The sequence below is a fragment of the Elusimicrobiaceae bacterium genome (genome assembly GCA_017528825.1).
In the GTDB taxonomy this organism is placed as follows: Bacteria; Elusimicrobiota; Elusimicrobia; order Elusimicrobiales; family Elusimicrobiaceae; genus Avelusimicrobium.
The window spans coordinates 1-57671 of the sequence record JAFXOI010000015.1; the positions used below are offsets into that span (position 1 = coordinate 1).

Annotated in this window: 56 protein-coding genes, 1 tRNA gene, 1 other RNA gene and 1 pseudogene (1 of these 59 running past the window's edge); 34 read left to right on the plus strand and 25 right to left on the minus strand. The window is 45.5% G+C overall.

Features of this window, described 5'->3' with window-relative positions; genetic code table 11:
- Window positions 1-357: 357 nt before the first annotated feature.
- From dnaB to IKN49_03545, 14 genes are all read left to right on the plus strand, one after another.
- Complete coding sequence (gene dnaB, locus IKN49_03480; protein MBR3632108.1) at window positions 358-1767, plus strand: replicative DNA helicase; 1410 nt, start codon at window positions 358-360, stop codon at window positions 1765-1767.
- 2 nt (window positions 1768-1769) lie between these two features.
- Window positions 1770-2882, plus strand: a complete 1113-nt coding sequence (gene alr, locus IKN49_03485; protein MBR3632109.1) for an alanine racemase — start codon at window positions 1770-1772, stop codon at window positions 2880-2882.
- Window positions 2879-3655, plus strand: coding sequence for an ABC transporter permease (locus tag IKN49_03490; GenBank protein MBR3632110.1), 777 nt, complete (start codon window positions 2879-2881; stop codon window positions 3653-3655). The genes alr and IKN49_03490 overlap by 4 nt, the downstream gene beginning before the upstream one ends.
- Window positions 3652-4413 (plus strand): ABC transporter ATP-binding protein, encoded by a 762-nt coding sequence (locus IKN49_03495; GenBank protein ID MBR3632111.1) that lies wholly within the window; start codon window positions 3652-3654, stop codon window positions 4411-4413. Before IKN49_03490 ends, IKN49_03495 begins: the two co-directional genes overlap by 4 nt.
- A 21-nt stretch (window positions 4414-4434) precedes the next feature.
- The gene (locus tag IKN49_03500; GenBank protein MBR3632112.1) at window positions 4435-5703 is read left to right on the plus strand and encodes an MCE family protein; all 1269 of its coding nucleotides are present in this window, start codon (window positions 4435-4437) and stop codon (window positions 5701-5703) included.
- A 5-nt stretch (window positions 5704-5708) separates the two neighbouring features.
- Window positions 5709-7073, plus strand: a complete 1365-nt coding sequence (gene radA / locus IKN49_03505) for a DNA repair protein RadA (GenBank protein MBR3632113.1) — start codon at window positions 5709-5711, stop codon at window positions 7071-7073.
- A gap of 208 nt (window positions 7074-7281) precedes the next feature.
- Window positions 7282-7785, plus strand: a complete 504-nt coding sequence (locus tag IKN49_03510; GenBank protein MBR3632114.1) for a hypothetical protein — start codon at window positions 7282-7284, stop codon at window positions 7783-7785.
- Window positions 7782-9101: a terminase family protein gene (locus tag IKN49_03515; protein ID MBR3632115.1), complete on the plus strand. Its 1320-nt coding sequence runs from the start codon at window positions 7782-7784 to the stop codon at window positions 9099-9101. Before IKN49_03510 ends, IKN49_03515 begins: the two co-directional genes overlap by 4 nt.
- A 514-nt stretch (window positions 9102-9615) precedes the next feature.
- Window positions 9616-11193, plus strand: coding sequence for a head-tail connector protein (locus IKN49_03520; GenBank protein MBR3632116.1), 1578 nt, complete (start codon window positions 9616-9618; stop codon window positions 11191-11193).
- Window positions 11194-11280: 87 nt separating this feature from the next.
- Window positions 11281-12177, plus strand: a complete 897-nt coding sequence (locus tag IKN49_03525) for a hypothetical protein (protein MBR3632117.1) — start codon at window positions 11281-11283, stop codon at window positions 12175-12177.
- 49 nt (window positions 12178-12226) lie between these two features.
- Complete coding sequence (locus tag IKN49_03530; GenBank protein ID MBR3632118.1) at window positions 12227-13204, plus strand: hypothetical protein; 978 nt, start codon at window positions 12227-12229, stop codon at window positions 13202-13204.
- A gap of 9 nt (window positions 13205-13213) precedes the next feature.
- Window positions 13214-13591, plus strand: a complete 378-nt coding sequence (locus tag IKN49_03535; GenBank protein MBR3632119.1) for a hypothetical protein — start codon at window positions 13214-13216, stop codon at window positions 13589-13591.
- A gap of 487 nt (window positions 13592-14078) precedes the next feature.
- Complete coding sequence (locus tag IKN49_03540) at window positions 14079-14666, plus strand: hypothetical protein (GenBank protein ID MBR3632120.1); 588 nt, start codon at window positions 14079-14081, stop codon at window positions 14664-14666.
- A gap of 1 nt (window position 14667) precedes the next feature.
- The gene (locus IKN49_03545; GenBank protein MBR3632121.1) at window positions 14668-17268 is read left to right on the plus strand and encodes a hypothetical protein; all 2601 of its coding nucleotides are present in this window, start codon (window positions 14668-14670) and stop codon (window positions 17266-17268) included.
- Between the two features lie 49 nt (window positions 17269-17317).
- Here IKN49_03545 and IKN49_03550 read toward each other — a convergent pair whose 3' ends face one another.
- Window positions 17318-18055: a hypothetical protein gene (locus IKN49_03550; protein MBR3632122.1), complete on the minus strand. Its 738-nt coding sequence runs from the start codon at window positions 18053-18055 to the stop codon at window positions 17318-17320.
- A 43-nt stretch (window positions 18056-18098) separates the two neighbouring features.
- Here IKN49_03550 and IKN49_03555 point away from each other — a divergent pair, with 43 nt between their 5' ends.
- From IKN49_03555 to IKN49_03595, 9 genes are read left to right on the plus strand one after another with little or no spacing between them, the layout of a single operon-like run.
- Window positions 18099-18593: a hypothetical protein gene (locus IKN49_03555; protein ID MBR3632123.1), complete on the plus strand. Its 495-nt coding sequence runs from the start codon at window positions 18099-18101 to the stop codon at window positions 18591-18593.
- Window positions 18578-19090: a hypothetical protein gene (locus tag IKN49_03560; GenBank protein ID MBR3632124.1), complete on the plus strand. Its 513-nt coding sequence runs from the start codon at window positions 18578-18580 to the stop codon at window positions 19088-19090. Before IKN49_03555 ends, IKN49_03560 begins: the two co-directional genes overlap by 16 nt.
- A gap of 3 nt (window positions 19091-19093) precedes the next feature.
- Window positions 19094-20587, plus strand: coding sequence for a hypothetical protein (locus IKN49_03565; GenBank protein MBR3632125.1), 1494 nt, complete (start codon window positions 19094-19096; stop codon window positions 20585-20587).
- Window positions 20584-21633, plus strand: a complete 1050-nt coding sequence (locus IKN49_03570) for a hypothetical protein (protein ID MBR3632126.1) — start codon at window positions 20584-20586, stop codon at window positions 21631-21633. The genes IKN49_03565 and IKN49_03570 overlap by 4 nt, the downstream gene beginning before the upstream one ends.
- On the plus strand, window positions 21633-21995 hold the full coding sequence (locus IKN49_03575) for a hypothetical protein (GenBank protein MBR3632127.1): 363 nt from the start codon (window positions 21633-21635) through the stop codon (window positions 21993-21995). Before IKN49_03570 ends, IKN49_03575 begins: the two co-directional genes overlap by 1 nt.
- Window positions 21992-22171 (plus strand): hypothetical protein, encoded by a 180-nt coding sequence (locus tag IKN49_03580; protein ID MBR3632128.1) that lies wholly within the window; start codon window positions 21992-21994, stop codon window positions 22169-22171. The genes IKN49_03575 and IKN49_03580 overlap by 4 nt, the downstream gene beginning before the upstream one ends.
- Window positions 22171-22587: a hypothetical protein gene (locus IKN49_03585; GenBank protein MBR3632129.1), complete on the plus strand. Its 417-nt coding sequence runs from the start codon at window positions 22171-22173 to the stop codon at window positions 22585-22587. The genes IKN49_03580 and IKN49_03585 overlap by 1 nt, the downstream gene beginning before the upstream one ends.
- Window positions 22584-22775: a hypothetical protein gene (locus IKN49_03590; GenBank protein ID MBR3632130.1), complete on the plus strand. Its 192-nt coding sequence runs from the start codon at window positions 22584-22586 to the stop codon at window positions 22773-22775. The genes IKN49_03585 and IKN49_03590 overlap by 4 nt, the downstream gene beginning before the upstream one ends.
- Window positions 22775-22975 carry a hypothetical protein gene (locus tag IKN49_03595; protein ID MBR3632131.1) on the plus strand — a complete coding sequence of 67 codons (201 nt, stop codon included), beginning with the start codon at window positions 22775-22777 and terminating at the stop codon, window positions 22973-22975. Before IKN49_03590 ends, IKN49_03595 begins: the two co-directional genes overlap by 1 nt.
- A 610-nt stretch (window positions 22976-23585) precedes the next feature.
- Here the strand turns inward: IKN49_03595 and IKN49_03600 are convergent.
- A pseudogene (locus IKN49_03600) lies at window positions 23586-23669 on the minus strand (prepilin-type N-terminal cleavage/methylation domain-containing protein).
- A 184-nt stretch (window positions 23670-23853) separates the two neighbouring features.
- On the opposite strand from IKN49_03600, the gene IKN49_03605 reads away from it, so the two are divergent.
- On the plus strand, window positions 23854-26136 hold the full coding sequence (locus tag IKN49_03605; GenBank protein MBR3632132.1) for an O-antigen ligase family protein: 2283 nt from the start codon (window positions 23854-23856) through the stop codon (window positions 26134-26136).
- Window positions 26137-26168: 32 nt separating this feature from the next.
- Here the strand turns inward: IKN49_03605 and IKN49_03610 are convergent.
- Together IKN49_03610 and IKN49_03615 are read right to left on the minus strand one after the other, a co-directional pair.
- Window positions 26169-26241 (minus strand) — tRNA-Thr (locus IKN49_03610).
- Between the two features lie 114 nt (window positions 26242-26355).
- Window positions 26356-27333: a class II fructose-1,6-bisphosphate aldolase gene (locus tag IKN49_03615; GenBank protein ID MBR3632133.1), complete on the minus strand. Its 978-nt coding sequence runs from the start codon at window positions 27331-27333 to the stop codon at window positions 26356-26358.
- 185 nt (window positions 27334-27518) lie between these two features.
- Here IKN49_03615 and IKN49_03620 point away from each other — a divergent pair, with 185 nt between their 5' ends.
- Genes IKN49_03620 through IKN49_03630 form a run of 3 tightly spaced genes read left to right on the plus strand, consistent with a single transcriptional unit; the run spans window position 27519 to window position 31341 of the window.
- Complete coding sequence (locus tag IKN49_03620; protein ID MBR3632134.1) at window positions 27519-28553, plus strand: M20/M25/M40 family metallo-hydrolase; 1035 nt, start codon at window positions 27519-27521, stop codon at window positions 28551-28553.
- Window positions 28550-30895 carry a hypothetical protein gene (locus tag IKN49_03625; GenBank protein ID MBR3632135.1) on the plus strand — a complete coding sequence of 782 codons (2346 nt, stop codon included), beginning with the start codon at window positions 28550-28552 and terminating at the stop codon, window positions 30893-30895. Before IKN49_03620 ends, IKN49_03625 begins: the two co-directional genes overlap by 4 nt.
- Window positions 30896-30912: 17 nt before the next feature.
- Window positions 30913-31341 (plus strand): DNA-binding protein, encoded by a 429-nt coding sequence (locus tag IKN49_03630; protein ID MBR3632136.1) that lies wholly within the window; start codon window positions 30913-30915, stop codon window positions 31339-31341.
- A gap of 172 nt (window positions 31342-31513) precedes the next feature.
- Here IKN49_03630 and IKN49_03635 read toward each other — a convergent pair whose 3' ends face one another.
- The 6 genes from IKN49_03635 to IKN49_03660 form a co-directional block, all read right to left on the minus strand.
- On the minus strand, window positions 31514-32515 hold the full coding sequence (locus IKN49_03635) for an SPFH/Band 7/PHB domain protein (protein MBR3632137.1): 1002 nt from the start codon (window positions 32513-32515) through the stop codon (window positions 31514-31516).
- A gap of 2 nt (window positions 32516-32517) precedes the next feature.
- Complete coding sequence (locus tag IKN49_03640; protein MBR3632138.1) at window positions 32518-32961, minus strand: NfeD family protein; 444 nt, start codon at window positions 32959-32961, stop codon at window positions 32518-32520.
- A 15-nt stretch (window positions 32962-32976) separates the two neighbouring features.
- Window positions 32977-33822: a hypothetical protein gene (locus tag IKN49_03645; GenBank protein ID MBR3632139.1), complete on the minus strand. Its 846-nt coding sequence runs from the start codon at window positions 33820-33822 to the stop codon at window positions 32977-32979.
- A gap of 151 nt (window positions 33823-33973) precedes the next feature.
- Window positions 33974-34627 carry an OmpA family protein gene (locus IKN49_03650; GenBank protein MBR3632140.1) on the minus strand — a complete coding sequence of 218 codons (654 nt, stop codon included), beginning with the start codon at window positions 34625-34627 and terminating at the stop codon, window positions 33974-33976.
- Between the two features lie 88 nt (window positions 34628-34715).
- A complete protein-coding gene (locus IKN49_03655; GenBank protein ID MBR3632141.1) occupies window positions 34716-35666 on the minus strand; it encodes a phosphatase PAP2 family protein in 951 nt (316 codons plus the stop codon).
- Between the two features lie 16 nt (window positions 35667-35682).
- A complete protein-coding gene (locus IKN49_03660) occupies window positions 35683-36831 on the minus strand; it encodes a hypothetical protein (GenBank protein MBR3632142.1) in 1149 nt (382 codons plus the stop codon).
- Between the two features lie 118 nt (window positions 36832-36949).
- Between IKN49_03660 and IKN49_03665 the strand changes: the two genes are divergently transcribed.
- Window positions 36950-38818 (plus strand): ABC-F family ATP-binding cassette domain-containing protein, encoded by a 1869-nt coding sequence (locus tag IKN49_03665; protein ID MBR3632143.1) that lies wholly within the window; start codon window positions 36950-36952, stop codon window positions 38816-38818.
- On the plus strand, window positions 38815-40236 hold the full coding sequence (locus tag IKN49_03670; protein ID MBR3632144.1) for a DEAD/DEAH box helicase: 1422 nt from the start codon (window positions 38815-38817) through the stop codon (window positions 40234-40236). The genes IKN49_03665 and IKN49_03670 overlap by 4 nt, the downstream gene beginning before the upstream one ends.
- A 38-nt stretch (window positions 40237-40274) precedes the next feature.
- On the opposite strand, the gene IKN49_03675 is transcribed toward IKN49_03670, so the two are convergent.
- Entirely contained in the window at window positions 40275-40748 is a 474-nt protein-coding gene (locus IKN49_03675) for a prepilin-type N-terminal cleavage/methylation domain-containing protein (protein ID MBR3632145.1), read from the minus strand.
- A gap of 196 nt (window positions 40749-40944) precedes the next feature.
- Here IKN49_03675 and IKN49_03680 point away from each other — a divergent pair, with 196 nt between their 5' ends.
- The gene (locus IKN49_03680) at window positions 40945-42180 is read left to right on the plus strand and encodes a hypothetical protein (protein MBR3632146.1); all 1236 of its coding nucleotides are present in this window, start codon (window positions 40945-40947) and stop codon (window positions 42178-42180) included.
- Between the two features lie 299 nt (window positions 42181-42479).
- Here IKN49_03680 and lpxI read toward each other — a convergent pair whose 3' ends face one another.
- From lpxI to IKN49_03735, 11 genes are all read right to left on the minus strand, one after another.
- On the minus strand, window positions 42480-43310 hold the full coding sequence (lpxI, locus tag IKN49_03685; protein ID MBR3632147.1) for a UDP-2,3-diacylglucosamine diphosphatase LpxI: 831 nt from the start codon (window positions 43308-43310) through the stop codon (window positions 42480-42482).
- Window positions 43303-44109, minus strand: coding sequence for an acyl-ACP--UDP-N-acetylglucosamine O-acyltransferase (gene lpxA / locus IKN49_03690; GenBank protein ID MBR3632148.1), 807 nt, complete (start codon window positions 44107-44109; stop codon window positions 43303-43305). Before lpxA ends, lpxI begins: the two co-directional genes overlap by 8 nt.
- The gene (fabZ, locus tag IKN49_03695) at window positions 44102-44590 is read right to left on the minus strand and encodes a 3-hydroxyacyl-ACP dehydratase FabZ (protein MBR3632149.1); all 489 of its coding nucleotides are present in this window, start codon (window positions 44588-44590) and stop codon (window positions 44102-44104) included. Before fabZ ends, lpxA begins: the two co-directional genes overlap by 8 nt.
- On the minus strand, window positions 44587-45411 hold the full coding sequence (lpxC, locus tag IKN49_03700) for a UDP-3-O-[3-hydroxymyristoyl] N-acetylglucosamine deacetylase (protein MBR3632150.1): 825 nt from the start codon (window positions 45409-45411) through the stop codon (window positions 44587-44589). The genes fabZ and lpxC overlap by 4 nt, the downstream gene beginning before the upstream one ends.
- A 1-nt stretch (window position 45412) precedes the next feature.
- Window positions 45413-46438 carry a UDP-3-O-(3-hydroxymyristoyl)glucosamine N-acyltransferase gene (gene lpxD / locus IKN49_03705; GenBank protein MBR3632151.1) on the minus strand — a complete coding sequence of 342 codons (1026 nt, stop codon included), beginning with the start codon at window positions 46436-46438 and terminating at the stop codon, window positions 45413-45415.
- A gap of 9 nt (window positions 46439-46447) precedes the next feature.
- On the minus strand, window positions 46448-47398 hold the full coding sequence (locus IKN49_03710) for a hypothetical protein (GenBank protein MBR3632152.1): 951 nt from the start codon (window positions 47396-47398) through the stop codon (window positions 46448-46450).
- An 8-nt stretch (window positions 47399-47406) separates the two neighbouring features.
- Window positions 47407-49770 carry an outer membrane protein assembly factor BamA gene (gene bamA / locus IKN49_03715; GenBank protein ID MBR3632153.1) on the minus strand — a complete coding sequence of 788 codons (2364 nt, stop codon included), beginning with the start codon at window positions 49768-49770 and terminating at the stop codon, window positions 47407-47409.
- 87 nt (window positions 49771-49857) lie between these two features.
- Complete coding sequence (locus IKN49_03720; GenBank protein ID MBR3632154.1) at window positions 49858-50052, minus strand: 50S ribosomal protein L28; 195 nt, start codon at window positions 50050-50052, stop codon at window positions 49858-49860.
- 67 nt (window positions 50053-50119) lie between these two features.
- Entirely contained in the window at window positions 50120-51061 is a 942-nt protein-coding gene (locus IKN49_03725; GenBank protein MBR3632155.1) for a TerC family protein, read from the minus strand.
- Between the two features lie 85 nt (window positions 51062-51146).
- Window positions 51147-51482, minus strand: an RNA gene (rnpB, locus tag IKN49_03730) — RNase P RNA component class A.
- A gap of 2 nt (window positions 51483-51484) precedes the next feature.
- Window positions 51485-52036: a ribonuclease HI family protein gene (locus tag IKN49_03735; protein ID MBR3632156.1), complete on the minus strand. Its 552-nt coding sequence runs from the start codon at window positions 52034-52036 to the stop codon at window positions 51485-51487.
- Window positions 52037-52114: 78 nt separating this feature from the next.
- Here IKN49_03735 and IKN49_03740 point away from each other — a divergent pair, with 78 nt between their 5' ends.
- A complete protein-coding gene (locus tag IKN49_03740; GenBank protein MBR3632157.1) occupies window positions 52115-53299 on the plus strand; it encodes a dicarboxylate/amino acid:cation symporter in 1185 nt (394 codons plus the stop codon).
- 63 nt (window positions 53300-53362) lie between these two features.
- Here IKN49_03740 and gdhA read toward each other — a convergent pair whose 3' ends face one another.
- Window positions 53363-54712: an NADP-specific glutamate dehydrogenase gene (gdhA, locus tag IKN49_03745; protein ID MBR3632158.1), complete on the minus strand. Its 1350-nt coding sequence runs from the start codon at window positions 54710-54712 to the stop codon at window positions 53363-53365.
- Window positions 54713-54780: 68 nt separating this feature from the next.
- Here gdhA and IKN49_03750 point away from each other — a divergent pair, with 68 nt between their 5' ends.
- Window positions 54781-55203, plus strand: coding sequence for a metal-dependent transcriptional regulator (locus IKN49_03750; protein MBR3632159.1), 423 nt, complete (start codon window positions 54781-54783; stop codon window positions 55201-55203).
- A 146-nt stretch (window positions 55204-55349) separates the two neighbouring features.
- Here IKN49_03750 and lexA read toward each other — a convergent pair whose 3' ends face one another.
- Complete coding sequence (gene lexA, locus IKN49_03755) at window positions 55350-55952, minus strand: repressor LexA (GenBank protein MBR3632160.1); 603 nt, start codon at window positions 55950-55952, stop codon at window positions 55350-55352.
- A gap of 83 nt (window positions 55953-56035) precedes the next feature.
- Entirely contained in the window at window positions 56036-56464 is a 429-nt protein-coding gene (gene cdd / locus IKN49_03760) for a cytidine deaminase (GenBank protein ID MBR3632161.1), read from the minus strand.
- A 75-nt stretch (window positions 56465-56539) separates the two neighbouring features.
- On the opposite strand from cdd, the gene IKN49_03765 reads away from it, so the two are divergent.
- The gene (locus tag IKN49_03765) at window positions 56540-57142 is read left to right on the plus strand and encodes a hypothetical protein (GenBank protein ID MBR3632162.1); all 603 of its coding nucleotides are present in this window, start codon (window positions 56540-56542) and stop codon (window positions 57140-57142) included.
- 282 nt (window positions 57143-57424) lie between these two features.
- On the plus strand, window positions 57425-57671 hold the 5' portion of the coding sequence (locus IKN49_03770; protein MBR3632163.1) for a type II secretion system protein. The gene runs 728 nt beyond the window's last position; 247 of the gene's 975 nt are visible here — the first part of the coding sequence; it begins with the start codon at window positions 57425-57427; its stop codon lies off the right edge, out of view.

The following is a 57671-nucleotide window of genomic DNA, read 5'->3' on the forward strand; positions in this document are numbered from 1 at the left end:
ACACTCGGCACAAAGCAACCGGGTAATTAGTCCGTTCACTTTGTGCCTGCTATCGGCTGCTTTTGGAGTGTGAAGGTGCCTTGAGTATCCTCAAAGCTCTCCGTATTCTGCATACGGTTCCAAAAACAGATTAAATTGTAAGGTGTGCCCTTGCGGGGCGGTGATATCCTCCTTAAAAAGGATAATTGTATTATACTAATTTGTGAATACCGGTCAAGAATTATAAGTCTTCCTCTAATCTTTTCTAGCAGACATAAACAAGCCCAAAATTGCTACAATAACTAAAAAGGTGCGTGCTGTGTTGCACGCGCCAGGGTTGTCGTCACTTTATTAGAGAATAATTGCAGGAGAGTTGTTATGCCCCAAACCAATTTATTAGAAGAAAGAATTCCGCCCCAAGCCATTGACGCGGAAATGGCCGTGTTGGGTTCTATGCTTTTAGAATCCGATGCAGTGGAACGTGCCTTGGATATTTTGAAACCGGAGCATTTTTATAAGGACATTCACCAAAAGATTTTTTCCGCTATGAAAGCATTGGCCGATAAAGGACGGGCCATTGACTTAATTACGTTGACCGAAGAATTAAAAACGCAAAATTTGTTAGTACAGGTGGGGGGCGAACTGTATTTAACGGATTTGATCAATAAAGTGTCCACCACCGCCCACGTGGAACATTATGCCAATATCGTCTATAAGAAATTTTTGGTGCGGGATTTAATTAAAACAGCCACCAGTTTGGTGCAACAATGCTACAAAGAGGAAGAAGAACCGGAGAAATTGATTGATATTGCTCAGGAACAAATTTTCAAACTGAGTCAAAAGCAGGATTTGAAGGGTTTCGTGTCTTCTAAAGATCTAGCGGTAGAAGTCATGGAGATGATCGAAAAGGCCCATTTGGACAAAAATCCCGTCAAAGGGGTGCCGACCGGTTTTTCTGAGTTTGACTATAAAACAGGCGGTTTCCGCAAATCGGATTTAATTATTTTAGGGGCTCGCCCCAGTCAGGGAAAAACCGCTTTGGCGTTAAACATTGCTCACCATGCGTGCGTCAATGCCGGTTTCCCGACCGCTATTTTTTCCTTAGAAATGGGACGTCACTCTATTTACGAGCGTATGTTATGCTCGGCGGCCATGGCCGAGGTGCATCAGGTACGCAATGGTTATTTTCCGCGTAGCAAATGGAAAGATTTAACGCGTGAGTTGGCTCGTTTGGCCGAGGCGCCCTTGTTTATTGATGATACGCCGGGTATTACGATTACGGAATTACGTATGCGTGCGCGCCGCTTGGCCAATGAACTAGCCAAACAAGGCAAGAATTTGGGGCTTATTATCATTGATTATTTGCAACTTATCCGTTCTTCGGGCCGTATCGAAAGCCGCCAACAGGAAGTGTCTGAAATTTCGCGTATGCTTAAAGAATTAGCCCGTAATTTGAATGTACCGGTGCTGGCTTTGTCCCAATTAAGCCGTAAAAATGAAGACAAAACCCGCGTAGATAATAAACCGCAACTTTCTGACTTGCGCGAATCTGGTTCTATTGAACAAGATGCCGATGTGGTGGCTTTAATTCACCGGGAAGGATATTACAAAAGAGACGATGAATCCCTCAAGCGCAAAGCTACGTTAATTATTGCCAAGCAGCGTAACGGGCCGGTGGGAGATATTGATTTGAATTTTATCAGCGAATATACATTGTTTACCAATCCCGCGCGGGATCCAGAATCCATGGGTCCGATGGAAGAAGGGGTTATGACATTACCGGAGTAATTGTGGAAATTCCTTGCTTGCGCCCGACATGGGTCGATATTAATCTGAGTGCTTACGAGCGTAACTTGCAGAAGATCCGGCAGAAGATTGGACCGGATGTAAAGCTACTGGCTTTGCTCAAGGCCAATGCGTACGGACATGGCGCCTTGGAATTGGGGCGCTTTGCGGAGCGGAAAAATTTGTGCCAGTTTTTTGGAGTGGCCTCCGTAGAAGAAGGCATTGCCTTGCGCCAAGGGGGAATTACACTTCCGATCTTGGTGTTGGGGAGCTTGTATCCATTTGAAGCGTTCGAATATGCCATTGCGTATGATTTATCTGTAGCTATTGCCAGTGTAGAAGCGGCACAAGCTGTTAAAAAAGCGGCGCGTAAACTGGGTAAAAAAGCTCGTTGCCACGTCAAGCAAGATAGCGGTATGGGGCGTATCGGAACGCGTCGTGGCGGTGTAGTCAAAATACTAGAAACTTTGCAAGGCGATGAATGGATTGAGCTGGAAGGTTTATTTACCCATTTGTCCAGTGTGGACAGCGACAAAGCCTATACAGAAGAACAAATCGGTTATTTCCGCGATACTATGACTCATGTGCGGCTCAATCATATTCCGGTCCGGTTGTGCCATATGGCGGCTTCACCGGCCATTGAGTTGCGGCCGGATACTTACTGTGATATGGTGCGTGCCGGGCATGCTTCGTTTGGGCTGGCGGATTCTTTTGAGCCGATTTTATCTTTGAAAAGTCGTATTGTATTTGCGAAAGATGTGCCGGCAGGAGCCAGTATTAGCTACAACCGCAGTTTCCGTGCACCGCAGGCGATGCGGGTGGCTACCATTCCGGTAGGATATGGCGATGGATATTTGCGGGCTTTGTCTAATAAAGCAGAAGTGCTCATTGGGGGGCAACGTTGCCGTGTGCTGGGCAATATCACTATGGATATGTGTATGGTAGATATTTCACATGTGCCACAAGCCCATGTAGGAGAGGAAGTGGTCCTTATCGGCCGGCAAGGAAAAGAGCAAATTTTGGCGCGGGAACTGGCTGAAAAGGCAGGTACGATTGACTATGAAATCACCACCTTACTCATGGCACGCGTGCCGCGTTTTTATCGGGAAGAAATATGATAACAGCCATTGGCAAAACAGTAGATAGTTGGATGACACAAATGGGCCAGGCCACTCAAATGGTACGCTCTGTACTGTTTTGGCTGGCGCATGCACGGTTTGAGTTCAAACAATTCGTGTTGCAGAGTGTGGTCATAGGGGTGGATTCTTTCGGCGTAACGGCATTAACCAGTTTGTTTACCGGTATGGTGTTGGCACTGCAGGGTGGAAATACGATTGGTAATATCTTCGGAGACCCTATCTATGTAGGTACGTTAGTTACCTTCTCACTAATTCGCGAATTAGGGCCGGTATTGACGGCTGTAGTCGTTTCCGGTCGGGCCGGCGCGGCGGTAACGGCACACATCGGCACTATGGCGGTAACGGAACAATTGGATGCGTTGTACACATTAGGAACTAATCCGACGCAATACTTGGTCATTCCCCGAATGGCGGCCTTCTTATTAACGATTCCTATTTTGACCATATTTTCAAACATTTTCGGTGTGTTCGGCGGATATTTGGTGGCGGTGTATGCACTAGGGATACCCGGAGAAGTATACATGACGGATGTCACTTCTTTTATGGGCGTGTCCGACTTTATGCACGGGTTTTTGAAATCTTTTGTTTTTGCCTTTTTGGTGGCTACCGTTTGCTGCTACAAAGGGATTAGTACCCGCGGCGGTGCCGAAGGGGTAGGAAAATCTACCACGGGAGCTGTTGTAACTTGTATTGTAATGATTTTGGTGTTGGATTACTTTTTAACAGCTATTTTGACAGCTTTTAAGATATGATTGAAATTAAACATTTGGAAAAAGCGTACGGCGAGCGCAAAGTATTGCAGGATGTAAACCTGAAAATAGAGGATGGAAAAGTCACTACTATTTTAGGCGGATCCGGCTCGGGTAAAAGTACGTTGATTAAATGTTTAATGCGTTTGCACAACGCCACCAGCGGACAAATTTTAGTCAATGGACGTGACATTACCAAAGTGTCAGATCCCATGCGTTTGGCAGTCATCCGGCGTCATTTTGGATATTTGTTCCAAGAAGGCGCTTTGTTTGACTCTATGACTGTAGGGGAAAATGTAGCTTTTGGCTTGTCTTATTTAACAGATATTCCGAGAGAAAAATATCCGGCTATTGTCAAAGAAAAGCTGGCTATGGTAGGTTTGAAAGAGGATGTTGCTCTGTTAAATCCGTCTGAGTTATCAGGCGGCATGCGCAAACGTGTCAGTTTGGCGCGGGTATTGGCAGTCAGCCCGAAATGTATTTTGTATGACGAACCCACCACCGGATTGGATCCGATTATGTCGGATATTATTAGCGATTTGATTTTAGAGATGAAGCATAAATTAGGCATTACATCCGTAGTGATTACGCATGATATGCATTCTGCTTTTAAGATTTCCGATTATATCGCTTTTTTGTATGAAGGACGCGTGATGTTGTATGGCACGCCGGAAGATTTTAGAAACACCGATAATCCGTATGTGCGGCAGTTTGTGGATGGAAGCAGCCACGGGCCGATTCAAATGAAATTACGGGATTAAGAGTTGAAACGAGAGGAATATATGAAACCAGAAACGAAATTGGGTATTTTTACAGTACTGGGACTAGCAGTCTTGGGGTTCTCTTTGTATATATTGGGCGGATTTTCTATTTCACGCAACTATGAGGTGAATGTAGAATTTGCCGATGTATCAGGCTTGCCGGTAAAAGCCGCTGTTAAATTATCCGGCGTGGAAGTAGGAAAAGTAAAGCATATCAAAATTGAAGGGGATAAAGTTATCGTAGTAGCGGCGATTAATGAAGGGGTGCCGTTATACAAAGGAGCTCAATTTTCTGTAGTCATGACGGGGATTATCGGCACAAAGTATGTAAAAGTGGTACAAGGCAATGCCGCTCTGGGGCGGATAGAGCCCGGTGACTATGTGCGGGGAATGGATGAGAAACCGATGGACGAACAAATTGCCAGCACCATGCAAAGTGTCCGCCAACTGGTAGACAGTATTAATAATCAAGGCCAATTTGGAGCTCAACTCAATGATGCCATGCGCGACATTCGCCAACTCTCTGCTAACGTCAATCAATTGGTAATGACCATGCGCCCTTATATTTCTGCTTCCATGCAAAACTTGGAGCAAATTACCGAAAAATTAAATGCCGTTATGGATAGTATTACCAACGAAGAAGGGGTGCTGGGAGCGGTCATTAAAGATAAAGAAATGAAAGAGCAGGTTAAACAAAGTGTCAGCGAGCTTAAAGAAACCATGACGGAAGTGAAAAGTTTTGTGGGCAAGATGAGCCGTTTCCGCGTGTATTGGGATTTTGATATGTTTTATGCTCCCAATTCTGGAGTAGCCAGCAGTGATTTGGCCTTAGAGATTTTCCCGTCTAGTGGTTACACGTACTACCGGGTGGGTATCGCTAATGCGGGTAATAAAGATGATAAATTAGACGAAAAAGATTATTTGGAGCGCAATAAATTGGACGTTCGTCTTGGCTTATACAACCAATGGGCCAATGTGTCAGCTGGTATTATACGCGGTGCCGGCGGATTGGCATTGGAAGTCAAACCGTTTTATGATCACGAATTTTTACAGCGTTTTACGGCGGGTGTTGAATTTAGTGATTTCGGACGTGACCGCGTGATTAATAACCGCCAATTTAATAAACCCAATTTGTCTTACGGGGTGGATTACCGCGTGAGTAAATACTTCTCCGTGGGCGCTTGGATGCGCGATACGTTGGAAATCAATGAGTTTAATGTGAAGGCCAATATCTCGTTTAATGACCAAGATATATCTTCTTTCTTTGGTTTTGCCACGATGGCTAGGTAACAGATATGAAATTTAAAACGGTGTTTGTTTGTCAAAAGTGTGGGTATGAGTCTGTTAAATGGGCGGGGAAATGTCCGGACTGTGGAGAATGGAACAGTTTGGTGGAAGAAGTAAAGGCCCAAGAAAGCAAGCGAGAAACCCGCACGCGCAGTTTTACGGATTTTTCTTCCGAAATTGTTAAATTGGCAGACAGCCGGTCTGTGCAAGAAGAGCGTATCCCCACCGGAATCGGCGAGTTTGACCGTCTGTTAGGCGGCGGACTGGTAAAAGGTCAGTTGACCTTGCTAGCCGGAGCACCGGGGATTGGCAAAAGCACTTTAATGCTACAAGTAGCAGATGCGTTGGCTAAGCAGCGAAAGGTGTTGTATATCTCCGGTGAAGAGAGCATTAATCAAATCTCCGGCAGGGCTGAGCGTCTAGGTGCGAAGAATGAAAATATCTACCTGCATTGTGAAACCAATATACAAAAGATTATTGAATCGGTAGATAAGGTCAATCCGGATGTGCTGGTGCTGGATTCTATTCAAACGGTGTATCATCCGGAGTTTACTTCTTCGGCCGGTACAATCGGGCAGGTGCGCGAATGTGCCGCAGAATTGGTGCGCTTGTGCAAACCCAAAGGGATTATTACTTTTGTACTCGGACATGTAACTAAAGACGGGGAATTGGCAGGACCGAAGATTTTGGAACACATGGTGGATTGTGTGCTATATTTTGATACGGAAAAAGACAATATATTACGCTTGCTCCGTCCTCATAAAAACCGTTTTGGTTCCACTTCGGAAATTGGTCTTTTTAAAATGACGAGCCATGGCTTGGAAGGCGTAGAGAATGCGGGGGAGTATTTTGCGCAAACCTCTGCCCAGCAAGCTCTGAAAGGACGTGCCTATACCTTAGCCTTAGAAGGCTCGCGCCCCTTGCTTACAGAAGTACAAGCATTGGCCAGCCCTACGCATTATCCTTATCCGCGCCGTGTGGTGACGGGGATGGACTTAAACCGCTGCTTGATGTTATTTGCCGCCCTTGAGAAACATGTGGGACTGAGTTTAGATAATAAAGACATCTATGTCAGCATTGCCGGAGGGGTGAAGTTCAAAGATCCGGCTTTAGATTTGGCAGTTTGTGCCGCGATTATCAGCTCTGTAAAAGAAGTGCCGGTGCCGCACGATTGGCTTTTCTTGGCAGAAGTAGGTATTTTGGGACAAATTGCCAAAGTCCCTCTGATAGACCGCCGCTTGGAAGAGGCCCAACGCTTGGGATTTAAGAAGGTGTTCACGGCCCCCGTTTCTAAGAGCGAAAAACAAAAATTGACTGCGCTTTCCCTGCAAGAAATCCGCGAAATTAATGAGCTGGCTCTTAAGCTACGCTAAGCAATTTCTTACGCCCTTTAATCTTGTGTACGTCGATATAGAAAGATGATAAGTTCCTACAGAACTTATTGTCTTCGTCTGTATAAATAGCAGTTATTTGACAAAATTAATAAAATTTGCTATAATAATAAAATACAAACGGTCCTGTTTGTATTTTTTTTCCTCTATTTTTCCTGTAGTTCTTACTTTCATATCTGTTGGAGTTTCTGTGCCTAAAAAAATAAGTCCTCTGTCCGAGGAAAGTCATACTACGTCTTCTTTATTTCCACTTGAAGAATCTGCCGAGAAGAAACCGCGCAAATCGCGTCGGTCTACCAAGTCTTCTTTAAGCTATCAACCTGCCTTTTGCCAACAATTGCTTTGCTTCTTTGACGTGCCGCCTTTTCGAGTCACTGAGGTGCAAAAAAAGGATGGTTCTATCTCGCTAGTGGAAACCGCCTCCGAACTACCTACTTTTGCCGCATTTGCCCGTCATTTGGGCACCACACAAGCACAACTTATGAAATGGGAAGAAAAATATCCGGATTTTGCAGAAGCGGCCAAAAAAGCACGAGATTTGCAGGGCGATATTTTAATTCAGAACAGTTTGCGTGGAAATTATTCTTCCTCTTTTGCGGTATTTACCGCCAAAAACATCTTGGGTTGGACCGACGGAAAAGATACACCGGTTATTACTCCTAAACACATTGTCGTACATTGGGAGAAAGAATGAAACGTTCGGTCAAAAATACCTGTGAAATTGTAATTCCTTATAAGCCGCGTTATCCGCAAACGCTGATTCATCAGGCTTTAGAAAGTCACCGTTTTTGTGTGTTAGTTACGCATCGTCAAATGGGAAAAACCGTCTGTGCGGTAAATCATTTGCTCAAGAGTGCATTACAAAATCCGCGTCCGGCCGCGCGTTATTTTTATGTAGCTCCTTTTTTGAAACAAGCCAAAATGATTGCTTGGGATTATATGAAGCGTTTTGCGACTCCTTTGCCACAAGTAAAACTTTGCGAAACGGAACTAAGTGTGCAATTACCGACGGGGGCAAAAATTTGGCTGTTGGGAGCGGATAATCCGGATGCCTTGCGCGGTACGTATGCCGATGGCGTTGTGCTGGATGAATATGCCCAAATAAAACCGGATGTATTTTATGAAATTATCCGTCCCATGTTGCTCTCAAGAGAAGGGTGGGCCTTGTTTACGGGCACGCCAAAGGGGCAGAATCAATTTTACGAACTATATAATCACGCCTTGCTATCCGCTCAAACAAATCCGTCATTATGGTGGTGCGGAGTGTTCCGTGCCGATGAGACAGGGGTGATTTCGGCCGCGGAACTGGAAGAAATCCGTCGGCATACGCCGGAACATTTATTTCGGCAGGAGTATTTATGTGATTTTACGGCAGACGCGGAAGATGTATTAATTCCGGTCAGTTTGGTGTCTGAGGCGTGCCAACGTACTTATGGTTCTGCCGATATCGCCCACGCTCCTAAAATTATCGGAGTAGATCCGGCCCGTTTTGGGATGGACCGGAGTGTAATTTTCCGTCGGCAAGGTTTGCAGGCCTTTATGCCGGAGGTATTGCAAAAAGTAGATCAAATGACTTTAGCAGCTCATGTGGCGGCGCATATACAATCCTTTCATCCGGATGCAGTTTTTGTGGACGCCGGTTGCGGCGGTGGGGTCATTGACCGTTTGCGTCAGCTGGGATTTGAAGTGACAGAGGTCGCTTTTGGAGCGGCCGCCTTAAAGAGCGGACAGTATGTCAATAAACGTACAGAGATGTGGAATGATATGCGGCAATGGTTGCTAGAAGGGGGCGCTTTGCCTGCAAGGGGAGATTTGAAGGCGGACTTGTGTTCCTTGCGTTATGATTTTGATGCCGCCGGAAAAATGCGCTTGGAAAGTAAAGAAAACTTAAAAGCGCGTACGGGCCACAGCCCGGATTTAGCAGACGCGCTTGCCTTAACTTTTGCGTTTCCGGTAGGGAGGAAAACAGAGCAACGTGCTTTTGCAAAAACAGAGTATGAAGTGATTTGAAATACTAACAATTTTTTCTATTTTATTAGACGTAAAAAATATAGTTTACTAACAAAAAAACTTGACATTACTAACAAAATATGCTATAATAGCCTTAATAACAGTAGTACGCTTCCGCAGTTCTTAAGCCGTTTCCGGCTCAGATTCACAATAGATGTAAATAATGATACCGTAGGGGTGGGGTTGTCGCGTTATGTCGTGTGCCGAACAATAGAGCCGAGATACAGGCACCCCACACTCAGTACAACGGGTGTTTTATCAAAAAACCCAGTAAGACACCCAGTAGTATCAAAACCAGTAAAAGTGTCAGTCCGCCCGCTATCCAAGCGGCCGTTCGTTTAGCTCCTCGGGGAAATATAGCTCGTGTAATAATATAAAAGCCCGGAAAAGCGATTAAAATTACAAATAGCAAAATCAAAATCATACGCGCGTCCTCTCTTTTCTACATAGTAGTAAATTTCAAGCAATTTCAAAGTACTTTCTTTAATTAGATACATAGTTTCAAAGGTGGTTTATGACTCAAAAACAAATGATGACAGCGGAATATTTCCGCCAGCAGTACGATAGTATGAAAGCCGACGCGGCCACGTGGCAAAAAACATGGAAAGAATTGTCTCGTTATATTGCTCCGACGCGCGGTTTTTTTGAGGGAGATCAAGCTAATGACGGGCGGAAAATTGATCACCGCAGTTTGATTGATTCCGACCCTATGTTGGCGGTAGAAGTGTTAAGCGCCGGCATGGTCTCCGGTTTGACCAGTCCAAGCCGTAGTTGGTTTGAACTGCGCCTAGCCGATGCGGCTAGTGGCACAGAGGCCTCGGCTCGTCATTGGCTGTATGAAGTGCGCCGTCGCATGGAAGAGGTATTTTCGCGTTCTAATTTATATCACGCCTTACATAGTTTTTATCAAGAAATTGCAGTATTTGGTACGGCGGCTTTTCTGCTAGAGGAAGATTTTGAACGAGTGATTTTTTGTCGTACTTTTACGGCAGGAGAATATGTATTGGGTACCGATGAAAAAGGCCGGGTGAATTCTTTTGGAAGAGAATTTTTTATGACGCCTTCTCAGATGGAAAAACAATTCGGCAAAGCCCAGTTGCCTCTTTCTATTCGTCGGGCGGCTGAAGAAAAACAGAACAGCTGGCATAAAGTAATTCATGTTATTGTTCCTAATCCGCAGGCGGATGATCATAAATCAGATTCTTTGCATATGCCCTATGCTTCCGTGTATTTTACTTCGCAAGGGGATTTGCTCAAACGCGGGGGATATTATGAATTCCCGGTGATTGCTGCCCGCTGGGAAGTGCGCAATACATCAGATATTTACGGTCGCGGACCCGGTTGGAAGGCTTTGGGCGATGTTAAAATGTTGCAAAAAATGCAGAAAACAAAACTGATTGCTTTGGATAAAAATACCAATCCGCCCATGATGGTCTCTGCCAATGTACAAGGAGAAGTTAATTTACTGCCCGGCGGCTTGACACGCTATAGCGGTACGACGGATGCGGCGGTAAAACCTGCCTATCAAGTGCCGGTCGATTTACAAGCCTTAGAGCTGAGCATTGAAAAAGTAAAGAAAACGATTAAAGGGCAGTTTTTCGCAGATGTTTTTTTAATGCTGAGTAATCAAAATTTCTCTCATATGACAGCGACGGAAGTGGCAGAGCGGCATCAAGAAAAAATGCTGGTGTTGGGGCCGGTGTTAGAACGCTTGAAAAATGAATTATTAGATCCTTTGATTGAACGTACTTTTGCCATTATGATGCGTCGGGGAGTAATCCCGTTACCGCCGCAACAAATTGAAGGGGAAGAAATGAAAGTGCAATACGTCTCTATGATTGCACAAGCTCAAAAACAAAGCAGCATGAGTGCAATTGAACAAGGTATTGCTTATACGGCTAGTTTGGCACAAGGCAATCCAGAGGTATTAGATAAGGTCAATTTTGATGCCGCGTTAGAAGAAGGATTAGATTTATTGGGAGTGCCTCCGGTGATGTTACGTTCGCAAGAAGAAACCCAACAAATCCGTCGACAACGCCAGCTACAGCAAGCAGCTGTGGCCGCCGCAGAACAGCAATCAACTGTTTCCTGATTTGCAGCCGCACGGGTAGCCACTACAGAATGAGCTACGTCGGCCATATAGAGGGGGATATCCCCTAGATCCTCCTCTATAAAATTTATGAAAAAAAACATTCGAGAAAAGCGAAATGCGGCTGATTTAGCCTGCATTTTAAAAATGCCCCAGGGCCGACGCCTTTTATGGCGTTTGTTGCAAGCCTGTCGTTTAGAAGAACACGGCTTTGTGCCGGGGGACAGTCAAGCTACCGCGTTTCATTGCGGGCAAAAAAGCATTGGCTTATTTTTACAGGCGGAAATTGCGCAAGTATCCCCGTTAGTGTTGGCGCAAATGCGGGCAGAATATTTGTCTGAAATTACGGCTGAACAAAACCAAATTAATAAGAAAGTGAGGTATTACATCATGTCTGAAACTGCCACCACCGCAAGTGATATGGCCCAAACAAACGATTTTTTACAGGCCGACGAAGGATCCGGCCGGTCGAGCCAATCAGCCACAGGGGCTGTGACGGATCGGCCGTCAGAAAAGGAAGAAACGTTTTCTCCGGAGGATGCCTATAAAGACCTCCGCCTGCCGGAAACGTTACAAGGATGCGAAGCGGGGTTCGCATCGTTTAAGAAGCTGGCGGGAGAATTAAAGCTGCCCGCCGAAACGGTACAGAAACTAGTGGAATGGGAAAGCACTGCCACGCAAGAAGGACAACAGAACAGTCAGCGTGAACGGGCGGAAATCCTGCAAAAATGGGCCGAGCAAACTAAGCAGGCCTTGGGAGCCTCCTATCAGCAGGATATTGCACACGCCTTGCAAGCAGCGCAACGTTTCGGCGGGCCGGAGCTGCGCGAACTCTTAGAAGTAACAGGTTTAGGCAGCCATCCGGTTGTGGTAAAAACGTTTCATGCTATTTATCAACAAACCAGCGAAGATGTATCCGTAAGCGGACAAATTCGCCATCATACGGACAAAACTTTTGCTGAGGCGTTGTACGGGAAGGCGTTGTAAAACGCCCTCTCCAGTCTGAATAAGACCAATCTATAAGGAAATATATTTTATGGCAATTATTGCAGATAAATCTTATAACCTGTTGGATTATGCCAAACAATTCGATGAATCCGGCCAAGAGCTGGCTATTGCAGAAGTATTGAGCAAATCCAATCCGATTATCGGCGACGCGCTGGTAATCGAAAGTAATTTAGATAGTGGGCACGAATATGCCGTGCGCACGGGTATCCCGGAAGGGACTTGGCGTCGTGCTTATCAAGGTATTGAACCGGCCAAAGCTACCACCAAAGTGGTAGTAGAAGGGTATGGCACTCTTTCTGCTTATTCAGTAGTAGATAAACTGATTGCGGAAAAAGGCGGTAATTTAGAGGCAGTTCGTACCGGTCAAAGTAAAGCCATTATTGCGGGTATGTCTAATACCATGGCGCACAATATTATCTATGGCAACGCCGGAGATACACCGGAACGTTTTACCGGTTTAGCCGCTCGTTACAGTGCTTTGTCCGGTGCCGAAAGTGCTCATAATGTCATCAATGCAGGCGGAAGCACCAACGGACAAAACTCCTCCATTTACTTGGTGGTGTGGGATACAGATAAGGTCTTTACCTTCTTCCCCAAAGGTTCCAAAGCCGGTATTCAACGGGTGGATCATGGCTTAGTCAACCACGTCGATGGTAGCGGAAATGAATATCCTGCTTATAAGGAATATTTTGAATGGAAGCTGGGGCTAGCGGTACAGGATTGGCGCTATGCCGGCCGTATTTGCAATATCGATGTAACCAGTGTACCGTCTACCTTGATTGACAATATGTGTGAGTTGGAAGAACGCATCCAGAGCCTGAACTTAGGCAAACCGGTTTGGTATATGAACCGCACCGTCAAAGCGGCTTTGCGTAAATTAACCAGCAATAAACAAAATGTTCAATATACGCCGGATCAAGTGACCAGCCGTCCGATGATGACCTTCAATGAAATCCCGGTGCATGTATGCGATGCTATCGCCGATACGGAAAACGTGGTAGCCTAAGGAGGATATATGTTAATTGATAATACCTTAGTACTTTCTGAAGAACAAGCCGTTACGGCCACCGCTGCCTCTACCAATGTAGTGGATCAAAAGGCAGCCGGTAATGCCCACACGCATGCAGCCCTAGTAGTGCGGGTAGATGAAACCTTTGCAGGGGCAACGGGTGTGAAAATTGCCTTGGAAACCTCTGCCGCTTCTGGCTTCGGTACAAAAAAAGAAGTGTTTGCAGTTTCACCGGCAGTCTCTGCTCTTACCAAAGGAGCTACGATTGTGAAAACAGTGTTGCCTGCAGGATTGTTGCGTTATATCCGCGGTTACTATACCATAACCGGTACGGGTACGGCAGGTAAGTTGTCTATGTTTATCACAGAAGCAGTGGATATGTAGCCAAAACCGGGGGCGCCTTTTTCTGCCGCGCCCCCAAATCTAATTTTGTGGTAAATTTTTGATGTTTTCTGTATATTCGGATATTCCTCGTATTGCGAAAACCCGTATATGCGGTAAAAATGTGCAAAAAAGCATATTTTGTGATAGAAAACGGACTATATTTTTGTTGGAGAAGGATAAAGAGATGCGGAATATGGTGCAAAACAGGTAAGAATAAAATGGCTGGAAAAAATAATAAAAAAGACCTGTTTTAAGCAATTTTTCATCTTTTACAAAAAATATAGTAAATTTGAAAACATTTAAATTTTAAGTATTTTTATAAAATACATTTAATTTTGTTTTTATATAAAAATACAAATTCATAAGTTATAAAATAATATATATTATTATGAAAATTATTAAATAATAATGATTTCTAAAATTCATATTAAAAATCTATTTTATAAAAATACTTAAATTTTAATATAAATTAAAATTGGAGATTAAAATGATATCTAAAATTGACATATGTAATATGGCTTTAGCGCAACTGGGACAAGAACCAATTGCTTCTTTAGATCAAGATGATGAACGGGCCAGAAGATGCCGCTTATTTTATGAACCGGTTAAGCAAGAAGTGCTCCGAACACATCATTGGGCCTTTGCCCGCGGGGTGGCAGATTTGGCCCTGTTGGACACCGATTTTGACGCCCGCTGGCCTTATGTATATGCTTATCCGGCCGATTGTTTGTTCTTGCGTAAGGTGTTTGGGAGCGGACAGCATAAAGAAGCGCAAGGGTTTGAGGAGTTTTATCGCCAGGATATACAAGCTCGCGTGATTGGTTGTGCGCTTTCTCAAGCTAAAGCAGAATATACACGTAATGTGCAAGATGCCTCTTTATTTGACCCTGCCTTTGTGAAGGCCTTTTCCTTAGCCCTGGCGGCTGATTTGGCGATGGCCCTTAGTGCAGATGCGGCGTTAGCGCAGCGCATTTTGCAAAAATACACCCTGGCTTTAGACGAGGCCCGTCGTAGTAATATGACTGAAAATTGGGATATTCATAACCCTAGCAGTGTTTTTGTGGAGCATCGTTAATATGGCTATACACAGCATACAGTCTAATTTCCTGGGCGGAGAGGTAAGTCCGCATTTATATACACGGGTAGATTCGCCCTTGTATCCCAGTTGGTTAAAGAAGGCTTGTAATTTTTTAATCCATCCGCAGGGCGGAGCCTCTAACCGACCCGGTACCGCGTACGTGCAAAATACGAAGTATGATAACCACAAGTGTCGTCTGATTCCGTTTGTGCTTAGTGAAGACGAGGCCTATGTATTAGAAGTGGGGCACCAATATATTCGCATTCATACCCAAGCGGGCACCTTACTACAGGACGGAAATATATTTGAAGTAAGTACTCCGTATCGGGAATCGGAGCTGTCTCACATTCACTATGTCCAATATGGACAGGAGTTATATATAACACATTCGTCGTATGCTCCGCGCAAATTGATTAAGTTAAATACGGGTTATTTTGCGTTACAGGAAGTGGCTATAGTAGACGGTCCGTTTATGTTAGCCAATACGGACACAAGTAAAAAAATGCGTGTTGTAAGTGTGAGTGATACGGTGGTGTCGTCTGGGGTGAAGGCATCGCTGTCTTTTCTGCCAGTCAGTTATCCTAACTACTTTATTCAGGCTTACTGGAGGGGAGACCATTTTTATGATCCCAGCGGATATGGGTTTAATGTGGCGGAAGTGGTGCAATATTTTAATGCACGCTATAGTTCCACCGGTTGTGTGGCCTACAATCAGGGGGGTGTATTACGCATTGAATCTCCTCAAGCTACCGGCGGAAATTATAACGATTCGGAATTGACCATTTATTATTATTCCAGTTTGCTTTCGGAACCTAAATTGATTGTGACGCAACGTATGAGCGGTGGGCAAAATGCCGGGGAAGTCATTAGTTCCGGAGAAGCGAAGTTGTATTTGGATGCTGATTTTGATGCCTTTCGGCCGGGGCACGAAGGGGCGCTGTGGGCCTTGCACCACCGAGTGGAGAGCTCTTATCAAACAGGTACCTTGGGATATTCGGGTATTTCTAATACCATCCAAACAGGGGGCGATTGGAGCTTGCGCACAACGGGTACTTGGTACGGAGAAATTGTGCTGGAATCTTCGGAAGATCAAGTAACGTGGGAGAAAGTTAAACATTTTACGAAAGCAGAGAACGAAGGTAATATCAGCATGGTGGGGAACTTAGCTCCGTCGGCTAAAATGCATTATTTGCGGGTACGTTGTTTAGGGATTGCCGGCGAAATGGGTTATGTGTTGCAGGCGGAGGCGTTTGATCAGGAAGGGATTGTAAAACTGCTTCATTACGTCGATGCTCGCAGAATGCAGGTAAGTATACAACGTCATTTAGGAGATAGTGGCTGGACCTATGATTGGGCAGAAGGGGCGTTTAGCCAAGATGCCGGATTCCCCGGGTGCGTATTTTTTTATCAAGATCGTTTGGGGCTGGCCGGCACGAAGCGCGAACCTCAAAGTATTTGGTTTTCTAAGACGGGAGAATATAATGATTTTGGGTATAATCGTACGTTGATAGATTCCGATGCAATCAGTATCACTTTGTCCAGTAATAAACTCAATGCAATTAATTCCGTGGTCGTAGGGGGAAAATTGCTCGTATTTACTGCCGGTAGTGAGTGGAGCGTGGGCAGTAATAGTGCGTTGACTCCTTACAACATAGAAGTGGCACAGGAAGGAGAACGTGGAGCCAGCTCGGTGGCACCGGTAGTGGTGGGCAATCGGGCCTTATATGTACAAGCTCGCGGTGGTATTTTGCGTGACTTTTACTACGAATATAGCAGCGATTCTTACACGGGACGGGATTTGACCTTGCGGGCGAAACATTTATTCTTCAATCGAGAGATTACCCAGATGAGTTACCAGCAGGAACCGGATAATTTAGTTTGGTGTATATTAGACGATGGTGCCTTATTATCGCTAACTTATTTGGCGGAAGAAAATGTGTTTGCGTGGACGCAACACCAAACGCAGGGCTCCTTTGTCAGCGTCTGTACGATTCCTGCTAAAGGGTATGATGCCACGTGGTTTGTGGTGCAGCGTAACGGTAAATACTATGTGGAGCGTTTATTGCCGCGCCTGACGAGTAAAAAACCGGAAGAACAGATATTTTTGGATTGCAGTTTGTCTAAGAAAAATTTGCAGCCGTTTTCAACAATGTCCGGTTTAAGTCACTTAGAGGGAATGACGATATCTGCCTTAGCGGATGGCAGTCCGTTGACGGGATTAACCGTACAAAACGGCGTGCTTACTTTACCTAAAGCGGTATACACGCTACATGTAGGCCTTCCTTATCAAGCTCAGTTGCAGACATTACCGGTTGCCATGGAATGGACGGACGGCACTTCCCAAGACCGTAAACGCCGTATGGTGCAAGTGATGTTAAAAGTGCTAGACAGCCGAGGGGGAGAAATGGGAATAACAGACGGAAAATTAGATGAGTTAGTTTACACAGCATCTTCTCATTATAACGAGCCCGCTTCCCTTGAAAGTAAAGAAATACGGCAGATGCTCTGTTCATCACATAGTTATTTCCCGTCTATTACCGTGCAACAATCTGCGCCTTTACCGTTAAGTATTGTGGCGGTTTTATCCCAAGTGGTATAAAAAATAGCCCGCGCTTTTTCACCGCGCGGGCTGGATAAAACATTTATTTTTAGAATTCAAAACGCAGACTTTGCAACGAGTTCCATAACATATTATCTGTTTGAGTGCTGATCCCTATCAAGTAATAAGCAACATCTTGCTGTACGGTAATGAGCAAAGCGGTCTGCATGCTATTATTCTGCAATTCGGGAGTATATATTACTCCGGTTAGGAACGAAGCGATATGATCTTCTCCAAGCGGAATTAATGTCGGTTCTCCCGAGGGTTGAAATTGGGCGTTTGAAGAAGAAGCATTCACTACTTGCGGCAGTATTTGCGCCATTAGTTGATCGGGTTGTGTCCCGGCGGGAACTGCTTTGCGGAGCAGAAAAATACTGGTAAGGGTTTTTTCTTTTGCAGGCATTTGTTTAAGAAAAATGTTGGTATCAATACCGGCTAATGCCTCTATATCTCCCAGCTTAATCCACTGGCTAAACACCATACCGTTATACGTAGTAATACTAAATCCATATTGTGGATCTATGTATAAACGTTGCCCATAGATTGGGTGTTGTTGGGAACGTACGGTTTGTATGATTGGTTGAAACGGTTTGGTAACACGTTGATATACACGATACAGTGCCACTGCGGACAAGACAACTATTATCGCCGTAGCTACCCCGGCCCAAATGAGCGGTCCTTTGTTACTTTTGTTTTTACGCAACAAAGCAATCAACTTAAAGATGATAAAAAACAGTCCATATACAGCAGCAATCGCCAATAATCCTAATACAATCAGTTCAGCCATCGGTCCCTCCGGAAAGATAAAATCTACTCTCTATGATATTAGTTTGCAACCTGTTTGTAAAGCACATTTACAAGAGTTATCTTACCAATTAAGAGAAGAGGACCGGCGAGAATTGGAGGCCTGTTATCAACGGCCGGTATTAGAAGGATTGGAATACTGTTGGCGGCGTAGTAGTTTGGCTTTGGCTTTTTGTTACCAAGGGCAAGTAGGAGCAATAGCCGGTATAGAACCGATTAGTTTGTTGGGCCAACAGGCTTGTGTGTGGTCTTGGACAGGAAAAGTAATAGAAAAATGCCCGGTCCGATTTTGGAAAATCTCTCAAAAAGTATTAGCTCATTTTTTAATGCAATATCCGTATTTGTACGCCGCTTGCGACGAGAGGTATAAAAAAGCGCAGCGGTATTTGCAGAAACTAGGCGCCACGCCGCATGGCAAGCCTTTTTATTTAGCAGATAAAACAGTTCGTTTTTATTTGTATCAGTTTGCACCGCAGGTGCTAAATCAGATCAAGGAGGATTCTCTATGGGAGGAGCCATAGGAAACGTGTTAACAATGGGAGGTAGCGTAGTTTCTACGGCTGCTTCTTTATTAGGAAACGATACGAAGGAAAAAAAATATTATCGTTCTTTGGCTAAAACAGCGGAAGAACAAGCACGCCAAGTGGAAGAAAATGCGCGCCGTAATGCGCTTTATATGATGCAAGAGGCGGGCTATGAAAGCAAACAGCTATCAGATAGCTATCGTGATTTGGTAGGTACGCAAAAAACTTCTTTGGCGGCCAGCGGGCTTACCGGCCAATCCGCCACAGCGCAATTAATTTTGAAAAATAGCCGGCTCAATGCAGCATTAGATCAAGAACGATTAGCCGCTAATCTAAATCGTTCCATATATGAAAATGACACCTATGCCGGATTAGAGGCACAGCAATACCGTGCTCAGGCCAAACAGTACCGTCAAGCTACGAAAAATAAATGGAGTTGGTGGAGTAAAGTGGGGACGGCGGTAAGTGGATTTTTTAGCAGAAATAAGGAGTAAAGCATGAAAATTCCGAGTTATCAAACACAAGTTGCGTATAAGGCGGCACCGGTTCGTTCGGTACGCTTAGTGCCCACTGTATCGGGCAAGCCAAATAAATGGGAAAAAATAGGTATTGTGAATCAGCTTATACAAAATGGGCGAGAAATTTACGACGGAGTAAGAAATATAATCCAAGCGCGCAATAAGCAGTCAGCCGCAGGGCGCTCCTCTAATTCCGAAGCGGAATTATTGTCTCCCACTTTGCCAAAGAAGGCAGAAACAGCTCCTGCCACTGCCAGTCCATTTTCCGATCCGGCCCGTCGAGCTTTATTCGAGGAAGGCGTACAATACCGGGCTGGGGGGAATTTGCCTGTCCACAATTTATCAACAGCCGTGGAAACGTTGGATAATTATGTAAATACACAAGCGCAAGGCAAGGGAGTGTTGCCGGGAGAAAAAGAGCCGCTGTGGATACAAGATTATGTAATCATTCGTCGAGAACTACAACATCTGCAACAGCAAGAACAGCAACAAACCGATTTATCCACATTTGAGCAAGCGGCTCAACATTTTGTGCAAACGGCAGGTCTTGTGCGTTCAACGAAAGCGTTAGAAGAATATGTGCAGGATAATTTGGCGGCCGCCGAACAAGAAGCTGTGCAACAAGGAGTGCCAAGTGAGGTGTGGCAACGTCAGAAGACCCAACTGTATGCGCAAGCAGTCAATCACAACGTGCGAGCTGCTTTGCAAGCCGGGGAAATAGCACAAGCGCAAGCGGTAGCAGAACATTTTTCTGCTCAAGTGCCGTCTTGGCAGCAGCAAGATTGGCAAGCCCAAATAAAAGCGGCCCGTGCCGAGCAGATTCTTACGGCTAATTGGCCTGATTGGCAAGTAAGTTGCCGCGATGAGCAAGGGAAATTAAATAAAGAGCAGATTCAGCATCTTTTGCAGGAAAAGTACGGCGGGACCCAATTGGAAGAGCCTTTGCAACGCTCTTTTGAACAGCGGTGGCAACAGTATCAACAACAATGTTGGCAAAAACAAGCACAATACTATGCTCAGTGTTTACAAGGGGAAAAATGGCCACTCTCCGATGAGTTGGAAGGACAAATTCCCGAGCAAAAAGAACTGAGCCGCCAGTTGTTAACTCAATACCGCGGCGGTGACAATACTGTCACAAATGTTGAAGTATTTAACAGTTTGTATGAACAAATTTTGGCGGGCAACGCACAAGAATCCGAGTTGGATCAGGCATTTCAAACAAAACAGCTATCGGCGCAGGATACGTTGCGGTTGAAAAAGTATTTTTGTGAAGGGCAGGCCGGTTCAGCAGATACACGTCAGAAGATATTGAGTAGTAGCTTGGCTCATTTTTGTCATCAGTATGACTTAACGGAGCAACAAATGCAGTTAGCCAAATACTGGGTATATGCCGCCGGTACCACAGTCAAAGATCAGTTACATGCGGCGCATGAATTAAAACAGATGTTCGCCTTACAGGAGAAAAATAAATGACCTTATCTACAACCATAAGCAAAATTACATACACGGGAAACGGGTCTACGACACAATGGGATATTCCCTTTCCTTTTTTGAACAAAGACGATTTGCGGGTATATCGTATTGATAGTAACGGTGTCATAACGCTGTTGACCAGTGACTATCAGATCAATGAGAGCACTAAAGTATTAACGTATCCATTGCAGGGCAATGGGGTAGAACCGCTTCCGGCAGGAGCCAAATTGCTTGTTTCACGCAATACGCCGCGTACGCAAGGCATGCAACTCAATGCGCAGGACACGTTGGATGCTTCTCTGCTAGAAGATGGATATGATAAGACGATGATGGTATGCCAAGAGTTGGACGAAAAAATTAGCCGTTGCATTCAAATCCCTGTGGGTACGCAGCAGCAAGTTACCGATACACAAAGTTATTTGGGCCGTATGGAGGAATTATTTTCGCAGGCCACGGAGACTTTGGAACAGGCAGAGGCATTGGCGCAAGATTTGGAGGACGCGCAGGAATCTGCTGAGTTGGCACAAGCCTGGGCTACTAAAACAGATGGCCCTGTGTCCGGTACAGAATATTCAGCCAAACAATATGCCCAACAGGTAGCGGACAGTTTGTCATTGACGGCTAATACTTTTTTGTCTAATTTAACATCGGCGGGAGAAGCTAAATTTACTGAAAAAGCCAATACATCTCTGTCTAATCTGACCGACAGCGGCCAAATTATCGCAGCACACGCTTCTATGCCAAGTAGCACATCGGATACGCTTACTTTAGGAGCTAGTGGTGCTTCTTATACGGCTCCAGCAGACGGATATTTTTCTTTTGAAACATGGTCTACTGCCACGCCAATTTCTTATTTTTATTTACTCAATTATACGAGTGATATTGGGGTCGTATTCTGCCCCCCACAAGGAGCAGAGTATCAGCAAAAAGGTTTTGTACCTGCAAAGAAAGGGGATTCTATTACACTGTCGTATGGCAACATTGATTCTAGCCGAACCGTATTGAGATTTATTTATGCGGTGGGAGCTACCTCGGAGGCAAACTAATGACATATTATATTGAACATGAAAATAAAATTGTCTTATTTGATACAGACAAGTCAAAATTACAACAAACCTTGCTGTTTATGCCGCAGTACCAAGGCAAAGAAATAAAAGAAACAGAACGGCCGATCGCAGATTTTGAATTTGCGGACTCGTCGGAATATATCGTCCAACAAGCGGCGAGTGAGAAGGCGGCCCGCGTGCAGGAGTTACAGGCACAGTTAGAGGAGTTGGATCTGAAATCTTTACGTGCCTTGCGTGCCGTGGGGACAGGGCAAGATACGCCAGAAGACCATGAGCGACTGGCTCAGTTAGAGGCACAAGCTGTAGCCTTGCGTGCGCAATTAATGGAGTTATCCAAATGAACCTAGAGATAGAAACCGTGTGGAAAATTCTGGCGGTGGTGTTTGGAGCCGGGGTTTTTTGGGCGGAATTGCAAGCAATTCGCAAAGATATTTCCCGCTTGGAAGAAAAGCAGGATAAATACAATCATTTGCAAGAGCGGGTGGCCAAATTGGAAGCCAAACTGGAGGATGAATAATGCATAGTCAGCCGGTAACGGATTTAATTAAGAAACACGAGGGATTTCGAGCAAAACCCTATCGGGACAGCGTGGGCAAATGGACCATTGGGTATGGCCGTAATTTAGAAGAGAACGGCATCAGCCAATACGAAGCCGAAATGTTGCTGGCCTCAGACATACAAAATTGTTATGCAGACTGTAGCCGCCTGCCGGGCTGGAACACCTTAAACGAAGCGCGGCAAGCGGTGCTACTGGATATGTGTTACAACTTAGGGGTGGCGCGTCTAAAGAATTTCAAAAAAATGTTAGCGGCATTGACGTTGGCAGACTATGCAGCTGTTGCCCGCGAAATGTTAGACAGCAGGTGGGCCCGGCAGGTAAAAACACGGGCAGTAGAATTAGCTGAAATTATGAAAACAGGAGAAATAAAATGAAATTTTTAACGCAACATGCAGAAGAAGTATTGCAAATTCTGGGAGCGGTGGTAACTTTGGCTACGCTGATTGTGAAGCTGACCCCCACTTCTAAAGACGATGGCATTTTGGCTAAGATTATTAAAGTGTTAAGTGCCTTGTCTTTGTGTAATGCCGATGGCAGTTTTATCGGGCAAAAGGAAAAATAATGACAGCGGTAGTGGCAGGGTTTTTGCTGGCATGTGTATGGGGGATCTGTTGCTACCATGCCGGCAAGAAGGCGGCCGAATATAAACACCTAAAAAAACAAGAGGGGGAAAGTGTATATGTGGACGAAGTGGTGTCTGCTCATAGCGGGCTTGGGCGCGATGAGCTGCTTGAGCGCTTGCAGAACAATACCCACAAATAAAAATGTTATGTGTCGAATTTCGTTTGATTATTCTGATGAGGGACTAGCACAACTCAACACGCAGAATTTACGTGCCCTATTAACTTTCAAACAGGTGTGTTCGACCCGGTAAAGTACGTGCGTGGAGTGATAAGTCATGCGCAACCCAGACAACACAAGCAGCATAAAAAAACCGCCCCGGTAAGGGGCGGTTTTCAAAACCTATCAGTGATTAGAAACCACTGTTTTTGCCGCTAGAGATAGCGTTGCAGGTCTTGGTGGCATCATCAGTGCCTTTGTCATTCTTGGCGCAAGAGCGGGTATAGGTGCCGTCAGCTCCAGTAGTACCCGTGATTGTGTAACCTAAATTACCGGTAGCTGCTGTACCAGCACTCGTATAGCGTTGAGCAGTAATAACGTAATCAGTACCAGAGGCAGCTCCACTAATTAAAAAGTTCTTAGTTTTGAAGGATTTTTTGTCAGATTCCAAGGCGGCAGGAGCTTGGATATCCAATTCTTCAAAAGTAGTCGGCCAAGAACCAGTTTGCAAACGAGCACGTTCGGCAGACAAGCGCAAGGTGCCAATCAACGTTAACGCTTCAGTAGCGCGGGCCTTTTCCACTGCCGTAGTGTATTGCGGCAATGCAATGGCGGACAGAATGCCGATAATGAGTACCACTACCAGCAATTCGATCAAGGTGAAACCTTTCTTCATGATATTCTCCTTTTACTAATTAAAGTAGTACATCTAGTACTCCTTACATTATAACAAAGAAAAAGGAAAATGCAATGGCTTTTTTTAGAGTTCAAGAGCAAAGCAGAGTAAATGTTAAGTCGCGGCTATTGAGCGGATGAGACATATTATTTTCTCTTTATCGTAAAATTGCTACTATATAATTATGGTGACATCTTCTCGCAAAAATCGTAAACGAGTCCCAGCAGAAACACCGGACACTACTTCGTCGCGGGTTTCGCTCTTGCCCTTTTTGAATAAAGCTATCTCGTGGGGGTTGGGGCTGCTGTGTGTTTTAATTTCCATCAGTTTCTATACAGGCACGTACGATACTGCGTTTGTCAAACTGACTTTATTTCAAATGGGTGGTATTACACTGGCGGCCCTCTGGCTTTGTTCGCTGGCGGTGCAAAAACGCTTTCCGTTAAATCGCCAAAATATCTTGTGGTGTTTACCGTTTGTACTCTATTTCGGGTGGAATTTTATCGGTTATTTATGTGCGCCTTATCCGGCGGAAGCCTTTGATGAATTTTTTCGCTATGTATTGTATTTCCTATTAACCCTGATGATTGTGGATTGTTTTACGCAAGATCAACCCCGTGTACTGACCAAATGTATGTTAATGGCGGCATGGATTTCCTGCGTGTACGGATTTATGCAGGTGCTGGATCATTGGGTGGCGGGGGTGGATATTTTCCCGTGGAGAGGATTTTTCGGTGCGCGTATTTTTTCCACGCATGCCAATCCCAATTTCTTTGCTGATTTCCTGGTGTTTTGCGCATGGATTGTCGGAGCGGAGTATTTACGTAGCCGGCGGAAAAGTTTGCTTGTACTGGCGGCGCTACTGGTAACGGATTTATTTTTTACGGAAAGTAAAGGCGCGTGGTTAGGATTTGCCGCCTCGGCGGGATTTTTTACTTTCTTATATGCACAATCGGCCGCCTGGACACAAAAATATATTCGTTATTGTACGATTTTTGCCGGGGTGGTCATATTAGCAATAGGCCTGTTGGCAGGTGTATATGCCATGAAACGTTTTCAGTCGGTCAGCTTCCGCGCCTATACCTGGACTTCTACTTTTGAAATGGTGCAGGACAGCCCTGTAATGGGGACGGGAGTGGGCAGTTTCAAAACGATTTATCCTGCCTATCGTAAACCGCAAATTTTCTATTTGGAAAAAATACATAACAATGAAACGCAACACGCCGAAAATGAGTATTTAGAACAATGGGCCACCGCCGGAACGGTAGGGTTAATTTTCTTTTTGTATATGATTTGGTTTGTGTTATACGGTGCGTGGCGTGCGCTGAAAGCCAAAGAGGGGAAATTAGACGAGCAAGCCTATTGGTTGCTGGGATATACAGCGGCATTTTTCGGCATTTGTGTGCATAATGCTTTTGATGTGAGCATGCGCTTTGTATCTACCGGGCTCTTTTTTGCCGTGTTTGCGGCCTTGGTCGTACGGTTGAGTATGCCGGCGCAACCTGTGTCTGATTCCCAGGTGCCTACGGACGGGCCCAAGTGGCTCTTGTGGACAGGGCGGCTATTATTGGTAGCAGGACTAGGTTGGCTGTTATGGAAAGGGTTTAGCGCATTTGCACAAATTTCGGGTAATGTAGGCGCGCAAGGTGCAGGCGGGTGGTTAGTGAAAACGGTGGGTTGGATGATATTTGGCGGCGTACTGTTGGGCGGTACATGGGTATATTTGCGGGCGGCCTGGCTAAGCAGGTGGGCGCGTGTGCCGTTTATTTTGTTACTCAGTGTGTGGCCGTTACAATTTGTGTATGGGTTTTTCTTAGCGGACCATTATTATGGTTTAGCGGCGGCTTTTTCGGCGCGAAGCAATTGGGAAGGCGCTTTGGATTTTTATCAGAAAGCTATCGAGCATAATCCGTTTAATGTGTCTTATTATCAATATCGTGCCTATGTGTTACGCTCCATGATGGATTTACAGCGCGGATATATGCCGCTTAAAGGAGATAAAAAACCGGCCATCGCGGAAAAACCCCTCAATGATTATGAAAGGGTTTTACGGGATTTGTCTATGGTACGTCGTCGCGCGCCCAACAATGCGTTGTTATACCAGGCGTATGGGGAATTTTACTACAGTTATGCGGTGTACTATACCAATCTGTCTCAGACGGCTGAGCTGGATTATCAACGCAAAGAATATGAAGCAAAAGCGATCGAAAATATGGAGCTGGCCAAGAAAAGTTTTCAACGTTCTCTCTTAACAGATCCGGTCAACGAAGCGACCTATGTTTACTTAACCAGTATCGCGATGATGGAGCGCAATCCGGCCGCCGCTCAGGCGTGGATTGACGCCTATCGCCGGGGGCCTAAGGGCGTAACGGAAGAAGAATTTCTGAAAACGCATCAACAGTCATTTCGTTTAGCGCAAATGGAACAACAGTTGCGTCTGCCGCCTTTTTCAGGCTGGTGGAAATAAAAAACCCCGCCTAAGCGGGGTTTTAAATTTCTAGCCAAGACGGGGGATCGAACCCCGGACCTGCCGCTTACGAAGCGGCTGCTCTACCAGCTGAGCTATCTTGGCGTACAAAAATCGTCTATATTCATATTTTAGCAAAAATACAATTATTTGTGCATTTTTATTTCTCGGTATAAAAAAACCCCACTCTTGCGAGTGGGGTTTCTGCGAAGTGAAAACTTATTTCACGCGGCCGGCAGAACCAAATACTTTTTCGTTCTTTTCGGCATACATTTTGATCAAGGCTTCGCGGGCCGGACCTAAGTATTTGCGCGGGTCAAATTCGGCCGGTTTTTCTGCAAAGATTTTGCGGATGGTGGCGGTCATGACTAAACGACCGTCGGAGTCCACGTTAATTTTGCATACGGCAGATTTAGCAGCTTTGCGCAATTGTTCTTCCGGAATACCGGCGGTATTATCCAATTTACCACCGTATTTGTTAATTTCTTCCACGGCCCATTGCGGTACGGAAGAAGAACCGTGCAAGACAATGGGGAAACCGGGCAAGCGTTTGGAAACTTCTTCCAAAATATCAAAGCGCAGTTCAGGCAATTTCTCGCCGGGTTTTACTTTGAATTTGTAAGCGCCGTGAGAAGTACCGATAGAAATAGCTAAAGAATCTACACCGGTGCGTTTTACGAAATCTTCTACTTGAGCCGGATCGGTATAGGTGTGGTGTTCGGCGGAAACTTCATCTTCAATACCGGCCAGTATGCCCAATTCACCTTCTACGGTTACATCGTGTTGATGAGCATATTCCACTACTTTTTTGGTCAAAGCGACGTTTTCTTCGTACGGTAAGTGAGAGCCGTCAATCATCACGGAAGAGAAACCGTTGTCGATACAATCTTTGCACAATTCAAAAGAATCGCCGTGGTCTAAGTGTAAGGTTAAAGGAACCGGTTTGCCGATTTCTTTCATCATTTCTACAGCACCGCGGGCCATCCAGCGTAATAACGTGGCATTGGCATATTGGCGGGCGCCTTTGGATACTTGCAAGATTACCGGAGAACCGGTTTGGACACAAGCGGTTACGATAGCTTGCAATTGTTCCATATTATTGAAGTTATAAGCCGGAATAGCATAGCCGCCGGCCATGGCATCTTTGAACATTTGGCGGGTATTTACCAAGCCAAGTTCTTTATAAGAAACGGTCATAAAACTCCTCCTAAAAATAAACTGCTGTCCTACTTATTTTACTATTTTTTTAATCTCTTAACACAGCAGTTTTCATGGTGATTTCGTGAAAAGAATGATTATTTTGGTCTATTAAAAACTTGCCAAAAGGGGCGTTTGTGAGTATAATGTAAAATACCACGCGCGTACGCGCACAGGGAAACACCATGGATTTTACAAACTTACAAAAATTAACACAATTAGACGGCATTTCCGGACGGGAAAGTGCTGTTCGCGAGGAAATCGTTCACCAGTTAGTTCCGCTGGCCAAAGAAGTTCACACGGATGCAATGGGCAATGTGCTCGCTTTCGTGCCGGGAAAAAGTGAAAAAACGCTCATTTTAAGTGCCCACATGGACGAAGTGGGGCTAATGATTTCCTATATCTCTGCGGAAGGATTTCTCTTCTTTACAACAGTAGGCGGCATAGACTATCGGACGTTGCTAGCCCAGCGTGTGCGGGTACATACTGCACGAGGCGTGCTGACGGGTGTTATCGGTACAAAACCGGCCCATATCACAAGCGCCGCAGACCGTTCCAAAAGCGTACCTTTGGAAGAATTATATATCGACGTTGGTTTGGGCAGTGCAACCGCTCAATACGTGCAAGTGGGGGATTTTGCCACCTTGCAACGACCGTATGAAGAGTTGGGAGATGATTTTGTTTCTACCAAAGCATTAGATGACCGCGTGGGTTGTTTTTGCATTTTAGAAGCGTTGAAAAAAGTCCCACATCCGGCGTTGAATGTGCAGGTTGTATTTTCCACACAAGAAGAAGTTGGTTTGCGTGGCGCCATGGCGGCCGCGACGGGGCTAAAAGCAGATGTGGCCTTGGCGGTAGATGCCACCGGCGCTGCCGACGTGCCGTTTTGTCATCCGAAGGATTACATCATGCGGTTGGGCGGCGGTGCGGGTATCAGCGCATTAGATGCCGCCACCATTACGCAAGCGTGGTTATTTGAAAATCTAAAAGCGTTGTGTGAACAACAACAGATTGCCTATCAGGTGCGCATTGCTCCGCGCGGCGGAAATGACGCGGGGGCCTTTAGCCGCATGGGCATGCCGGCCTGTGCCTTATCCGTGCCGGTGCGCAATATACATTCTAACGTAGAAGTAGCCAATAAAGGCGATATCGTGGCCATGATTGATTTATTAAGTGCCATACTAGCAGGAAAATTACAATTACCAAAAGAGGATTTATGACAAAAACCAGTATCGTACCCAATAAACGTGCTCAATATATGGAGATTACTCCGTCCTTGCTCAAGCAGTATGCACTACCCAAGCAAGACCTCGCGCAATTAGAAAAAATCGATGCGGTGTACCGCGCGTTGGTGGCGGTGTTGTTTAACTTCGTGCCCAATTCCGGTCATCCGGGAGGCAGTATTTCATCGGGCCGAGCGGCAGGTACCTTGTTATATAAAAATATGGCCTACGAACTGGCAGACCCTTTACGGGACGATGCCGATATTTTATCCTATGCGGCCGGACACAAAGCTTTGGGCATGTATGCTTGGTGGGCCCTTCGCAATGAATGCGTGCGCTTAGCACGGCCGGAGTTACTGGCCAAGACGGAAAAAGAACAATTGCGTTTGGAAGATTTGTTAGGTTTCCGCCACAACAAAGTACAAGGCACTCCGTTATTTAGAAAATTTAATGTTAAGCCGTTGGGCGGTCACCCGGAACCTTCTACGCCGTTTGTGCGCACCTCTACCGGTGCAAGTGGGGTGGGAGACTGCTCTGCGGTGGGACTTGCTTTGGCGGCGGCCGATACCTATGGGGAAAAAGCGCCTGTGGTACACGTACTGGAAGGGGAAGGCGGTTTGACAGCCGGACGTGTCAATGAAGCCCTTGCCTGTGCGGCTACCGCGCAACTCAAAAATCTGGTATTTCACATCGACTGGAACGAGGCCTCTATTGAAAGCAACCGCGTCACTGCCGACGGAGAAAACCCCGGCGATTATGTGCAATGGACGCCGATGGAATTGTTCCGCATTCATGATTTCAATGTAATTCGCGTACCCAACGGGCACGATTTTAGTCAAGTGTATGCGGCGCAACAAATTGCGTTGAGCATGGACAATCATCAGCCGACTGCCATTGTGTACCGCACCACCAAAGGGTGGAAATACGGTTTAGAAGGAAAAGCCTCGCATGGTTCCGGTCATAAATTCTGCTCGCCGGAGTTTTACCAGACGTTGACGGAAGTGGAGCAGTTATTCGGTGTAAAATTCCCGCATTTTGAAGGGGAGAAAACGCCGGAAAATATAGAGGCCAATTATTTGGCGGTGCTGGAAACCTTCCGCCAGGCTTTGACACAAGATAAGGATTTAACAAACTATATTGCTTCTTGCATTGCACAGCGCGGTGAAAAATTGCAACAGGCCGGTCGCGTGGCCCGTGCAGATTTGGGCGACGTACAAAAAGTATATACGGATTTTGTACCGGAGAATGTGCCGGAACAATTCCATTTCACCGTTGGAGAAAGTTATACAGTGCGCGGTGTGATGGCAGATGTACTTGCTCATATCAATAAACAAACCGGCGGTACTATTTTGGCCGGTTCGGCCGATTTATACGGTTCTACCAATGCCGGCAAAATCGCCAAAGATTTCCCCAAAGGATTTTTTAATACCGTTTCTAATCCGCTCAGCCGCCAATTATCTATCGGCGGTATTTGCGAAGACGGTATCGCGGCGGTGTGTAGCGGGGTCTCTTCGTTTGGACGGCATATTGGGGTCTATTCCTCTTATGCGGCATTTTTAGGTTTTGGCCATATTGCCGCGCGTTTACATGCCATCGGCTACGAAGCTGCCAAAGAAATCGGCGCGCATCCCAACACCTTTATTTGGATGAACGGCCACGCCGGTTTGTCCACCGGAGAGGACGGCCCGACACATGCCGACCCGCAAGCCTTGCAGTTGGTGCAGGACAATTTCCCGAAAGGAACTTGTATTTCACTGACCCCGCTTGAAATAGACGAAATTTGGCCGCTGATGACACGTGCTTTGCAATTGCGTCCGGCGGTGCTTTGTCCGTTTGCGGTGCGCCCGTCGGCTAAGTATTTAGACCGTAAGGCCTTAGGTATGGCTGAGGCGGCGAAGGCGGTCAAAGGGGTGTATTATTTACGTAAACCCCAAGGCGAGCCGGATGGAGTGGTATTTGTGCAGGGCTCGGCTGCAGGAAGAATTTTTGCACAGGGCGTGCTGCCTGTGTTAGAAAAAGAAAATTTGAACGTGGCGGTCATTTATGTGGCCAGCCGCGAGTTGTTCGAACTCTTGCCCAAAGAGGAGCAAGACGCGTTAGTTCCGCCGGCATGGAAACGTATTGCCACCGGAATTACCGATTTTACATTGCCTACATTGGATTGTTGGCTTCATAGCGATGACGGACGTGCCAGCGCGCTTTATCCGCATAAACAGGGCGGATTTTTGGGCAGCGGTCCGGCCGCCAAAGTGTATGAAGAGGCCCATATGGATGCCGCCGGCCAACTGCGCGCCGTGAAGGATTATTTAACGCTGCGTAAAAAATCTAACTGGCAATAAAGAGGAAGGAGAATAAAATGGCAGAAGAAAAACCTTATTTAACCGGAAGAACGTATATTTTTAAGTTGCCCAAAGGCAAAGACTTGATGGAATCTCTGGCAGTGTTTTGCCACGATAATCAAGTGAAGTGCGGGATTGTCAATGTGATTGGCGCAGTAGAAAATGCCACCATTAGTTTCTTTGACCAATCCAAGAAAAAATATGATAAAAAAGTCATTGCCCAACCGCTGGAAATTGTCAGCTTGAGCGGCAATATCAGTATCCAAGATAACCGCCCCTGCGTGCATGCGCATATCATGCTGGCTGATAAAGAAAGCCAAGTATTCGGCGGTCATTTATTGCCGGGTACGAAAATCTTTATCGGCGAGGCCTATATCCAAGAACTCGTGGGTGAACCCAAAGTGCGCCGTATGGATAAAGTGACCAAAGCCTCTTTGTGGAGCTAATATCGTAACGATTGTATTTTGACAGGGTGGAAACTCTTTTCCGCCCTGTTTTTTACGGCTTGTGGGAAAATTCTAGTCAAAAAACTTGATAGAATTTACCAAGCAATCTAAACTAAAATTACCCCCTGCTCTGAAAAGCAGGGGGTAATTTTATTAGTACAACTAAAACTGCTTATTTCTGCGGGGCGCCGCCGGTTAAATCTTTAATGGCGGCCACGGCACCCAGTACATTGCTGGCCTCGTAGGGCATGTAGATAATTTTATTATCTTTGCCGCTGGTCATTTCCGTCAAGGCTTCAATGTATTTCAAAGATACTTGATAATTGGCCGGATTGGCTTTATCACCTACGCCGGCGGCCAAAATGCGTACCGCTTCGGCTTCGGCGTTGGCTACGGTAATTTTGGCTTGAGCGATACCTTCCGCCTCTAAAATCGCCGCTTGTTTGGAACCTTCGGCCTTTTTAATTTCGGCTTCCCGCACGGCTTCCGCTTTTAAGATTTGAGAAGTTTTCAAACCTTCGGCTTCGGTTACGGTTGCACGGCGGTCGCGTTCGGCTTTCATTTGCTTTTCCATGGCTTCGCGAATGGCGGTGGGGGGGATAATGTCTTGCAATTCCACGCGGTTGACTTTCACGCCCCATTTGTTAGCGGCATTGTCCAAGGTAATTAACAGTTTGCCGTTGATTTTTTCGCGAGCGGTATAAGTTTGGTCCAAATCCAGTTCACCGAAAATGTTACGCAACGTCGTTTGCGTTAATTTTTCAATAGCCGTCGGTAAAGATTCCACTTCATAAGCGGCTTTGACCGGATCGGTAATTTGGAAATACAACACCGCGCTGATTTCAATAGTGGCATTATCTTTGGTAATAACACTTTGACGCGGGAAATCATAGACGGTTTCGCGCATATCAATAACGGTGCGGATTTCTTTGTAGGGCATGACGCGGGTGCGGCCGGTGTTGTCTACAAACTCGCGGCTGTTGCGCCATTCCATAATGTGCGGACGGTCCATGATGGGGATAATCCAGTTAATACCCGGATATAAGACCCCATGGAATTTACCGAAGCGTTCGACGATAATCACTTGCGCTTGGTCCACAATTTTGATACCTTTGGCAATTAAAACCACTGCAAAAAATACAATGGCTGCCAAGAAAATTACATATAAGTCCATCATTATTTTGCTTCCTCCTGTGTTGGAATAGTTGCTACAAAAAGGGTATTGCCGTCTATTTTTTCTACGCGCACTTTTTCGCCTTCTTTGGCGGCTGCATTAAAATGAGCCCGCCAGTTATCTCCGTCGGTTTGTACACGGCCGATATGGTCCTCGTCGGGGGCAGTGACTACAATTACCACACGCCCGATCAATGCATCCACATTTGTTTTGACGTGCTTGGTGTGCATGTACAACCATTTTTTGGCCATGGGCCGTACGGAAATAAAAGCCAGCAGGGAGATACACACAAACAAAACCGATTGGCTACCGATGCCCAGTCCTAACCATGCCGCAAAGGCAGAGCCCAACAGCCCGATACCAAAGCAGGTAAGAGAAAAGTCCATCGTGAACAATTCTCCGATAAAACATCCTACCGCTACAATCAAATAAGTATAGTAAGGCATGATTCCTCCCGACAATTAATTTTTTAACACGTCCATATACTGACGTAAAAACGTAAGCCGCCTCTCATCGCGCAGTTTGTTGAGAATAAAAATCATGTGGCTGAAGAAACGGCGCAATATCAAACGAGAAGAAAGTGGTTGTACAAATGCCTCATTCCATTCCAAATTGCGCTCAAAAATATAATTTTTGCAATCTTCTAAAGTAAGCAAGCGGCCGTTTTCTAACGGATCGGCAAATAAAGGTTGCGAGGCGTCTTGAGGTTGCAAAGTAGGCAGTACTCGTCCGGCCAAATCGACTACGCCGGCTTCCAGCCCAAAACGTTTTGCGCAGACGGTGTACAAACAGCACATGCACAAGGCAGCGCCTTGCTTTTTTTGCAAAAAGCGCCCAAATGAAATTTCCTTAATGTCATGGGCGGCCGGCAGCACCGCATATTGTTGGGTATGAAAGAAAAATTGCCCCAAATAGTTCCAAATATCCGCCGCAGACGTGCAGTTAGCCAGTATCGGGCGCAACTGACGGGCCAGCTCGTCAATGTGCTGGCTGATTTCTTGACGGGTGATAGCGGGATTGACAAAGCGGGTGACCAGCGTAAGGGCTTCTTCCAGTTCCGGATTGATTTTGCCGGTGAAAAGAGAAATCTGTTTTGTTAAATCTTCCCAATATACTTCTTGCATGGCACCTACAAAAGCGGCCGGTAAAGAAGAATGAAAATCTTGCTCAATGACGCTGTGCAACGCCTGGGGATTGTTTTGCATGATATGCGCCAATTCCTTTTTGAGCAAAGCCGCCTCCGGGCCGGTTTCGCGGCCCAATAAATCGATGAGTGCTTTAATTTGGGAAGGTCGAATTTGTTGCATATACATAATCTAGCAAATTTAGCCGTTTCGTGCACGAAAATAAAAGGAGTATTTTTAATTGTAAAATGTTTTACATAGGTTTGCCACTAAACGCTCGTTTTTAATAAAAAAACCCGCGCCAAAAGCGCGGGTTTTTTAACGAGCAAAAGATTTATTGAATATCTTTTTCGTTAGCGGTAATCAAGAGTTCCACGCGGCGGTTTTTGGCGCGGCCGGCTTCGGTGCTGTTGTCAGCCACCGGTTGGGCAGAACCATAACCGACGTATTGAATGCTCAAGGTTTTCAAACCGTTACCGATTAAATAATCATATACGGCTTTAGCACGTTGAGTGGAAAGCGGCTTATTGACCGCATCAGAGCCGGTAGAATCGGCGTGACCGGCGACGATGATATTGTTTTTCGGATATTTCTTCAACACACGCAATAAATCATTAAGCGTGGTCACAGAAGCGGAAGACAAGGCCGCATTACCGGTTTCAAATAAAATATCGTTTTTCAACGTAATGACTAAGCGAATCGTTTTGCCGTTTGCATCTTTGACTTTGGTTACGTCAGCAATGGCGGCTAACTCTTTGGCTTGTTTGTCATAATAGTTACCCAAAGCACCACCGACTGCAGCACCTGCTAAGGCACCATAGATGGCTCCCTGATAACTTTTTCCGCCGGTATTATTGGCGATTACGGCTCCGGTTAAAGCACCTACGGCCGCCCCGCCGCCCGCACCGATAGCGGTACGTTTACCCGGGGTGGTGCAAGCAGTCAGCAATAATGCCACGCTTACGCCCAGTAACATCATTTTTTTCATGGTATTCTCCTTTTTCGGCCTAGGGCCGGATATGTAGTAAATATATTTTAACTTTTTTGAACGAACTTGTAAGTACTTATTCCTATCGCTATTTAGCGCGTTGGTGAAAAATAAATTTCAACCATCCCGGATAAAGCGCCACTATGTAGAGTACAATAAAGCCCCGAGCCACCAATCTTCCCCAATGCGGCCCCATCCAAAGGATGCAATACTTCTGCAGAAACATAATAAGTAGCACCAAAGGAATTAACCCTACTATTCCCCAAATAATTTCTTTCCAGTTAAGGCCGGTTGCCTCAAAACCAATCCAGCGTTTTTCAATGTAGCGTGCGACACAAAATGCCGCCAAGGCCCCAATATCTTTATAGCCGTCATTCATCATTTTTTGCGGATCTACCAATAGTTTTCCGTCGATATAATCTAAAGGATAAGGCTTGTAGGTGATGTATAATAGGGCCAATGCGGAAAATAAAATTCCGCCCAATAAAAATTTATTTTCCTGCTCGGGATGTTTGTCCACATAGGCAAATATTTTCCACGTGCCCCACAACGAGAGAACTCCTAGTAACAGCCCTACGCCCACATCTTGCGGAGTGTGCACTCCCAGATAGTTACGGGAAAATCCGGTTATTAAAATGGCAATGATACATAAAACAGCCGCCCAACGCATGCGGGGGCTATGCCAAAAACCAACTGCCATACCGCCGTAAATGGGAGTAGCGGTGGTGGTGTGTCCGCTGGGGAAAGAATAACCCGTCGCCGTTTCAATGGCATTTCCGGCAGGTAATACCCGCGGGTCCCGTATCCAAGGACGATAGGCGCACACGGTTAATTTCAGTACGGCATTGAATGCCACACAGATATGTAGCGCCGTTAACGTGAACAAACCGTTTCGTTTATGAACGGTCCAATAAATAAATGTAGGCAGTAACACCAAATAAGTTACCGCAAACAAGGAAACCATCTCCAAGCACGGGGTCCAAGCATCTTGGATGCTGTTTCTAAATTGTTGTAGCCACAACAAGTATTCAATATCCATCTTTTTCTCCTTTTATTTAATTTAATCCTAACGAAGTTAAAAGCCGGCGTAACAACCCTTCCGTTTTTTCTTTGGCCGGTGTGCGAGAAATGGCATTGGAATGACGTTGAGTATGCAGTGCCAAAGAAAGAGCCGAGGTAAAAGAAGGGCCCAGCATTTCTTCGCTATCTGCAATTAATTGATCATGTCCCGCCAGTTTCACCCGTCTAACGGAAAAAACAGATTTAGCGGCATTTTTTACGGGAATATCAGCCCCACCGCCGGTAAGTACGATTTGGTGAGGGGCATATTTAATGTAAGAGAGCGATTGCACCAACTCGTGATGTATTTTTTTAAGTAGTTTTTGGGCGGCTTCGTCCAATACGTCATCCATAATTTCATCTTCCCCGTAGGTATAATCTCGCTGAATTTTTTGCGCTTCCTGAAATTCGTTTTGCAACGTGTAGGCTACTTCTTGAGTGACAAGTTCAGCCCCTAACGGGATTTCCCAAGCCGCTTCTAAAAGTCCTTTGTGGTACAAGGCTGCGGAACTGTTTTGCGCGCCGATATCTAAAAGCAAAACACCGGCTTGTTTTTCTTCGGGCTTAAGCAAAGTATCACACAAAGTTAATAGAGTCGGTACCACTACAAAATCTTCAGAACCGGCCGCAGTTAAGACGCGGTTCAAATTATGCAGATGGCTGCGCAAAGCACAAGAAATAAAACTTTCTACTTCTAAATTATTGCCGCTGAGCCCCACGGGATTAACTCCCATTTTCCCATCTAAAGTAAAACATTGCGGTAATACGTGCACAATCTCTAACTCTTCACTTAAACTTTCCGGCAAAGATTGATCCAAGACGGCTTGTACATCTTTTTCGGTAATCACTTGATTTTTACTGGTGATGGAAAGAAAACCGCTGGTACGGCGGAAACTTAAAAATCCGCCTCGCAGTCCGACGGTAAGCGTGGGGGTAAAAGGAGCATATTCGCTCATTTCTGCCAGTAGCTCTGATACGGTACGTACCGCATGGTCAAAGTCCAGTATATAACTGGCACTAATGGAAGCGCACGGCACCTGCACGCTACGGCGTACGCGGAAGGTGTTGGTAATGCTGTCATAAGAGGTAAGCACGGCCGCAATTTGGCCACTACCGAAATCTAAGGCTAAAAAGTGTTCTTCCATGGCCTTATTTTATCAAATTTGGGGTGTAACTGCTTTCGCCTACAAATCGGCGTGAAAAGTAAATTTTTATATGGAACTTAGGCGGCAGAGAGAAGGGGGAATTTCATATAATATAGACGTGATAGAAATTAAGGATTTATCTTTTCATTTTGGGTTACGCACCTTGTTTGAAGGGGCGAATCTGCTTGTGCCCGACGGCGTGAAAATGGGTGTCGTGGGGCTCAACGGATGCGGTAAATCTACCTTATTTAAGCTGATCACCGGCGAACTCTTTCCGGACGGTGGGAAAATCGATATTTCACGCGGAACACAGCTGGCCAGCGTGGCGCAGGAAATTAAAGATCCGTCCAAAAAATTACTAGATTTTGTATTGGAATCTGACTTAGAAATGACCCGTTTGCAACACAAATTGCAACAATCTGATCTTTCCGGTGAAAAGTTAGCCGAAATTTATGATCGGTTAGATAGTTTGGGGGTGCACTCGGCTACGGCCCGGGCCAGTGCCATTTTAAGCGGTTTGGGATTTGTCAATGAAGATTTTGAACGCCCGCTGAAAGAATTTTCCGGCGGATGGCAAGTGCGCGCCAATTTAGCCGCCACTTTATATGCACCGAGCAACTGTTTACTACTCGACGAGCCCACCAACCATTTGGATTTAGAAACGGCCACGTGGCTGGAGAATTATCTTTCTAAGACGGAAAAAACCGTACTTCTTATCAGCCATGACCGCCATATTTTAAATCGCTTATGCGATAAAATCGTACACGTAGAGCAAAGCCAGCTCAAAGTATATAACGGCAATTATGATACCTATGAGCGCACGCGGCAGGCCGAGCAGGAAGGGGCGCGTTTGGCGGCAGCTAAACATGAGCGGGTCGTGGCGCATTTGCAAAGTTTTGTGGATCGTTTCCGTTATAAAGCGACCAAAGCCAAACAAGCTCAAAGCCGCCTCAAAATGATTGAAAAATTGGGAGAGCCTCCGGAGGTAATTAAAGATCCGCAAGTGCATTTTCAGTTTCCTTCCCCAAGCCACTTGACGCAAGCCTTAATTACGCTGGAAGAAGCGGTGGCCGGATACGATGATCAACCGGTGTTGCAACATCTTACACTGCGTATTGAGCCCGATGACCGTATTGCTCTTTTAGGCGCAAACGGGAACGGAAAATCTACGCTTGCCAAGGTGTTGTCGCATCGCTTGTTACTAATGAGCGGGCGAATGACGATTGCCAAAAAAATCAAAATTGCTTATTTTTCCCAGCATCAGACGGAAGAATTAGATCTTGAAAAAACACCGTTTGAAATGTTGGCCGGTTTAATGCCACCGGGGACGAGCGAAACACAAATCCGTGCCCAACTGGGTGCGTTTGGCCTTAATAAATCCAAGTCGGATACCGTTATCGGCAAATTGTCCGGCGGGGAGAAAAGCCGTTTGCTCCTGGCAATCATTACCAAAGATGCCCCGCATTTGTTAATTTTAGACGAGCCCACCAACCATTTAGACATTTTATCGCGCCAAGCCTTGCTGGAAGCCTTAAATCACTATGAGGGGGCAGTGGTGTTAATCACGCACGATTTGCATGTGATAGAAATGGCTTGCGATACTTTGTGGCTGGTAAAGGGGGGCACGTGCCAGATTTATCGCGGAGATTTGGAGGACTATAAAGCCAGCCTTTTAAAGAAAAATGATAAGGGCTCCAGCGCTGCCAGCGACAAAGAAAACTCTGCCGAAACCCGCCGAAAAAATGCCGCTGCCAGGCGAGCTTTGCTGGCCCCGCTTAAAAAAGAAATCCGCGAACTGGATAAAAAATTGGAAAAATTAAACGCCCGTAAACAAGAGCTGGAAAATTTACTGGTGCAACGCTATGACGCCGATAACAGTATTGAGTTGGCCTTACTGGGAGATCAGATTTCAAACGCGGAAGAACGGTGGCTGTTTCTAAACCAACAATGTGAAGATGTTTTGGCCGGTAAAGAGGAGGCATTATGAGCGCATTTGATTTATTAACCCCGGATTTACAAGTTGCCCTGAAACGTCTGAACATCACGGAACCGACGCAGATACAACAATCGGCTTTACCGCCGGTGCTTCAAGGGCGTGACGTGTTGGCTACCGCGCAAACCGGTACCGGAAAAACATTTGCTTTCCTCTTGCCGCTTATCACACATCTGCGTGCACGGCCTGAGAGTGCGGCGCTTATCTTATCTCCTACGCGCGAACTGGCACAACAGACCCAAGCAGCCTTGGAAAGCCTGGTACCGCCCGAAGAATTACTATCGGTGTTAATTATTGGCGGAGAAAATATACATAAACAATATGCACTACTGCGCCGAAAACCACGCCTGATTATCGGCACGCCGGGACGGATTATAGACCATATTCTGCATAAAAGCATTCCCCTCAAAAACATTGCTTTTTTAGTACTAGATGAAGCGGATCGGATGCTGGATATGGGGTTTATTCCGGATGTGCGAAAAATTTGCACGGCCTTACCAACCCCGCGCCAAACATTATTATTTTCAGCTACTTTGCCCAAAGAAATTGAGCAATTAGCGGGGGGACTTTTGGTAAGTCCGGTGCGCGTACAAATCGGCTCAGTGACTCGTCCGGTGGATTTAGTAGTACAGCAAATCATTCGTTTGGGTACGCGCGAGCGCTTGGGGCAATTACTCACGGAACTGGAAAGCCGCCGCGGACAGATTTTGATTTTCGTAAAAAGTAAACACTTGGCAGATAAACTGGCCAAACAACTTAAACAATATGGAGTAAAGGCCAATGCTTTGCACGGCGATTTGCGTCAAAACAGACGGCGGCAAGTAATGGAGTTTTTCCGCACAGGGACAGTGCCGGTGTTGGTGGCCACGGATGTGGCAGCCCGCGGGCTTGATGTGGACGGCATGACTTGTGTGATTAATTATGATTTGCCGCAATGTCCGGAAGATTATATCCACCGTATCGGACGCACCGGCCGGGCCGGCAGTGTGGGCACCGCCCTTTCCTTTATACTGGAGGAAGATGACAGTAAGTGGAAGGATATTGTGCGTACGTGCCATTTAGGGAAAATAGCGGAACTGACTAAGGGCGATCGCCCTTTACCAAAGCCCAAATTTGTGCCGGATAGGGGAGCTGCAAAACCCAAGAAAGTTTCGATTCAAAAAGAAAAATCCCTACCGGTTGTATCTTCTGATAAATCTCGTTTGGAAGGAAAGAAAACCGCTTCTGCGCCGTCCGCTGCCAAGAAGAAACCGGTGCCGGCAACGGTGCCAGCTCCCGATAAATCTTTTGGTTTTGCGGTGATGCGTGTGGGACGGAAAAAGAGACAATCCGGTGTTTCCGCTTCGCAAGAAAAAGCCGCCAAACATCGCCGACCGTTTTCTTTTCACTTCAAAAAACGCCGCAAAAAATAACACCCCGCTTTTGGCGAGGTGTTAAACGATACACGAAATTATTTAATTTCTCTGCAACCGCTGGGTAGCGTAGGAGTGGTGCTTGCCTGTGCGGTACTTTGACAGACCCAACTGGTGTCCGGGCAACAAGCAATCGGTGCATAGACGCCGTTGGCATTATGCGTAGGGTACATAAAGTCTAAATGGTAATCCCCTTTATTGCTGGTAACGCGTACGCGATCGCTCATTAAGGTATAGGTAAAATTGCCGTCGTCTATTTCAGTGCCCGCGAAAGAATCAACCCCGATAAACGAAGCGTCTATTTGATTAAAGTTGGTGGGGACTTCGCTGTTGATGGATCTGAAACGAACGGCTGAATCCAATAAGGTCTTTCCGTTTGTTAAACCTTCCATCATTTCTGCGCGGCGGATGGATTTGGTATATTGCGGCACGGCAATAGCAGTCAGAATGCCGATAATCAGCACCACTGCCATTAATTCGATTAGAGTAAAACCTTGTTTATTAGCAAACATATGAGCTCTCCTTAAGTATTTCTTTTCTACAGTATAATGATTTCAGAGCTGTGTGGCAAGCCCAAAATGGGACATAGGATAGCAGTCTTGCTAGTTGTTTGTCAATAGTAGATTAAAAAAGGACTTGCAAAATGTTTCTCAAAAAGTTTTAATCTAGGTGTAGGGTAGTTTAAAACTAATAAGGAGGAAGTACTGCATGAAGAAACTACTAGGCTTGCTGTTGGTCGCTGCTGTGGCCTTCCCCGCAAGCGCTGATGTATTGAAAAACGTAAACCTCATTGGCGAAATTCAAACCATCGCCTCTGATGTTAACCATAACACTGACCCGGCATATTATAATGACGGCGTACACACCCGTGTGTTGGCTGGTTTATCTGCCCAACTCGTGGAAGATGTAACTGCCAACATTTTGTTCCAATATGCTGATACTTGGAACGGTAATATGGATGGGGATACCATCAATGACTATGAAGGTCGGGTAAGAGTATCCAACGCCAATGTAGTGTTGTCTAACTTATTTGATTGCTTAGAAGCGACCGTCGGTCGTCAATTCTACGGTGATGAAGACAGCGCTGTCATGTATGTTGGTCCGAACCACTACAATGCGGAAACCCGCGCTGCTTATGCCCAATCTTTGGATGCGGTCAAATTGACCTATGCCGATGATGTAAAAGCTTTTACCTTCATCGCCGGTAAAGTGGGCGTTGTAGATAATGGCATGGGCCCTGTAAACGTCTTGGGCGGTCTTGCTGATGGTACCAAAATCATGGGTGGTGACTTCCGCTTGAACGTTACCGATGCAGTCAAATTGCAAGCTTACATCTACAATTTCGAAAAAATCACCGTGCTCAATATTCCGGACGGTAACACTGATAAAGATGCCGGCTTGTATGGTGCCAAATTGAGCTTCACTCCGGAAGCTGGTTTATTTAGCGTAGAATATGCCCGCAACTATGGCGGTGACCGCTTGATTAAAGAACATAAAGATACCGGTTACATGGTAAAAGCTGATGCCAAATTGGACATCAACGAATTTGCCGTGCGCGGTGCTTTCTTGTATGAACATGAAAACTTCCGGGCTTGGGGCAACTATACTCCGGGTTTGATCATTGGTCATAGATTGGCTGGTCAAATCGGACAATACTCCGGTGAAGGTGTCCGTATGTTCAACTTGGGTGTCGATTTTAACCCGTTTGAAAAATGGACCTTCTCCTTGGATGGCTATTCCTTCCAAGATCGTTATGCTCACCATGCCTCTACTTGGGAAGCTGACTTAACCGCCAAATATACGCACAATGAATATGTGCAATTATTTGCTGGCTTAGGTTATGCCAAGTATGGTAATGATGAAGTCGCTGCAGGCACCACCTATAAAGATGCCTTCCACAAAGACAACATCAAAGGCCAAATCGGTATGTTGATTAACTTCTAATCTTAGAAGAACAATCTAAACCCCGCTCCTCGGAGCGGGGTTTTTTCTTGTAAGTAAAAAAGTACGGGGAATATGCAAGCACATTCCCCGTTCCCCATTTATCCCCCGATAGACCCTTGCGGGTCGGACAAAAATCGCTTTGTTTCTTTTATCATAGCAAGCGGGGGGACCTCAAGCAAGTTAAAAAATTAATTAGATAGGAAGTCTTAGAAGACGCACGAAACCCACGATAGCCGTAAGGTATCGGTTTTCGTAACTTTCAATTTAGATGGGGTTTTGTAATAGCAAAGGTACCGGCTCTAAATAGCGGTCAAACAAATGCCATTTTGGTCGGCTATTTTGATGACTTCTTCTAAATCCAGTACAAGGGTTTTGTCCGCTTCAAAAGCCAGCAGTTTAAGGCCGCTTTCTTGCAAAGAAGAAATGGTGCCTTTGCCTATGACCGGCAGATCAAAACGATTATCTTGGTCGGGGCGGGCCACTTTGACGACGGCTATACAACTCTTTTTTTCAGCTGATTTTTTGTAGAGTTCGCCTGCACGGCGAATGCACGCGTCCGTCCCTTCCATGCCTTCCACGGCAATGACTGCGCTTTGGCTGACTACACACGTCAAACCGATGTCTAAACCGGACAGGGTCTTAGCAATTTTGTAACCAAAAGCAATGGCTTTTTGCTCTTCTTCGGTAGGAGTGCGACGGCTCAGCGTGCCCTTGGGGGGCATAAACCGTTCCAGAAAAGAAGCCGAGCTGACAAACTCTATGCCTTCCTTCTGAAATTCTTCGATAACGCGCGACAAAATATGTTTAGTCTGCATGGATTTGAGCGAGGCTAAAAATTTAGCCCCGCGCAAATCCGGCATTATGTTTTTGAAAATAGAGGTATGTTGCACACGGCCGGCCATTAGCACCCGAGATACTTGATGCTTTTTGAAAAAACTGATGCCGGCACCCAGTTGGCCCATGCGTATACTACAGATGACTTCAGCAATGCCTTTGAAATCTTCTTCCTTGGCATTGCCTTTTAAGGCAGCCACCACCACGCGCACGCCTTTTTGGACGGCTTCGCGAGCAATATAAATGGGCATTTTGCCTTCACCGGCAATAATGCCTAATACCTCATTATTATTCATCGGCTTGGTTTATTTTACGTTTAGCAGCGGTAATTCCGCGTTGCGAGTTCTTGCAGAAATCCAACATCTCTTGTACAGGCGGAATAGGATGTTGGGCTTCTAACTGCGCGATAGCGTCTTTGAGTAACAGTCTGGCGCGGAATAATACCTTAAAGGCACGTTGAACGGCCATAATTTCTTCCCGTTTCATGCCGGCACGACGCATCCCCACCACATTTAATCCAACTAAACGGGCCCGTTCTCCTTGGGCGGTGCAGAAGGGGGGGATATCTTGCGGAGCCATGGTGCCGCCGGAAAGCATAGCCAACCGGCCGATGCGTGCAAATTGATGTACGCCGACCATACCGGAGGTAATCACGCGGTCTGCAATATGTACGTGCCCGGCGATACCGGTGCAATTACCCAGAATGATATTATTTCCCAAGCAACAATCATGTGCTACGTGAGAATTGGCCATCAATAAACAAGAATTTCCCACAATCGTGGGCACCTGTTCATTAGTGGCACGGTGAATGGTGACACATTCGCGGATCTTATTACCATTGCCAATTTGCACCATGCTTTGCATAGAATCGTCGTAAGACAAGTCTTGCGGTTTGACTCCGATGGTAGCATGGGCAATAAGCTCATTGTCATCGCCCATAACGGTATTTTCGATTAAGCAAAAAGGACCAATGCGGTTGTTTTTGCCAATCGTCACCCGCGGACCAATGACCGTGTAAGGGCCAATATAGGTGGACGGATCTATTTTAGCATCCGGTGCTATAATGGCGGTGGGATGAATATGTGCTTCAGACATGCAAGTTTTCTCCTAATATGAACGTCAGGTATGCCTGCGTGCAGAGTTTGCCATTGACGTACGCTTCCGCGTAAATGCGCGAGAGCTTGCCAAGGCGTAAAAATTGCACGGGCATTTCTAAAGTGTCCCCCGGAACAACCATCCCCCTAAATTTCGCATCTTCTACCCCTAGAAAGAGCGGTATTTCTTTTCCTTTCGATACGTGCCCCATCCCCGCACTGCCAAACGATTGCGAAATACTTTCCAAAATCAATACGCCGGGCATAATCGGTTTTTGCGGGAAATGTCCTTTGAAAAAATACTCTTCCCCCGTTACTTTCTTAATCCCTACGCAAGATTTTTGCTCTTCAATAATGCGTACTTCATCTACCAGTAAAAACGGATCCCGATGTGGGATGTTTTTCTGAATATCCTCTTTACTTAACACCCTAATGGCCGGCGCGGACAACAACGGTGCTAAGGACGGATGTTTTTCTTTCATTTTTCCTCCGCATTAGCTAGTAATAACCGCCCAAATAACACATTGTGTTTATGGCCCCCCATATGACAGGTTATTTTTAAGGGCGGTAGCCGTTTGCCAATTAAGCGTAAATCGCCTACTAAATCCAGTATTTTATGCCGCACTAACTCATCGGGAAAGCGCAGCTCATTTAGAAATTTATCTTTGCCCACGACTACTGCATTTTCCAAACTGCCGCCTTTGGCCAATCCGTGCGCTTTGAGATAGGCCAATTCTTCTTCAAATCCAAAAGTGCGAGCCGGAGCAATCTGTGCCACATAATTTTCAGTTGAAAACGATAAGGTGTATTCCTGACGGCCTACCAAGGGATGTTTGTGTTCGTATACAAAGGTAAAAGTAAGTTGATCCGACGGCTCGGCCGCATACGAGATATTACCGGCAGAATAAGTAACCGGTTTTTTAAGATTTAATAGCGGTTCTTCTTCTGTTAAATCCGTCAGACCGGCTTTTTGCAAATGTTCGATATATACTTTGGCAGATCCGTCCATAATCGGCGGTTCCGGTCCATCCATTTCAACGCATACATCTGTTAGCCCTAAAGCGTGCAGGGCAGATAGAACGTGTTCCACGGTCCATACTTCGGCCGTTTCATTCTTTAGATTGGTGCCGCGCAGGGTAGAACCTACGTGAGCCAAATCGGCCGGGATAGGGGCAGAACCGGCTAAGTCCACTCTGACGAAGTGAATTCCGTCTTGGGCCGGCTTGAAAGTCATAGTAGCCGGGGCTCCCGTATGTATGCCTACGCCACTTACAGAAACAGATGTTAAAATGGTTTTTCTCATGTTATTTCTCTACTGCTTTTTTAAGTGCTTTTAATTCTTTATACAGTTCCGGTAATTTACCCTCGATAGCCATAATGCGCAGGGTTTCTTTCATCGGGCGTGCCGGAGAGCCAAAATAGGTTTGTCCGGCCGGTATATCCGAAGTGACACCGGTTTGGGCGGCGAGTACCACTTTGTCTCCCACGTGCACATGGCCTGTAATACCCACTTGTCCGGCCGCAATTACACCGCTTCCGATCGTGGTGGTACCGGCCACGCCTACTTGGGCACACATAATCGTACTTTGCCCTACCTTTACATTATGCGCAATTTGGACGAGATTGTCTACCTTCGTGTTGGCACCTACTACGGTGTGGGCCAGTTTAGCCCGGTCTACACAGCTGTTAGCTTGGATTTCGACATCATCTTCTAAAATTACATTTCCAATCTGTGGAATTTTATGGTGGCGGCCTTCGTGGAAGATAAAGCCAAATCCATCATTACCGATTTTGGCGCCCGGTTGCAAAATGACATGATTCTTAAGCACACAATCTTCGCGCACTACCACTTGCGGATACAAAATGCAGTCTTGTCCGATTTGAGTGCGTTTGCCAATATAAACTTGCGGGAAAATCACGGTATTATCTCCGATGACCACCTCATCTTCAATTACGCTATAAGCACCCACAGATACATTCTTGCCCAGTTTGGCAGAAGGGCTGATGACTGCTGTCGGGTGAATGCCAGGGGTGTGTTTAGGGGTTTGGGCATCCCAATATTGTACGAGTAGAGTATAAGCCCATTCGGGATTTTTGGCATACAACAAATTGGTTTTGAGAGGCACCGTGATTGCTTTTGCTGTTTCCGGTACAATCAAAGCACCCGTCACAAATCCTTCCGGTACGACCACTTTTTCTAGGCTGTTTAGATAACAAATCCCTTCCGGGCTGGGGGCGGCTAAATCACAAATATGTTTGATAACAAAATTTTCGTCTCCGTTGAGTTCGGTATGGGTGATTTCGGCTACTTGTTTTAGGGTTAATTGCATAATTACCTCTCATTTTTTACGATACTTTTTGGATTTTTTGAGCCTGCTTACAAAATCTTTGGTCACGTTCACGGGGTCTTGTCCGTATAAAATTTCATCTTTGCGGACAATAGCTCCGATGTTTCTCTTTTGTGCAAAGGTCTTAATCTCACTATAAATATCTTGCAAAATTTCTTTGACTTCTTCCTGTTCTAATTTTAGTATTTCTTCGCGGGTTTGGTACTTATAATTGTCTATAAAAAAGGTCCGCTCGGCAATAATTTTTTTATTGGTGGAGATCCGGTCCGTGATTTCTTCCAGTTGCGCCGGGGAGTTTAACGGACTGGTGGAGAGCACTTCGCTACCGGAGAAAAGCAATCGGTTGAGCACATTGGAAAAAGCTAAAGAATCTGCGTTTTCAGGTACTGCCGGAAGCAATAATTGGTCTGTTACAATGCTTTCGTAAAAGGGTTTTAATTCGGCTACTTGTCGAGAGAGTAGTCGGTTTTCCGATTCCAACGCGGCAATAATTTCTTTGGCATTTTCTACTTCGCGTTGTTTAGATTTAATTTTCTGGTCAATTTGTTTTTTCACGGCCTGCGTACGGGGATGTTCGTTAAATGCGATATCAATATCTATATACGCTACGGTCAAACACGCTTCGGGCGCTTGAGGAGCTGCTTCGTCTGTTTTTTCTGCTTCCGAAGGAACGGCCTTTTCCGATGAAGGTTGCTGTTTTTGTTCTTGCCAGGCTTGTTGTTTGGCATGTTCGGAGAGTTGGATATCCGTATCGGGTTTGTCTTGTGTGAGTTGCGGGGGGGCTTGCATCGGTGCTTGCATTTCTTGCTCAGTACGGTTTTTGGCCTTGATATTCTCTATTACGGATAATTCTTGCGCAGTAAATTCCGTTGCCGCTTCCTCTGCGTGTGCGGCACTGGTAAGTAGCAAACAGCCTAGACAAATTCCCAATAATTGGCGCATAAAATCCCTTACATCATGTTAGAGATATTAAAGTAAAAGTGCGACCGATCTTCGTTATTCTTGTGATTCAAACCGTATCCCCAATCAATACGAATGGGTAAGGACGGTGTCGTAAAGCGTAACCCGGCACCTACCCCGGCTTTGAATTGATTTTCATCGGGGCCGAGCGAAAAATCTAAATCACTGGCTTTGTTCCAAGAGTTCCCCATGTCATAGAATAAGGCAAATTGGGCTAACGTGCGTCTTCCTTCACGCGCCAGCGGAAAGCGTAATTCCGCATTCATCACGTAATAGGTGGTACCACCATACAAGGGGCCCACTTCTCCGGCGCGTTCATATCCACGAATGGTATCTGCGCCACCCAAGAAGAATTTTTCATAGGGGGGTACTTCTCCCGTGCGACCATACGAGCGGACAGAGCCTATCTTGTTGGAAAACACAAATACAATGGGATAATTCCCGCCGATATTAAGCAGGGTATAATTAAATACAGAACGTGCATTGAGATACCACAAATCCAAATCTCCGCCTACCGGTCCGCCGGCTAATGATACGCCTAAAGAGTTACGCCAACCGGTGGTAGGGTCCCAGATATTATCCCGCGTGTCAATCGCAAAATCGACCCCGAAGGAAGACATATTTGTGTCTCCCTTAGCGATATAATTTTCTTGTCCGGGCTGGGCAATAGGCTCGCGGAAGCGGGCATCAATATCATAAATATCGATGTTCTCGAAGGTGTAGCTAAAGGTCAACTGATAAATATCATCATTAAAGCGCGGTCCGACACGGATACGACCGCCGATACGTTTTTCCGTATAGGCTTGGTTTTCAGTAGAGAAAGCACGGTAACGGCGGGTGTTAAATAAATCGATTCCCAAAGACGTTGGTTTATCATAAATCCACGGGGTGGACCAAGTAACCGTGTAATCCAAAATTTCTTTACCAAACATCGTGCGTAAGCTGAGGCGTTGGGCACGGCCAAAGAGGTTCATGTGATTGATGGATAATTCCCCGTACAAACCGTCTTGAGAACTCATAGCCATACCGGCCGTAAACATACCGGGGCGACCTTCCACCACATTAAAATCTAAATCCACTTTTTGTGGGTCTGGTGTAGGTTGAATATCGATTTGTACATCATTAATAAATCCTAAATTCATGATACGGGTTTGGCTGCGCTCTATTTTTCGGGAGTCATACAAATCACCGGGTTTAATAGTGATTTCACGCGTAAAGACATATTTTTTCGTATTTTCGTAACCGGTTACATCCACGTGGTCAATGAAAAATAAGTGTCCTTCGGTAATGTCATAGCTGATATTGAGCCGTCCGTCTTGAATATGAGTCTGCGGCGTGACACGCGCTTGCAGATAACCCTGATTGGCATATTGTTGTTGAATGGCGGAAATGGTATCATCAAAATCTTTTTGATTATATAAATGCCCCGAGCGAATATACGCTTTCTTTTTAAGTTCTTCGGAAGTAAAAACATTGTTTCCTTCAAAGGAAATATCGCCAAAATCTACTTTTTCGCCTTCTGTGACATCATAGGATAAAGTGACGGATGTTTTATCTTCATTTACAGCTACTTGGGGTTGAGTAAGATTAAATTCCGCGTAGCCTTTGTTGCGCCCGAAGAGCATCATTTTCACCCAGTCTTGTTGCAATTTTTGCGGCTTAAAGACTTTGCCGGGTCGGTTAGAGGCTTTCTTTATAATTTTTTTGGCAGGAAGCGGACTTTCGTCATTGATTCCATTTAAGTTCAGTTCGGCTACACGGACGCGGGGGCCTTCATCAATCAAAAATTTTACAGTAACTGTTTTTAATTCTTCGTCCGTAATTAACTCGTAGTTAATTTGTGCGTTGATGTATCCTTTCTCGGCGTATTTGGCCTTGATGCGGTCCAAATCCGCGACGAGTTTGGCTTCATTAAAAGGGTCTTTGAGCTTTAAATTCATGGCCGTGGTAATGGCGTTTTTGCCTAATTTTTTTCGGCCTTCATATAAAATGCGGTCAAAGATAGGTTTTTCTTCTACGATATAGGTAATACGGTGACAGGATTGAGGAGTGCTTTCTTCGTCTTTGCGGGTGCCTTTGCTACGAGTAATATCCACTTGTACGCTGTCGAAATTGCCTAAAGCGGAAATGTCGCGCACGTCTTCATTGACGTGGTAACGCTCATACCATTGGCCTTTTTTGGCGTGGGCGGCTTTGGTGACGGTGCGTTTGCTGATGTTTTTTAGTCCGTCGACGGCGATATCACAAATCATCCACGGGCCGTCGGTATCAATTTCGTCGGTAATGTCTTGCGCAAAAAGGCCCACAGGTATGAGCAAACATAATACCGGCACCCACTTATAAAAATAATTCATCCGCACCTTCCCTACTAGAAAAATGCCCGCACAAGGATATCCTCGCGCGGGCTGACGGGTCAAAATACAAAGACTACGAAAGACCGCTTATTTAGCCGGTCTTTTGGCCAGACCGCTCTTAATGCAATTGGTGCATACATAAGCTGTCTGTGTTTTGCCTTCCAACACCACTTTTTGCTTTTGCAAGTTCGGGCTGAAAGTACGTTTGGTACGTAAGTTAGAGTGGCTGTAAGAACCGCCGGATACGGGGCCTTTACCACAAATTGCACATTTATACGCCATAAATTCCTTCCTTATAGTAAGTTAAATTTGGTTCTTATATTGTAGTAAATATTGTGCCGTTTGTCCATTAAGAAATAGATTGTTGAGGGGGAAAGAGTTTGCTGGCCACGATAGAAAGAGCCAACACCCCTCCGATAATCCCCAGTGAAAGCAGGATAGGCACTTGAATATAGTGTGAGGCAATCATCTTAGCACCTACAAAGAGTAAAATGATGGATACCCCATAGCGCAAATAGGCAAATTTGCTGGCCATACCGGAAAGCAAGAAGAATAAAGAACGCAAACCGATGATGGCAAAAATGTTAGATGAATAAACCAAAAAAGTATCTTGTGTAATGCTCAAAACAGCCGGGATAGAATCCAACGCAAAAATGACATCGGAAAATTCAATCATCACCAGTGCCGTTAGCAAGGGGGTGGCAAACCATTTGCCTGCTTCTTTAACCAAGAAATTTTCACCGTGATAATCGGTTTTAATGGGCATAATTTTTTTCAAGGTTTTTAGAATAAAGGATTGCCCCGGATCTGCCTGTTCATCTTCTTTTTGAAGTAACATTTTGGTAGCTGTAAAGAGCAACAACCCACCGAACACATAAATCATCCACGAGAAGGCAGAGATAAGTTGTATGCCGACAAAAATGAAGAAAAAGCGCAACGCTACCGCCCCTAAAATACCCCACAGTAAGACTTTGGGTTGCAAATTCTGCGGAACCGCAAAATAGCTAAAGATCAAAATAAATACAAACATGTTATCGATAGAGAGGGAATATTCCAGCAAATAGCCGGTATAAAATTCCAACGCATGGTGCGGGCCTTCAAAGAGCCAAATTGCTCCGCCAAAAGATACCGCCAGCAAAGCCCATATCCCTACCAAAGCGGCAGATTCTTTTATAGATACATGGCCGTGATGTTTATTTAAAATGATTAAGTCGATGAGCAAGGCGACCAAAACGATCACCCAAAATGCAATCCACATGGCAACAGATACGGTGGTGGTAACAGGTTCCATACATTTCTCCTTAAGTCATATTATAGCAGTTTTGAGAGGGGGACAATCTTTTCGGGTGAACGTCCCACAAACAAGGATTGTAAAAACGAATGACGGCCCATACCCCAGATTCTGTCGGCGGAAAATTCCGTCGTGAGAACCATTACTCTAAGCGGCCTACTTGGTCACGAACGCGGGACACGTATGGACCGGCTTGGCCTTGCTCCGCACGGGGTTTACCCTGCCACACCAGTTACCTGTTGTGCGGTGCGCTCTTACCGCACCTTTTCACCCTTACCCGAAGGCGGTTTGTTTTCTGCGGCACTTTCCGTACAAACGGTTTTGACCCCGTTTGCCCCGCCCTTTCGAGCGGCGTGCTACCCTATGGAGTCCGGAAGTTCCTCCCCTGAGTTACCTCAGGAGCGGTTCTCTGGGCCGTCAAATTTACAAATTGTCAAACAAAGAAGGTTGTGCTTCTTGTTTTTTATTTTTCTTGCGGACAACCGGTTTTACTTCCACACCATTGACCACTAAATCCTCTTTTTTAGGGGCGGGTGCCGGGCGCGGATCTAAATTTTCAATCGGATTAAATCCTACAGATTGTTTTAAGTCCATGGCTTTATTAGCCAGAGCATCCGGTTCTTTATTGAGATGTCGCAAGACGTGGCGGATTTGAATTACAAATGGTTTAGCCAGTTGGCGGATTTCGGTCATGCGCTGAGCCAAATCTGCATTTTTAATTTTATATTCCCCTAAATACTGTTTGACCAGTAGTAAAGAGTCAGAAATAATTTCTAAATCAGTCGCTTTTAATTCTGCGGCTTTAATCAAAGCCAAGCGCAGGGCAGTATATTCCGCTTGATTGTTGGTACAATGCGGCAGGAAATATCCTTCTTGTGCTAAAATCTTTCCGCTGGTATCTTTAATTACGTAAGCCGCTGCTCCGGGGCCCGGGTTTCCGCGGCTGCCGCCATCTATATTAATTGTTATGCGCATACTTTATTTTACCAAAAAGTGTATAATAAGAAATAGTGGCCATCCTATAACATATAGGTTGGCATAAGGAGAAACAGCATGAAACAAGGAATCGTTGCATCAGATTTATTATTGCTTGTCATTTTGGCAATTTTAACCGGTATTATCGGCGGTTGGTATTTGCCCCATTGGGTAGTGCGTACCTTTTTAACTTTCAATGGCCTTTTTAGTCAGTTCTTGGGCTTTATGGTTCCATTACTAATTATAGGTCTTATTGCTCCGGGCATTACGGATTTGGGAAAAGGAGTGGGGCGCTTACTGGTTTATACAGTTGCTTTGTCATATGGTTTTACGGTATTTGCCGGGATGCTGACTTATGGATCAGCTTTGCTGACTTATCCGTATATTTTACATACGACTTCCGCTTCGGCTTTGGCTTCGTTCACTAGCCCGCAACAACTCACGCTGTATTTTACCTTGCCTATTGCGCCTATCATGGACGTAGCTACGGCATTAACTTTAGCGTTTGTACTCGGCTTGGGCGCTTCCTTTACTTCTTCTCAGATACTCAGAGGGTTGTTGTCCGATTTGCGCGCAGTTGTGTACAAAGTGATTTCGAATGTGATTATCCCTGTTTTACCGTTGTATGTATTTGGTGTATTTATGGGTATGGCTGCCAACGGACAGGTGGCAGGAGTAGTGAGTGTGTTCTTCAAAGTAGTCATTTTCTTGTTTGCTTTAACCTTACTCATCTTAGCAATTCAGTTTGCTATAGCGGCTTTAGTATCCAAGAAAAATATGTTTGCAATTTGGAAGGCCATGTTGCCGGCATATTTTACGGCTTTGGGTACCTCTTCTTCTGCCGCGACAATTCCGGTCACTTATCGCCAAGTACAAAGTTTAGGGGTGCGCGAAGGGGTAGCCGGTTTTACGGTGCCTTTATGTGCCAGCATCCATATGGCAGGCAGTACGATTAAAATCGTGGGTTGTTCCCTGGCTCTGTTATGGTTAACGGGGAATAATCTAGATTCCGTACATTTTACCGGATTTATATTCTTAGTCAGTTTGGCTATGGTAGCCGGACCGGGTGTCCCCGGCGGGGCTGTTATGGCGGCGGTAGGTGTGCTGCAGCAGATGCTCGGCTTTGATGAGCAAATGTTAGGACTGATGATTACTCTTTATATTGCGATGGATTCTTTCGGTACGGCTTGTAACGTAGCCGGAGATGGAGCGGTTTCCGTAATTATTGATTCGCTGTATAAAGAAAAACAAAATTATATTTAGTGTGTCAACTATAAAAAAACTCCCCGAGAAATCTCGGGGAGTTTTTTTATGTTAAATAGACTTTTATACTAAACCTTGGTCAATCATCGCGTCGGCCACTTTAATAAAGCCTGCGATATTGGCACCGGCCATGTAATTGCCTTTCATGCCGAATTGTTCGGCGGCCGACAAACAATTATCATGGATGCTGTGCATAATTTTTTGCAGGTATTGATCCACTTCTTCGCGGGTCCAATAAATGCGCATACTGTTTTGGGTCATCTCCAAGCCCGATACAGCCACCCCTCCGGCGTTGGAAGCCTTTCCCGGCGAATATAAAATGTTGGCCGCTTGGAAAGCATCAATGGCATGCGGAGTGCACGGCATATTGGATCCTTCCGTCAAGCAGATACAACCATTGGCCAACAGCGTTTTGGCATCTTCGGTATGCAGTTCATTTTCACACGCTGTCGGACAGGCCACTTGGCACGGAATATCCCACGTTTTCTTTCCGACGCGAAATTCGGCTTTTGGGAATTTTTGCACATATTCTTTCAAACTGCCGCGGCGTACGAAAACTAAATTTTTGAGGAAGGCCAGTTTTTCTTCATCGACACCGTCTTTATCATACACGCTGCCGTCATAGTCCATAAATCCGACCACTTTGGCCCCTAATTGTGTTAACTTTTCAATGGTGTAAATACCTACGTTTCCGGTGCCGGACACAATCGCGGTTTTTCCTTTCAAACTATCCTGGCGTGTGGCTAACATATTTTGGGCGAAATAGGCCACCCCGTAACCGGTTGCTTCCGGGCGCAATAAACTACCGCCCCAGTTGGGTTTTTTGCCGGTGAAAGCACCGGTGAAATCATTGGTTAATTTTTTGTATTGCCCGAACATGTATCCGATTTCACGCGCACCGCAACCTAAATCTCCGGCGGGAATGTCGGTATGATAGCCGATGTGGTGATATAACTCATTAATAAATGAGTGACAAAAGCGCATGACTTCGTTGTCGCTTTTGCCGCGGGTATCAAAATCCGAACCGCCCTTTCCGCCGCCGAGCGGCAAGGTGGTGAGTGAATTTTTGAAGGTTTGTTCAAAAGCCAAAAATTTCAAGGAATCTGCCGTAACGGTTTGGTGAAAACGGATACCGCCTTTATAAGGCCCGAGGGCACTGTTATATTGAATGCGGAAACCGCGATTGACGTGAATTTCACCTTTGTCATCACGCCACGGTACACGGAAACTAATAATACGTTCCGGTTCCACAATGCGGTCTAAAATTTTTTCTTTGATATAGAGCGGATTTTGCTCAAGTACAGGAGCTAAAGAACTAACCACTTCTTTTACAGCTTGTCGAAAGACTTTTTGTGCGGGGTCACGTTGTATAACCCGTTCCAGGAACTGCGTGGTGTATTGTTTGCTATCCATGAGTAGCCTCCTTGGTCTAATTACATTATAGCAACAATTCAGATTTTTGCACACATGTTCTGACCAATATGTTAAGATATGGAAAAGTTAGTTTTCTTAACAATGGAGTCATTATGTTAACCGCGCCCATGGAAGATTATTTGGAAGCCATCAGTTTGGTGCAAAATACCGACGGTTTTTCACGTGTAACGGATGTACGCAATTTGCTAGGTGTGAAAACGCCTAGTGTGACGGGGGCCTTGCGCGTACTGGCCGAGCAGGGATATGTCAAGCATGAACCATATGGTGAGGTGAAACTAACTGCCAAAGGCCGCCGCGCCGCCGAGGATGTAAAGGCGCGCCACGCCATTTTGAGCCGCTTTTTGACCGAGGTATTGGGCGTGCGGGCCAAAACAGCGGATATGGACGCATGCAAAATGGAACACACGATTAGTCGTGAAACGCTGGAAAAACTACACGCGTTTTTACAAAAACAAACAAAAAGGAAATAAAACTTTTTTATTTCTATTCCCTCAGATAGCAGGAAGTCCTGTTTTAGTCATTTCACAAGAAATGTAAATAAAAACCGGAACTTACTAAAAGTTCCGGTTGAGGTTACTTATTATCCCAGCAGACCACTCAAATCCTCTCGTGCCTGCTAGAAATTGCGTTTGATAATACTACGTACGATTCCTTCTATATGAAAGCTATCCCGATCGGCAATGATGGGGGAGTATTTTTTATTTTGTGATTCCAAAATAATATTTTCTCCGTCCTGGCTAAAGCGTTTGACCATCACTTCCCCTTGGTTGACACAGACCACAATATCGCGTTGATTGGGGCAACGGTTTTGTTCCACAATCAGCCAATCACGCGGGGCAATGATATTTTCCATAGAGTCACCTTTGGCTTCTACCATAAATCCTCTGCAGGCCGGAAAATAAATCATGCTCGGGTCGACGGGCACCACGCGGGTTGGCACACCGGAGAGCAGGGTGCCTTCGGGGCCGCATTTGGCTTGGCCGTACATAGGTAAATACACCACATTACGTTCCGGATCCTTGAGCAAAATATAATCGCGCGGATTTTCCGGATTGCGTTTCAAGTATCCCTTTTTCTCTAATTGTTTGAGATGATGAAAAGCTACGCTCTTGCCGCTGACGCCCAAACGGTCGGCCAGTTCCTGCATAGTGAGCGGATCGGAAATATTATTTTTTAAGATTTCTAATAGCTCTTGTTGTTTGGGATGTAGTTGTTTCATATTTCTTATTATAGCAAAAAAGTTCTATATTTTGTTCTAATTTTTTTAGAAAAAAATCCCCTGTCCAAAAACAGGGGAAATACTTAAAAATCAGTAAAGCTGTACGGCATGAAGTTTCTAAGTTTCTTTTTGTACACCGTTTTTTTGCCTTTTTTATCGACAGAAATTAGGAAAAGCGGCGTATCGGGCTTCATAAACTCCGTCATGACCTGTAAGCAAGCTCCGCACGGAGTGCCGAAAGGTTGATTGGGCACTGGGTCGGTACATAAGGCAAGTGCCGTAAAACGGGTATAGCCTTCGCTCACTGCCTTAAACATGGCGTTGCGTTCGGCACATAAAGTCAGCCCATAAGACGCATTTTCAATGTTGGTGCCGGCGTAGATCTTGTCATCTTCGGTCAAAACGGCAGCCCCTACTTTGAAATGAGAATAGGGCGAGTAAGAGTATTTTTTTACAGCGATGGCCGCTTCAATTAGCGAGTCCAGTTGCTTAGTAGTAATTTTTTTGCTCATACTTTTATTTTATCTTTTAGGACGAAAAAGTCAAGTCTTTTGATATACTAACGGATTGTTTTGCTACAATAAAGTATGAATAAATGGATATTAATTTTACTGATCATAGGTTTGATGTGGTATATGTTTTCTCCCTCGAAGCAAAAAATAAAAAATCTGGGCAATGCTCATGGAGTTATTGTAGCTTTTGGGGATAGTTTAACCTACGGTTACGGAGCATCGACACAGAGTAGTTATCCGGCCGTATTGACGCGCAATTTAGGCAGAGAAGTAATCAATTTAGGTCGCAACGGAGAGACGGCTGTCCATGCTGTTACTCGTATTCAAGAGACTTTGGATTATGAGCCCTATATGGTGCTAATTGAGTTCGGGGCGAATGATTTTATGCAGTCGGTGTCTTTTGAACGCACCATTTCGGCGATGGAGCAAATGGTAGAGGCGGTCCAAGCCGCCGGAGCCATAGCTGTGGTAGTAGATACGGGCGGTACGCCGTTGATGAATCGCTACAGCAAGGCATACAAAAAAATCGCCCAAGAAAAGGGCGCGGTGTTCGTGCCCGGTATTTTGGACGGTATTTTTGGCAGAAAAGGATTGATGTCCGACCAAATACATCCCAACGCAACAGGCTACCGGATGGTGGCAGAAAAAATAGAAAAAGAAATAAAACCATATTTGTAAATGCGAAATAATTTGTTATACTAAAAAAGACGTATACAATTTTATCTGTTTTTGGAAGCGTATGTAGAATACGCAGAGCTCTAGTAATAGGGCAAACAGGAAGTCCAAGAACAGTCGTTTAGGTATAAAGTAGACGGCCTTATAACCCGTCTATTTTATGCCAAATGTTTATCGTTTTACGATAGACTACGGCTGTTATATGCTTGGGTTACTTCCTGTTGCTCACATATAACGGCCGTTTTTTATGTCCGTTTTCCAAAGACAGATAAAAGGAGAATGGATATGAAAAATCAAAACGCATTTACCCTCATTGAGTTATTAGTCGTCGTCTTAATTATCGGGGTACTCACCGCTATTGCCCTGCCGCAATTTCAAACCGCTATGGATAAAAGCCGCTATGCCACTTTAATGCCGCTTGCCAAAAGTGTCGCTAGTGCCCAAGAAGCTTATTATATGAACACCGGTGCTTATTCGCCCGACCTGGCCTATTTGGACGTGCAACTGCCGGCCAGTAGCGCCGGAACACAAG

Coding starts and splice junctions, on each gene's coding strand:
- dnaB (MBR3632108.1), top strand. CDS start 358: ATGCCCCAAACCAATTTATTAGAAGAAAGAATTCCGCCCCAAGCCATT.
- IKN49_03490 (MBR3632110.1), top strand. CDS start 2,879: ATGATAACAGCCATTGGCAAAACAGTAGATAGTTGGATGACACAAATG.
- IKN49_03495 (MBR3632111.1), top strand. CDS start 3,652: ATGATTGAAATTAAACATTTGGAAAAAGCGTACGGCGAGCGCAAAGTA.
- IKN49_03500 (MBR3632112.1), top strand. CDS start 4,435: ATGAAACCAGAAACGAAATTGGGTATTTTTACAGTACTGGGACTAGCA.
- radA (MBR3632113.1), top strand. CDS start 5,709: ATGAAATTTAAAACGGTGTTTGTTTGTCAAAAGTGTGGGTATGAGTCT.
- IKN49_03515 (MBR3632115.1), top strand. CDS start 7,782: ATGAAACGTTCGGTCAAAAATACCTGTGAAATTGTAATTCCTTATAAG.
- IKN49_03520 (MBR3632116.1), top strand. CDS start 9,616: ATGACTCAAAAACAAATGATGACAGCGGAATATTTCCGCCAGCAGTAC.
- IKN49_03525 (MBR3632117.1), top strand. CDS start 11,281: ATGAAAAAAAACATTCGAGAAAAGCGAAATGCGGCTGATTTAGCCTGC.
- IKN49_03530 (MBR3632118.1), top strand. CDS start 12,227: ATGGCAATTATTGCAGATAAATCTTATAACCTGTTGGATTATGCCAAA.
- IKN49_03535 (MBR3632119.1), top strand. CDS start 13,214: ATGTTAATTGATAATACCTTAGTACTTTCTGAAGAACAAGCCGTTACG.
- IKN49_03540 (MBR3632120.1), top strand. CDS start 14,079: ATGATATCTAAAATTGACATATGTAATATGGCTTTAGCGCAACTGGGA.
- IKN49_03545 (MBR3632121.1), top strand. CDS start 14,668: ATGGCTATACACAGCATACAGTCTAATTTCCTGGGCGGAGAGGTAAGT.
- IKN49_03550 (MBR3632122.1), bottom strand. CDS start 18,055: ATGGCTGAACTGATTGTATTAGGATTATTGGCGATTGCTGCTGTATAT.
- IKN49_03560 (MBR3632124.1), top strand. CDS start 18,578: ATGGGAGGAGCCATAGGAAACGTGTTAACAATGGGAGGTAGCGTAGTT.
- IKN49_03565 (MBR3632125.1), top strand. CDS start 19,094: ATGAAAATTCCGAGTTATCAAACACAAGTTGCGTATAAGGCGGCACCG.
- IKN49_03570 (MBR3632126.1), top strand. CDS start 20,584: ATGACCTTATCTACAACCATAAGCAAAATTACATACACGGGAAACGGG.
- IKN49_03575 (MBR3632127.1), top strand. CDS start 21,633: ATGACATATTATATTGAACATGAAAATAAAATTGTCTTATTTGATACA.
- IKN49_03580 (MBR3632128.1), top strand. CDS start 21,992: ATGAACCTAGAGATAGAAACCGTGTGGAAAATTCTGGCGGTGGTGTTT.
- IKN49_03585 (MBR3632129.1), top strand. CDS start 22,171: ATGCATAGTCAGCCGGTAACGGATTTAATTAAGAAACACGAGGGATTT.
- IKN49_03590 (MBR3632130.1), top strand. CDS start 22,584: ATGAAATTTTTAACGCAACATGCAGAAGAAGTATTGCAAATTCTGGGA.
- IKN49_03595 (MBR3632131.1), top strand. CDS start 22,775: ATGACAGCGGTAGTGGCAGGGTTTTTGCTGGCATGTGTATGGGGGATC.
- IKN49_03605 (MBR3632132.1), top strand. CDS start 23,854: ATGGTGACATCTTCTCGCAAAAATCGTAAACGAGTCCCAGCAGAAACA.
- IKN49_03615 (MBR3632133.1), bottom strand. CDS start 27,333: ATGACCGTTTCTTATAAAGAACTTGGCTTGGTAAATACCCGCCAAATG.
- IKN49_03620 (MBR3632134.1), top strand. CDS start 27,519: ATGGATTTTACAAACTTACAAAAATTAACACAATTAGACGGCATTTCC.
- IKN49_03625 (MBR3632135.1), top strand. CDS start 28,550: ATGACAAAAACCAGTATCGTACCCAATAAACGTGCTCAATATATGGAG.
- IKN49_03630 (MBR3632136.1), top strand. CDS start 30,913: ATGGCAGAAGAAAAACCTTATTTAACCGGAAGAACGTATATTTTTAAG.
- IKN49_03635 (MBR3632137.1), bottom strand. CDS start 32,515: ATGGACTTATATGTAATTTTCTTGGCAGCCATTGTATTTTTTGCAGTG.
- IKN49_03640 (MBR3632138.1), bottom strand. CDS start 32,961: ATGCCTTACTATACTTATTTGATTGTAGCGGTAGGATGTTTTATCGGA.
- IKN49_03645 (MBR3632139.1), bottom strand. CDS start 33,822: ATGCAACAAATTCGACCTTCCCAAATTAAAGCACTCATCGATTTATTG.
- IKN49_03650 (MBR3632140.1), bottom strand. CDS start 34,627: ATGAAAAAAATGATGTTACTGGGCGTAAGCGTGGCATTATTGCTGACT.
- IKN49_03655 (MBR3632141.1), bottom strand. CDS start 35,666: ATGGATATTGAATACTTGTTGTGGCTACAACAATTTAGAAACAGCATC.
- IKN49_03660 (MBR3632142.1), bottom strand. CDS start 36,831: ATGGAAGAACACTTTTTAGCCTTAGATTTCGGTAGTGGCCAAATTGCG.
- IKN49_03670 (MBR3632144.1), top strand. CDS start 38,815: ATGAGCGCATTTGATTTATTAACCCCGGATTTACAAGTTGCCCTGAAA.
- IKN49_03675 (MBR3632145.1), bottom strand. CDS start 40,748: ATGTTTGCTAATAAACAAGGTTTTACTCTAATCGAATTAATGGCAGTG.
- IKN49_03680 (MBR3632146.1), top strand. CDS start 40,945: ATGAAGAAACTACTAGGCTTGCTGTTGGTCGCTGCTGTGGCCTTCCCC.
- lpxI (MBR3632147.1), bottom strand. CDS start 43,310: ATGAATAATAATGAGGTATTAGGCATTATTGCCGGTGAAGGCAAAATG.
- lpxA (MBR3632148.1), bottom strand. CDS start 44,109: ATGTCTGAAGCACATATTCATCCCACCGCCATTATAGCACCGGATGCT.
- fabZ (MBR3632149.1), bottom strand. CDS start 44,590: ATGAAAGAAAAACATCCGTCCTTAGCACCGTTGTTGTCCGCGCCGGCC.
- lpxC (MBR3632150.1), bottom strand. CDS start 45,411: ATGAGAAAAACCATTTTAACATCTGTTTCTGTAAGTGGCGTAGGCATA.
- lpxD (MBR3632151.1), bottom strand. CDS start 46,438: ATGCAATTAACCCTAAAACAAGTAGCCGAAATCACCCATACCGAACTC.
- IKN49_03710 (MBR3632152.1), bottom strand. CDS start 47,398: ATGCGCCAATTATTGGGAATTTGTCTAGGCTGTTTGCTACTTACCAGT.
- bamA (MBR3632153.1), bottom strand. CDS start 49,770: ATGAATTATTTTTATAAGTGGGTGCCGGTATTATGTTTGCTCATACCT.
- IKN49_03720 (MBR3632154.1), bottom strand. CDS start 50,052: ATGGCGTATAAATGTGCAATTTGTGGTAAAGGCCCCGTATCCGGCGGT.
- IKN49_03725 (MBR3632155.1), bottom strand. CDS start 51,061: ATGGAACCTGTTACCACCACCGTATCTGTTGCCATGTGGATTGCATTT.
- IKN49_03735 (MBR3632156.1), bottom strand. CDS start 52,036: ATGCGCATAACAATTAATATAGATGGCGGCAGCCGCGGAAACCCGGGC.
- IKN49_03740 (MBR3632157.1), top strand. CDS start 52,115: ATGAAACAAGGAATCGTTGCATCAGATTTATTATTGCTTGTCATTTTG.
- gdhA (MBR3632158.1), bottom strand. CDS start 54,712: ATGGATAGCAAACAATACACCACGCAGTTCCTGGAACGGGTTATACAA.
- IKN49_03750 (MBR3632159.1), top strand. CDS start 54,781: ATGTTAAGATATGGAAAAGTTAGTTTTCTTAACAATGGAGTCATTATG.
- lexA (MBR3632160.1), bottom strand. CDS start 55,952: ATGAAACAACTACATCCCAAACAACAAGAGCTATTAGAAATCTTAAAA.
- cdd (MBR3632161.1), bottom strand. CDS start 56,464: ATGAGCAAAAAAATTACTACTAAGCAACTGGACTCGCTAATTGAAGCG.
- IKN49_03765 (MBR3632162.1), top strand. CDS start 56,540: ATGAATAAATGGATATTAATTTTACTGATCATAGGTTTGATGTGGTAT.